Here is a 57,671-nt window from a genome sequence, read left to right on the forward strand (position 1 = left end):
TCGAATTCCTCCAGCGCCTTGACCAGTTCCTTTACGTTCTCCAGCCGTCCCGGCGCCTCGGGCGTCTTGTCGGCCTGCCACATCGCCGTATAGCCCGACTCGTCCAGAATGCGCTCGGCCAGTTCCACATGGCTCGACGCGGCGCCGCGCCCAAGCGGCACGGTCTCGTCATCGATCAGCGCGGCCTCATCCAGCACGACCGACGGGCCCGCGGCCCGCACCTCGCCATGCCAGCGCCCAATGGCCTCGATCAGCTTGCGCAGCTCGGCCCCGCCCTTGCCGCCCAGCCCGCCGGCCTCGAGCAGACGCCGCGCGGCCTCGACCAGCGGCACGCCCTCGGCCCGCGCCACGGACTGGATCTTCTGCTGCGCCTTGTCGCCGAGCCCGCGCTTGGGGGTGTTCACGATCCGCTCGAAAGCCAGATCGTCGGCAGGGCTGACGGCGAGGCGGAAATAGGCCATCGCATCGCGGATCTCCATCCGCTCGTAGAAGCGCGGACCGCCGATCACGCGGTACGGCAGCCCGATGGTCAGAAAGCGGTCCTCGAAGGCCCGCATCTGGTGGCTTGCGCGCACCAGAATCGCCATGTCATCCAGCGAGAAGGGCCGCATCCCGCGGCTGCCGCCCTGCAGCGCCTCGGCCTCTTCGCCGATCCAGCGGGCCTCTTCCTCGCCATCCCAATGGCCGATCAGCCGAACCTTCTCGCCGCCCTCGGCCTCGGTCCAGAGCGTCTTGCCCAGCCGCCCCTTGTTGGCCGCGATCAGCCCCGAGGCGGCGGCGAGGATATGCGGGGTGGACCGGTAGTTCTGTTCCAGCCGGATCACCACAGCGCCGGGAAAATCCTTTTCGAACCGAAGGATGTTGCCGACCTCGGCGCCGCGCCAGCCATAGATCGACTGATCGTCGTCGCCGACGCAGCAGATGTTCTTGTGCCCGCCCGCCAGCAGCCGCAGCCACAGATACTGGGCCACGTTGGTATCCTGATACTCGTCGACCAGGATATAGCGGAACCAGCGCCGGTACTGGTCCAGCAGGTCGGGATGGGCCTGAAAGATCGTCACCACATGCAGCAGCAGATCGCCGAAATCGGCCGCGTTCAGGGTCTTCAGCCGCTCTTGATATTGAACATAGATTTGCCCGACTGTTCTCTTGTAGCCGGTTCCGTCCCGAAAGGCGTTAGGAAGCCGCTCCACCTCGGGACCGCCGCTTTGGCCGACTTTGTCGGAAGATAGGCCTCGATTCTTGTAATTTTCAATGTGTAACGCGAACCAGCGATCTGTCCAACGCTTCTGATCAACGCTCTCGGCCGCAATCAGCTGCTTGATAAGCCTAAGCTGGTCATCCTTGTCGAGGATGGTGAAATTCGACTTGAGCCCCACCAGCTCGGCATGCCGGCGCAGCAGCCGGACGCAGATCGCGTGGAAGGTGCCAAGCCAGGGCATGCCCTCGACCGTCTCGCCCATCAGCCGCCCGACGCGCACCTTCATCTCGCGCGCGGCCTTGTTGGTGAAGGTCACCGCCAGGATCTCGTTCGGCCGGGCCTTGCCGGTGACCAGCAGATGCGCGATCCGCGCGGTCAGCGCCCGGGTCTTGCCGGTGCCCGCCCCCGCCAGCATCAGCACGGGGCCGTCCAGCGTCTCGACCGCCTGGCGCTGGGCGGGGTTCAGCCCGTCCAGATAGGGCGCCGGCCGCACCGCCATGGCACGGACGGACAGGGGGACCTGGGCGGCGGCCTCGAAGGCGTCGAAATCGTCGATGGGACACATGGCGCCCAATCTAGCGCGCCCCGGCGACGAGTTAAAGAAGCGTTCCCCGTCCGTTCCTGTTCCGAAGCGTTTTTTGCCATCGCAGTTGCAATTTCGCGCATAAGGCGAATAGTCGGAACAAACGGGGGTGAAAGCGCGAATGAGTCGATATCGCATCCTTCTGGCAGGTCTGGGGCTGGCGACGCTGGCCGCCTGCGGCACGCCCGAGCGGCCGCAAACCGGCGTTCCCAAGGTCATCACCCCCGAGATGCTGCCCCATGCGCCCGCGGCCTCGGCGCCCGCCTGCACCGCAGAAATGGCGGCGCGATTCCATCAGCCCGAGGCGGGGATCTTCCAGATCGGCACCGGCCCCACCGCGGCCGGGTTCTGGATCGACATGAAAATGGCCGGGCGCGACGGCACCTGGCGCTGTCAGACCACGCGCGAGGGGCGTGTCGTCACCGTCACCCCGATCTCGTCGTCCTGACCGGGCCGCGCCGCGAAACAGCGGCACCGGCGGGTGCCTTGCGGCCACCGGTGCCGACCGGCACCCGTCGCGAGACAGGCATGCCCGGTCTCGGCCCCGCCTCCGCTGGCCCTTTGCTTCGCTGCAACGCAGCTTTAAACCGTTAACAATCGGCTGCGCGCCGCAGTTGCAGCCCGAACCGACCCGATGGAGGCCCCGCCCTTGACCGATTTCCAGAAGATCCTCGTCGCCAACCGGGGCGAGATAGCCATTCGCGTGATGCGCGCCGCCAACGAACTGGGCAAGCGCACCGTTGCCGTCTACGCCGAGGAAGACAAGCTGGGGCTGCACCGGTTCAAGGCCGACGAAGCCTACAAGATCGGCGAGGGGCTGGGCCCGGTCCAGGCCTATCTGTCGATCGAGGAAATCATCCGCGTCGCCAAGATGTCAGGCGCCGACGCGATCCATCCGGGCTATGGGCTTCTGTCGGAAAACCCTGCTTTCGTCGAGGCTTGCGCCGCCGAGGGCATCGCCTTCATCGGCCCGAAGGCCGAGACCATGCGCGCGCTCGGCGACAAGGCCAGCGCCCGCAAGGTGGCGATCAAGGCAGGCGTGCCGGTGATCCCCGCGACCGAGGTCCTGGGCGATGACATGGACGAGATCCGCCGCCAGGCCGACGAGATCGGCTATCCGCTGATGCTGAAGGCTTCCTGGGGCGGCGGCGGGCGCGGCATGCGCCCGATCAAGGGGCCCGAGGAGCTGGCCGAGAAGGTGCGCGAGGGCCGCCGCGAGGCCGAGGCCGCCTTCGGCAATGGCGAGGGCTATCTGGAAAAGATGATCACCCGCGCCCGCCATGTCGAGGTGCAGATCCTCGGCGACCAGCACGGCACCATCTATCACCTGTGGGAACGCGACTGTTCGGTCCAGCGCCGCAACCAGAAGGTCGTCGAGCGCGCCCCCGCCCCCTACCTGTCCCATGCCCAGCGCGAAACCATCTGCAATCTCGGCAAGAAGATTGCCGAGGCGGTGAATTACGAATGCGCCGGCACCGTCGAGTTCCTGATGGACATGGAGACGGGCAATTTCTACTTCATCGAGGTCAATCCCCGCGTCCAGGTCGAACATACCGTCACCGAAGAGGTGACCGGCATCGACATCGTCCGCGCCCAGATCCTGATCGCCGAGGGCAAGAGCCTGGTCGAGGCGACCGGCGTCGCCAGCCAGTATGACGTCGATCTCAGCGGCCATGCCCTGCAATGCCGGATCACGACCGAGGACCCGCTGAACAACTTCATCCCCGATTACGGCCGCATCACCGCCTATCGCGGCGCGACCGGCATGGGGATCCGGCTGGATGGCGGCACCGCCTATTCCGGCGCGGTCATCACCCGCTATTACGATTCGCTGCTGGAGAAGGTCACCGCCTGGGCGCCGACGCCCGAGGCCGCCATCGCCCGGATGGACCGGGCGCTGCGCGAATTCCGGATCCGGGGCGTCTCGACCAACATCGCCTTCGTCGAGAACCTGCTGAAGCACCCGACTTTCCTGAACAACGAATACTCGACCCGCTTCATCGACGAGACGCCCGAGCTGTTCAGCTTCGAGAAGCGGCGCGACCGGGCGACGCGCATCCTGACCTATATCGCCGACATCACCGTCAACGGGCATCCCGAGACGACGGGCCGCGCCAAGCCGCCCGCCGAGGCCCGCGCCCTGCGCCCGCCGGTCCCCCGGCGCGAAAGCTATGCCCCGGGCACGCGCCAGATCCTCGACCAGTTCGGCCCCGAGGCGCTGGCCGACTGGATGGCCTCGCAGAAACAGCTGCTGGTGACCGACACCACGATGCGCGACGGGCACCAGTCGCTGCTGGCAACGCGAATGCGCTCGATCGACATGATCCGCGTGGCGCCCGCCTATGCCCATAACCTGCCGCAGCTTTTCAGCGTCGAATGCTGGGGCGGCGCGACCTTCGACGTGGCCTACCGCTTCCTGCAGGAATGTCCCTGGCAGCGGCTGCGCGACCTGCGCGCGGCGATGCCGAACCTGATGACCCAGATGCTGCTGCGGGGCGCGAACGGCGTCGGCTACACGATCTATCCCGACAATGTGGTGCAGGGCTTCGTCAGGCAGGCCGCCGAAACCGGCGTCGACGTCTTCCGCGTCTTCGACAGCCTGAACTGGGTCGAGAACATGCGCGTCGCGATGGATGCGGTGCTGGAAACCGGCAAGGTCTGCGAGGGCACGATCTGCTATACCGGCGACATCCTCGACCCGGCGCGGGCCAAGTACGACCTGAACTATTACGTCGCGATGGGGAAAGAGCTGAAGGCCGCTGGCGCCCATATCCTGGGGCTGAAGGACATGGCGGGTCTGCTGAAACCCGCCTCGGCCACGGTTCTGGTCAAGGCGCTAAAGGACGAGGTCGGCCTGCCGATCCATTTCCACACCCATGACACCTCGGGCATCGCCGCGGCCACCATCCTGGCCGCAGCCGAGGCGGGCGTCGATGCGGTCGATGCCGCCATGGACGCCTTCTCGGGCGGCACCTCGCAGCCTTGCCTCGGGTCGATCGTCGAGGCGCTGCGCAACACGCCCCGCGACACCGGCATCGACATGGCCGCCGTGCGCGAGATCTCGGATTACTGGGAGGCCGTGCGCCAGGAATACGCGGCCTTCGAATCGGGCCTCTCGGCGCCCGCCTCCGAGGTCTATCTGCACGAGATGCCCGGCGGCCAGTTCACCAACCTCAAGGCCCAGGCGCGCAGTCTGGGGCTGGAAGAACGCTGGCACGAGGTCGCCGAGACCTATGCCGATGTGAACCAGATGTTCGGCGACATCGTGAAGGTGACGCCCTCCTCGAAGGTGGTGGGCGACATGGCGCTGATGATGGTCAGCCAGGGCCTGACCCGCGCCGAGGTCGAGGACCCCGACCGCGACGTGGCCTTCCCGGATTCCGTCATCGACATGATGCGCGGCAATCTGGGCCAGCCTCCGGGCGGCTTCCCCGAGGCGATCCAGGCAAAGATCCTGAAAGGCGAAAAGCCCTTTACCGACCGGCCCGGCAAGCATGTGCCCCCGGCCGATATCGACAGGATCCGCGCCGAGGTCGAAGGCCAGTTCGAAGACCTGACCCTCGATAACGAGGACCTGAACGGGTACCTGATGTATCCCAAGGTCTTCACCGATTACGCCACGCGGCACCTGCAATACGGGCCGGTCCGCACCCTGCCGACCCGCACCTTCTTCTACGGGATGGAGCCGGGCGAAGAGATCGAGGCCGAGATCGACCCCGGCAAGACGCTGGAAATCCGGCTGCAGGCGGTGGGCGAGACCGCCGAGGATGGCGAGGCGCGGGTGTTCTTCGAACTGAACGGCCAGCCCCGGGTGATCCGGGTGCCGAACCGCAAGGCCAAGGCCAGCGTGGCCCGCCGCCCGAAGGTCGAGCTTGGCAACCCCGCCCATGTCGGCGCGCCGATGCCGGGGGCCGTGGCCACTGTCGCGGTCGCGGCCGGGCAGGAGGTCAAGGAGGGCGACCTGCTCCTGACCATCGAGGCGATGAAGATGGAAACCGGGCTTCACGCCGAGCGCGACGGCAAGATCAAGGCGGTCCATGTCGCCCCGGGCCAGCAGATCGACGCCAAGGACCTGCTGATCGAGTTCGAGTGATCGCTGCCCGCCCGGGCCGCCCCCCGCCGGGCGGTTCGGGCGGCCGGCCCGACGACGGCACCGGGTCTTGCGCCCGGCACCTCCCGCGGTTTTTCGCATCGGGCCGAATTTTCCCCTTGCAGGCTCCGGCCGGAGTTTATAAATCCCCCCTCACCCAATGGATGCGGGCGTAGCTCAGGGGTAGAGCATTACCTTGCCAAGGTAAGGGTCGTGAGTTCGAATCTCATCGCCCGCTCCAATTTCTCTCGACAGGATCGACAGTCGCGGCACCGGACCGGTGCTCTCGCGGCTTTTGGCGCGCCTCCCCCGGGCGTTCTGCCGCGCGCCGGAACGCGCCCGTCCGTTCCCGCGATTTTCCCCTTGCAGGCCCCGGCCGGAGTTTATAAATCCCCCCTCACCCAATGGATGCGGGCGTAGCTCAGGGGTAGAGCATTACCTTGCCAAGGTAAGGGTCGTGAGTTCGAATCTCATCGCCCGCTCCAGGGGATCTCGGCCAGCGCGCAGAGACGTGTCGATGCCCTGCCTGCGGCGGCTTGACGCAACCCCTTCCTCCGACGAACAATGACCCATCGCAAGACGCGGGCAACCTCTTCGGCCCTGCCCGTCTCGATGGGAGGACTATCATGAGCCTGAAGAGCGCCGCGGCAGCGGCATGCATTTCGCTGGCAGCGGCCCTGCCTGCCCTCGCCGAAATCGACGCCCCCGAATGCGTCGCCCCGGCCCAGCCCGGCGGCGGGTTCGATCTGACCTGCCGGATCGCCCAGCAGGGGCTGGATGGCGCGTTCGGCAGGCCCATCGAGGTCACCTTCATGCCAGGCGGCATCGGCGCCGTGGCCTTCAACCAGTTCAACACCACCCGCACCGACGATTCCAACGCCATCGTGGCGTTTTCCTCGGGCTCGCTGCTGAACATCGCCACCGGCAAGTTCGGTACCTTCACCGAGAACGACGTGCGCTTTCTGGCCACCGCGGGCGCCGATTACGGGGCGGTGATCGTGCGGGCCGACAGCCCCTATGCCGACCTCGGCGCGCTGATGGACGCATTCAAGGCCGATCCCGGCAGCGTCGTGGTCGGCGCCGGCGGCTCGGTCGGGTCGCAGGACTGGATGAAGGGCGCGCTGTTGCTGAAATCGGTCGGCGCCGATCCGCGCCAGATGCGCTATGTCGCCTATGACGGCGGCGGCGACGCCATTGCCGGGCTGCTGGGCGGCGCGATCCAGGTCTATACCGGCGATGTGGGCGAGATGGCGGCGCATATCGGCGATGGCAGCATGCGCATCCTCGCGGTGCTGGCGCCCGAGCGGCTGGAGCCGCCCTTCGACGCCTATCCGACCGCGAAAGAGCTGGGCTATGACACCGAATGGACCATCATGCGCGGCTTCTACATGGGCAAGAACGTGCCCGACGCCGATTATCAGGCCTGGGCCGACGCCTTCGCCGCGGCCTACAAGACCGAGGCCTACCGGCAGGCCCGCGAAAGCAAGGGGCTGATGCCGCTCGAGCTGTCGGGTTCCGAGATGGATGCCCAGGTCAAGCAGCTGATCGGCGAGCTGCGCGACATCGCCCGCGACGCAGGCCTGATCCAGTAATCCCGAAAGCCCCACCTCCGGGTCCGGCGCTCCGTATCCGGACCCGCGCGCCGGGTGCGGCCAGCGCCGGACCCGACCCCTGCCCCTATCCCTGCCCGTTCCTGGAGAACCCCGAATGGTCGACCGCATCTTTGCCGGGCTTCTGCTGGCCGTCACGCTGGGCTATGGCTGGCTTGCCTTCACCGTCATCCGGGCGCCCTTTCAATACGACCCGCTCGGCCCCGAAAGCTGGCCCCGGATCCTGTCGGTCCTGGCCGCGCTCTGCCTCGCGGGCATTCTCTGGAAACCCGATGTCGACCGGTTCGACACCCGGGGCGGCACCTGGCTGAGGCTGGCCGCGATCGTGGCGCTTCTGGTCGGCTATGCCGGCCTCTACGAGCCGCTCGGCTTTGTGCTGGCAACGCTCCTCTTCGGCACGATCGCCGCCCGACTTCTGGGCGCGACGCTCGTTCGGGCGGGTGTCTTCGGGCTTGCAACCGGGGTGCTGGGCTATCTTCTCTGCGCCGGGCTTCTGGACCTCAACCTGCCCGAAGGCCCCCTGCCCCGGCTATAGGAGACCCTCGATGGAAACCGTCCTGAGCGGCCTTGCCACCGGCTTTGCCGTCGCGCTGACCCCGCTCAACATCTTCCTGGTGCTGATCGGCTGCTTTTCCGGTACCCTGATCGGCGCGCTGCCCGGGATCGGGCCGATCAACGGCGTGGCGATCCTGCTGCCCATCGCCTACGGGCTGGGACTGCCGCCCGAAAGCGCGTTGATCCTGCTGGCGGGCATCTATTACGGCGCCGAATATGGCGGGCGGATCTCGTCGATCCTGCTGAATGTGCCGGGCGATGCGGGCGCGGTGATGACCACGCTCGACGGCCACCCGATGGCGCTGAAGGGCGAGGCGGGACGGGCGCTGTCGCTGTCGGCCGTCGCCTCCTTCGTCGGCGGCACGCTGGCGGTGATCGGGCTGTCGCTGTTCGGGCCGCTGCTGGCGAAGTTCGCGGTCACCTTCTCGCCCGCCGATTATGTCGCACTGATGGTCTTCGCCTTCGCCTCGCTGGCCTCGCTGGTCGGCCGGAACGGGATCAAGACCCTTCTTGGCGCGGTGATCGGGCTGATGCTGGCCACCATGGGGATCGACGCCAATACCGGCGTGCCGCGCTACACCTTCGGCATCCCCGACCTTCTGGCGGGCATCGACTTTCTGGTGGTGGTGATCGGGCTCTTCGGCATGGCCGAGCTTCTGCACCTGGTCGAACAGCAGGTCTCGGGGCGGCTGAAGACGCTGCCGGTCGACCGGTCCTTCCTGCGCCGCGCCGATCTGCTGCGCACCCGCTGGACGATCCTGCGCTGCTCGGTGATCGGCTTCTTCATCGGCATTCTGCCCGGCACCGGCGCCTCGGTCGCCTCGGCCGTGGCCTATGGCACCGAAAAGCGGCTCGCGGGCAAGTCGGGCGCAAGCTTCGGCACCGGCGACATGCGCGGGCTGGCCGCGCCCGAGGCGGCCAACAACGCCGCGGCGGGCGGCGCGCTGGTGCCGATGCTGACGCTGGGCATCCCCGGCTCGGGCACCACGGCGATCCTGCTGGGGGCGCTTCTGATGTTCAACGTCCAGCCCGGGCCGCTGATGTTCACCCAGCGCCCCGAGATCGCCTGGGGCCTGATCGCCTCGATGTATCTGGGCAATGTGGCGCTTCTGATCATCAACCTGCCGCTGGTCGGGCTGTTCGCGCGGATGCTGACCCTGCCACAGCATTACCTGACGCCGCTGATCGCGATGCTGGCCTTCGTGGGCGTCTATTCCATCGTCGGCAACCCGTTCGACCTGTACCTCATCATCCTGCTGGGGATCTTCGGCTGGGTGCTGCGCAAGCTCGATTTCAGCCTGGCCCCGGTGATCCTGGGCTTCGTGCTGGGCAGCCTCTTCGAAAACAACCTGCGCCGGGCGCTGTCGATCTCGGCGGGCGACTGGGGGATCCTGATCGAGGACTGGAAAAGCAACGCGCTGTACGGCCTGGCGGCTCTCGTCGTGATCCTGCCCGCCTGGGCCGGCCGGCGCAGCGCGCGCGCCGCGGCCGACGCCGTCGAGGACTGACGGAGGCGCTTTGGCTAGAAGGGCAGCGGCGAGACCCCGATCACCGGGCGATGGGCCGCCAGAAGCCCCGTCCACAGCAGAAGGCCCAGTCCCGGCCGCCAGAGCGGCGGCGGCCCCGACGGGCGCCAGCGCCCCGAAACGAGCGCCGCCAGCGGCAGGGTCGCGGTGCGCGCGGCAAGGCGGTCCCAGTCGCGGCCCATCCGGCGCCGGTTCCGCCGGTCGATGACGACCGTTCCGGCCAGCGCAAATCCCGCGAAGCCGCCGAACAGCAGCAGATGCGCCAGATCGGGGTTGGCCACGGCATGGGCCAGCGCCCAGAGCGCCAGCGCCACGGGCAGCGGATGCCGGGTCACCCCGACGATGCCCGGCCGCGCCGGATCGAAGCGCGCATCGCCCGCGCCGCCAAAGCTCAGCGGGTTCGGCGCGCCCAGCGCGCCCGCGATCAGCAGGCAGACGACCGGCATGACCAGATTGGGCAGCCAGGGCTGCCAGGGCGCGGGCGGCCAGAGCGCGACGAAAGGCGCGCGCCCCGCCGCCACGATCAGCCAGGCCAGAAGCGCCAGCGAGACCGCGACATAGGCCGCCAGATAGCCCTTTTGCCCGAGTGCCCCGGTCAGCCGCGCCTTGACCCCGGGCCGCGCGGGCACCGCATGGGACAGAAGAAACAGCGCGAAGGCCGCCGCGAATTCCGCCCAGCCGCCCATCAGAGCCCCCCGACAACGCCCACCCGCCCCGGTGGGCGGGCACAGGCGGATCTTGCACGGGGTCGGCCGATCATTCCGGCCCCTTTCGCGGTATTTCGGGCGGCGCCCAGCATCTCAGCCGCCGCCACGGAAGGAAACCCCCGCGCCCCGCCCCACCCGATTTTTGCAGGGGGCCGGGAACCGATGGCGCGCCGAGGCGTTGGACCGGGGCGATAGCGGACAGGGTCACGTTCACGGATGCACCTCGGGCCGGCCCCCTCGCCGGCCTCTTGAATGGCCTCCCCCCGCCGTCGCGGCCCGGGCGCACGTCCCCGCCCGGGCCGTATTTCCCCGACCTCCCAGAACATATCGCCCCGCGCCCCCGCTCAGCCCGCCAGCGCCTCTTCCAGCTCGCGCGCCAGACGCTGCTTTTCCTCGGCCCGGGGCGGCGAGAACCGCGCCAGCAGCAGATAGGCGACCGGCGTCAGATACAGCGTCGAGAGCGTGGCCAGCCCCAGCCCGCCGACGATGACCCAGCCCAGCGCCTCGCGCGCCTCGGCCCCCGCCCCCGAGGACAGGATCAGCGGCACGCCGCCCAGCACGGTCGAGACCATGGTCATCATCACCGGGCGCAGCCGGATCGTCGCCGCGTCATAGATCGCGTCGCGCACCGTCGCGCCGCCGTCGCGCAGCTGGTTGGCAAACTCGACGATCAGGATGCCGTTCTTGGCCATGATGCCGACCAGCATCACCAGCCCGATCTGGCTGTAGACATTGAGGCTTTGCCCGGTCACGAGCAGCGCGAAGATGGCGCAGGCCAGCCCCAGCGGCACCGTCGCCATCACCACGATGGCCGAGATGAAGCTTTCGAACTGCGCGGCCAGCACCAGGAACACCACCGCGATGGCGAAGCCGAAGATCAGCAACAGCCCGGAATTGGTCTCGTCCATGGTGGCCGCGGCGCCCTTGGGCAGGATCCGGTTGTCATCGGACAAAAGCCCGTCCGACAGCTGGACGATCCGCTCGAAGGCACCGCCCAGCGACTGGCCCGGCCCCAGATCGGCCGAGATCGACACCGCGCGGCTTTGATCCAGCCGGTCGAGATCGGGCGCGACGGGGCGCTCCTCAAGCCGCACGAAGGTCGACATCGGCACCATCCGCCCGCCCGCGCTTTTGACGAAGATGTTCTCCAGATCGCCCGGGTCATCGACCGGCTCGGCCGAGGACACAAGCTGCACGTCGTAATTCTGGTCGCCGACGAAGACCGAAACGACGCTGCGCCCGTTCAGGAAGGCCCGAAGCGCCTCGCCCAGCCCCGAGATGTCGATGCCCAGATCGGCGGCGCGGGTGCGGTCGACCTCGACGAACAGCTCGGGCTGGGTGCGCTCGAAATCGAGCCGGACCTCGCCGAAGGCGCCGTCATCCTGCATCCGCTCGACCAGCGCCTGGGCGGTCTCGGCCAGCCGGTCGTAGCTTTCGCCGGTCAGCGCCACGCTGATGCCGCTGCCCGCGCCGCGAATGCCCAGCGAATTGGGCTGGATCGAAAAGGCGCGCACCCCGATCACGCCGCGCAGCCGGGCGTTGATATCGGTCACGATCTCGTCCTGGCTGCGCGCGCGCGCCTCCCAGGGGGCAAGCGTGAAGACCATGAACCCGCGGCTGTCCGACCCGCCCGAGCCCGCGATCGAGAAAATGTTGACGATCTCGCCATTGTCGCGCAGCGGCGCGATGGCGTCCTCGATGGCGGCCATCTTGGACTGGGTATAGTCCAGCGACACGCCCTGCGGCGCCTGGATGCGCAAAAGCGCGACCGACCGGTCCTCCTTGGGCGTCAGCTCCTGCCGGACGCCGCCCGCCACAAGGACGGCGGTCGCGGCGAAAAGCCCCGCGCCCAGCACGACCACGACGGGCATGGCCAGCGCCCAGCCAAGGGTCCGGCGATACAGCCCGCCCAGCGCAGCGCCGATCCGCGCGCCAAGGCCCCGCTCGGTCCCGGGCGCGCGGGCCAGCATCCGGCTGGCCAGCACCGGGCACAGCGTCAGCGCCACCACCGAGGAAATCGCCACCGCCATTGCCAGCGTGAAGCCGAATTCGCGGAACAGGCCGCCCGCCTGCCCCGGCAGGAACGACAGCGGCACGAAGACCGCGGCCAGCGTCGCCGTAGTGGTGACGACGGCAAAGAAGACCTGCTTGGTGCCCAGCACGGCGGCGGCACGCGGCCCCATCCCCTCGGCCCGGCGGCGGACGATGTTTTCCAGCACCACGATGGCGTCGTCGACCACCATGCCGGTCGCCAGCACCAGCGCCAGCAAGGTCAGAATGTTGACCGAGAAGCCCACCAGATAGATCGCGGCCAGCGTGCCGATCAACGAGACCGGCATGGTCAAGGCCGGGATCAGCGTGGCGCGCAGGTCGCGCAGGAACAGGAAGATCACCAGAACCACGATGGCGACCGCCAGCCCCAGCGTGTTCAGCACCTCGGCGATGGCGCCCTTGATGAAGACCGCATCGTCCGAGGTGACGAAGATCGAGATGTCGTCGGGCAGGCTGCGGTCCAGCTCGGCCACGGTGCGGCGCACCTCGCGCGAGATGTCGAGCGTGTTGCTGCCCGCCTGCCGGATCACCCCCATGCCGATCCCGGTCCGGCCATTGGCGCGCAGCACCGAGGTATTGGGCTCGGGGCCCAGATCGACCCGCGCCACGTCGCGCAGGAAGACGTTGGGGGCGATCCGCAGATCCTCGAAGGCCTCGGCCGACACGACCATGGCGGTGGTGCGCACGCTGAGGCTTTGCCGCCCGCCCTCCAGATCGCCCGCGGCGGCATTGAAGCCCGCATCGGACAGCGCCTCGGCCAGATCGGCCAGCGTCAGCCCGCGGCTGGCCAGCCGGGCCTGATCGACATCGACCCGGAAGATCGGCGCCCGGTCGCCATAGACCTGCACATCGGCCACGCCCGGCAGCGACACGATCCGGTCCTCGATCCGGTCCTCGACGATCTCGGTCAGCGCCTCGGCCGAGCGCCGGGACGAGGTCACCGCGACCCGCAGCACCGGCTGGGCATCGGCATCGGCCTTGACCACGCGCGGATCGTCGGCCTCGTCGGGCAGGTCGCGCTGGATCCGGGCGACGGCATCGCGGGTGTCGCTCGCGGCCACGTCGATATCGACGTTTTCGGCGAATTCCAGCGTCACCCGGCTGCGCCCGAAGCGCGAATTCGATTCGATCGAGCGGATGCCCGACACCCGGCCGACCGCCCCCTCGATCCGGCTGGTGATTTCCTGGTCGATGGTCTCGGGGGCGGCGCCGGTGAACTCGGTGGTGACGGTGACGACCGGGCGGTCGACATTGGGCAGCTCGCGGATCTCGACCCCGAAGAGCGCGGCCAGCCCCGCCAGGACGATCAGCGCGCTGACCACCAGCGCCAGGATCGGGCGGCGGACGAACAGCGACGTGCCGCCGGATTCCGCCTCGCGCATCGCCTCTTGCAGCATGGCGTCGCCTCCCTAGCCCGCATCGCCCGGCGGGCGCGGCAGGCCAAGCCCCGCCTGCGGCCCGACGATGCGCAGTTCGGCGCCCTCGCGCAGCGTCTGCAACCCCTCGACCACCACCGGCTCGCCGACCGTCAGATCGGCCTCGACCAGCACGCTGTCGGCGTTGCGCTGGCGGATCGCCACCGGCACCCGCGCCGCGCGCCCGTCGCGCACCGCCCAGACATAGGCGCCCGCGCTGGACCATTGCACCGACAGCGGATCGACCACGGGAAGCGGTTCGCCTTCGAAACTCAGCGTCACCTCGAAGGACATGCCCCCGCGCAGAAGATCGTCGGTATTGTCAAGTTCGCCCTGCACCCGCAGCGTGCGACTGGCCGCGTCGACCGCGTTGTCGACGGCATGGACCCGGCCCTCCAGCGTCAGACCGGGCATGCCCAGCGGCCGCGCGGTCAGCGGCAGCCCCTCCCTGATCTGGCCCACCACCCGTTCGGGGACGTGAAAATCGATCAGGATGCGGCTGCGGTCGGCGATGGTCGCCAGCGCGTCCTGGCTGGACACCCGGTCGCCCACCGCGATGTCGAGAACCCCCGCCCAGCCCGCGAAGGGCGCGCGCACAGTGCGTTCGGACAGATCGAATTCGGCCTGGCGCAGTTCCAGCTCGGCGGTGCGAAGCGCCAGATCGGCCTCGCGCCGCCGCACCTCGGTCACGGCCCCCGTGGTTTCCAGCCGGGTCACCCGGTCGGCCTCGTCGCGGGCGTCTTCCAGAACCAGCCGCGCACGGTCGAGCGCGATCCGCTCGGCCTCGTCGTCCAGCCGCACGATCAGAGCGCCCGCCGCCACCCGTTCGCCGTCGCGGATGCCGATCTCGACCACCTCGCCCGCGACCTTGGACCGCACCGTCACCGCGCGCAACGCCCGGCCGTCGCCGATGGCGGCCACCCGGTCCTGGATGCGGCCCTCGCCGACCTCGGACACGGTGACAGCGGCGGGGCCGCCCGGCCGGGCACCCGACCCCGCGGTCCCGGCAGGCGCGGCCGGATCGAGCCCGATCAGCGCGGACACGCCCAGACGGTCAAGCACCGGCCGCGCCCCGGGCACGAAGGCGATCCAGAGCGCGAGCGTCCCTGCCAGGAGCAGGACGGAGAACCCGATTTGCCGTACCATGCACCTTCCCGTGGAAGCGGTCCTGAGACGATCCTAATCGCTCCTGCGCAAGATAGGGAGCTATTGCGCGATTAACAGACGCGACAACGCCTTGCCGGGTCCGCTTTCGCCGCAGCACGTCATCTGCCCCGCAACCGTCGCGCAACCGTCGCGCGACAGCCGTGCGACCGGATGCCCCCTGCGGCAGCGCGTCCCGCGACCGCAAAGACAGGCCATTGTCACGGAATTTTCTTGCAGCGACTCACGAAAAGCCCCATATGGCACGGCGCGACGTTACCTCTATCGACCACTGTCTTCGCTCAAGCGGCCGTCAGTACCTCGATCGATCCCTGACGAGCCGAGCCGCTGCACTTCCGCGAGCGGCACCACATGAGGAGACACACGGGATGGCTACCGGCACCGTGAAATGGTTCAACAGCACCAAAGGCTTCGGCTTCATCGCCCCGGACGGCGGCAAGAAGGACGTGTTCGTGCACATCTCGGCCGTGGAACGCTCGGGCCTGACCGGCCTGCAGGACGGCCAGAAGGTCTCGTTCGAGATCGAAGCCGGCCGCGACGGCCGTGAATCGGCTGTCAAGCTGGTCGCTCTCTAAGACCGCAGACACACGACGGGCCGGACGCGCCTTTCGCGCAGCCCGGCCCGATTGCCGTTGATCCACCGCCCCTGCCGGGTGGTGAGATCCGGTGTTTTTACGATCAGATCATCGCCCAGTCGGTAAAGCGCCAGGTCGGCGGCGTTTCCCGTTCGTCCCGGGGCTTCGGGGCGCGGCGTTCGCGTTTGCGGGTCATTTTCGTCTCCCTTGCTATGGTTTTTGCGGTCGCGACAGATCCTCAACGCGGCCCGGCGCGATCCCGTTGCCCGGACGAAGTCACAGCGGCTCACAATTCTGTCAGCCCCGCCCTGTGCCCCCCGCTCCCGGCTGCGGACCGGACGATCCTGCCCCCTCCGCGTCAACGCATGGTCAATCCCGCCCCGCCCCCCCGCCGTTGACCGGATTCCCGTCCCGGTGTAGGCCGAGGCGACCGGCCGCATGCGGCCGCAGACGGGGGAGACAGGGATGGAACCGGGACGACGCCTTGCCGGGCTGCTGGCCACGGCCGCCGCCGCGATCTGGACCGCCGGGGCCGCGCTGGCGCAGGATTACACCTTCAAGCTGCACCATTTCCTGCCCGCGACCTCGCCCACCCAGACCGAGACGCTGGCCCCCTGGGCGCGCGCGGTCGAGGCCCGCTCGGGCGGCAGGGTCAAGATCGAGATCTATCCCTCGATGACGCTGGGCGGACGCCCGCCCGAGCTGGTCACCCAGGCCCGCGACGGGGTCGTGGACCTGATCTGGGTGGTGAACGGCTACACCCCGGGGCTTTTCCCCCGGACCGAGGTGATGGAGCTGCCGAACGTCTATGTGAACGATCCGGGCGCGGCCAATCTGGCGCTGGCCGATCTGTTCGAGTCCGACCTCAAGGACGACTACAAGGGCCTTGAGGTGATGTTCCTGCATGTCCATGCCGGCAACGGCATCGCGCTGCGAGGCCCCGAGGTGCATGCCCCCGCCGATCTGGCGGGCCGCAAGATGCGCATTCCGTCGCGCACCGGCGCCTGGGTGCTTGAGGCGCTGGGCGCGGTGCCGGTGGCGATGCCGGTGCCCGAGCTGCCGCAGGCGCTGCAGAAGGGTGTGGTCGATGGCGCGCTGGTGCCCTTCGAGATCGTGCCCGCGCTGAAGCTGCAGGACCAGACCGACCGGCTGATCGAGGGCGACCGCAACACCCGCTTCGGCACCACCACCTTCCAGCTTTCGATGAACAAGGCGCGCTGGGACAGCCTGCCGCCCGAGATCCAGACCGCGTTCCGCGAGGCCTCGGGGCCCGAATGGCTGGCCGAGCTGGGCCGGATCTGGCGTGCCACCGAAGAGACCGGTGTTGCCCTCACCACTGCTGCGGGCAAGGCCCATCAGGTGCTGAGCCCCGCCGAAACCGAAGCCTTCCGCACCGCGCTCGAGCCCGTTGTCGAGCGCTGGATCGAGGATGCCGACAGCCGCGGCATCGACGGCGCGGGTCTGGTCGCCCGCGCCCGCGCCGCAGTGGCGGCCCATGCCAGCCGATGAGGCTGCGGCGCGCGCTGGCCGCCGCGGCCGAGATCTGGGCGATCCTCGGCGGGCTGGTGCTGGCGGGCGTGGTCGGGCTGAACCTCGCCTCGATCCTCGGCGGCCTGCTCGGCCACCCGGTCCCGGGCGATTTCGAGCTGACCGAGATCGGCACCGCCATCGCCGTCTTCGCCTTCCTGCCCTGGTGCCAGCTGACCCGCGCCAATGTCACCGCCGATGTCTTCACCATGGGCGCCTCGCGGATCTGGTCCGCACGGATGAGCCTGACCGGATCGCTCGCCGCCCTGACTGTCGCCGGGGTGCTCTTGTGGCGCATGAGCCTCGGACTCGGCGATCAGCGCGCCTATGGCTACACGACGGCGATCCTGCAGATCCCGCTTTGGCCCTGTTTCCTGCCGGTGCTGGTGTCGCTGGCGCTGCTGGCGCTGGCCGCGGTGGCGACGCTGACCGAGGACGCCGCCACCGCGCGCGGGAGGCGGAATGCCTGACCCGATGATGCTGGGCCTGATCGGGCTTGGCGCGCTGGTCCTGCTGATCGCGGCGCGGATGCCCATCGCCCATGCGATGATCCTGGTGGGCGGCGCGGGTATCGCCGCGCTGAACGGTCCGGCGCTTTTGCTCAATCAGCTCAAGACGCTGGCCTGGGGCCAGTTCTCGATCTACGATCTATCGGTCGTGCCGCTCTTCGTGCTGATGGGCGCGCTTGCCGGGCGGGCGGGACTGTCGGCCGCGCTGTTCCGGGCGGGCGCGGCCTGGCTGGGCTGGATGCGCGGCGGCACCGCGATGGCTGCCATTGCCGCCTGCGCGGGCTTCGGCGCGGTCTGCGGCTCGTCGCTCGCCACCGCCTCGACCATGGGCAAGGTCGCCCTGCCCGAGTTGCGGCGGCAGAACTATTCGGGCGCGCTGGCCACCGGCACTCTGGCGGCGGGCGGCACGCTCGGCATCCTGATCCCGCCCTCGGTGGTGCTGATCCTCTATGCGATCCTGGTCGAGGCCAACGTGGTCACCATGTTCATGGCGGCGCTGCTGCCCGGCGCGCTGGCGGTGCTGCTGTTCCTGCTGACCATCGCGGGCTATGTCGCGCTCTGCCCCGGCGCCGGGCCCGCCCATGCCCCGGCCGGGCGGGCCGAGTTCCGCGCCGCGACCCTGGGCGTGCTGCCGGTTCTGGGCATCTTCGCGCTGGTTCTGGGCGGCATCTATCTGGGGCTTTACAACCCGACGCCGGGCGCCGCCATGGGCGTCGCGCTGGTCTGGGCCTATGGCACGTTCCGGGGACGTCTGCGCCTTGCCGCGCTGCGCGCCTCGGTGCTGGAAACCGCCGCGACCTCGGGCATGATCTACCTGATCCTGCTGGGCGCCGAGCTGATGAAGATCTTCATGGCCCGCGCGGGCCTGCCCCAGGCGGGGGCCGAGTGGATCGCGGGCGCCGGGCTTGCGCCGCTCGCGGTGCTGGTCCTTCTGCTGGCCGCGCTGATCGTGCTGGGCTGCCTGATGGACAGCCTGTCGATGATCCTGCTGGTGGTCCCGTTCTTCTGGCCGGTGCTGGTCGAGGTCAATGGCGGGCTTTACCAGATGGCCGAGGGCGCGGGCTTCGGCATGGGCACCGAGGACTTGAAGATCTGGTTCGGCGTCCTCGCCCTGATCGTCGTGGAACTGGGGCTGATCACCCCGCCGGTCGGCATGAATGTCTTCGTGATCTCGTCGCTCGCCCGCGACGTGCCGATGGCCGAAACCTTCCGGGGCGTGCTGCCCTTCTTCCTGGCCGAGCTTTTCCGCGTGGGCCTCTTGCTGGCCTTCCCGGCGCTGGTGCTGTGGCTGCCGCGCGTCCTTGGCGGCTGAGCGGATCAGTCCAGCGTATCAGTCCAGCGTCTTGCGGAACCGCGTCAGCGCCGCCAGCGCCAGCACCAGCACGAAAAGCCCCAGCACCAGGAACGACCCCGAAACCGTGGCAAGCCCTGCCCCCTTCAGCATCACCGCCCGGATCAGCCGCAGGAAATGGGTCAGCGGAAAGATCTCTCCCAGCGCCTGCGCCCAGCCCGGCATGCCGCGATAGGGAAACATGAAGCCCGACAGCATCAGCGAGGGCAGGAAGAAGAAAAAGGTGATCTGCATCGCCTGCATCTGGGTCCGGGCCACCGTCGAGATCAGATAGCCGAGGATCACCAGCGCCATCACGAAGACGAAGACCCCCGCGAGGATCAGGGTCAGACTGCCGACGAAGGGCACGCCGAAGACCAGCCTTGACGCCGCCAGCACCACCACGACCTGCACCGCCCCCACGCCGAGATAGGGTACGATCTTGCCCAGCATGACCTCAAGCGGCGTCGCAGGCATCGACAGCAGGTTCTCCATGGTGCCGCGCTCGGTCTCGCGGGTCAGCGCCATCGCGGTCATCATCACCATGGTCAGCTGCAGGATCACCCCCAGAAGCGCCGGCACGATGTTGTATTGCGTGACCCCCTCGGGGTTGTAGCGGCGATGCACGACGACCGACAGCCCGGGCGCGGGCGCCGCCACCCCGGCTTCGCGCGACAGCGCCTGCCCCGCCACCGTGCCCAGGGTCGAGATCGCGCCAGAGGCGACCGAGGGGTCGGTCGCGTCCGCGTCGATCAGGATCGAGGGGCTTTCGCCCCGCATCACCCGGCGCCCGAAATCCGACGGGATCGTCACCACGAAGGACACGTCGCCCCGCGCGATCATCCGCTCGGCCTCGGCCGCGGTCGCGTCGGGCGCGACGAAGCGGTAATAGCCGGTCAGTTCCAGCGCCGAGACCATCGCCCGGGTGAACCGGTCCTGGGTCGGCGCGACAAGCGCGGCGGGCAGCTCCTTGGGGTCGGTGTTGATGGCAAAGCCGAACAGCATCAGCTGGACCAGCGGGATCCCCAGCATCATGCCGAAGGTCAGCCGGTCGCGGCGCATCTGGATCGTCTCCTTGGCCAGCAGCGCCATGAGACGCCCGAAGGACAGCACCCGCCCGATCATGCGGTATCCCTCGCCTCGCCCATCAGCTTGATGAAAACGTCCTCGAGGCTGGTCTCGGCCGGGTCGATCCGCGCGCCCATCTCGGCCGCCACCGGGGCGACCGCCCGGCGCAACCGGTCGGGATCGCGGCCCACGACATGCAGCGTCGCACCGAAATGGGCGACCTGCTCGACGCCCTCGGCGCCGTCAAGCGCGCGCGCCGCCTCTGCGGTCCGCCCGCCGGTCAGCACCAGCGTCGAAAGCCCCGCGCCCGCCACCACCTCGGCCACCGTGCCATGCGCGACCAGCCTGCCATACGAGATATAGGCGATGCGGTGGCAGCGCTCGGCCTCGTCCATGTAATGGGTCGAGACCAGCACCGTCAGCCCTTCGGCCGCGCGGGCATGGATCTCGTCCCAGAATTCGCGCCGGGCCTTGGGGTCGACCCCGGCGGTGGGCTCGTCCAGCAGCAACAGGTCGGGCTTGTGCATGAGGCAGGCCGCCAGCGCCAATCGCTGCTTCCAGCCGCCCGACAGCGCCCCGGCCAACTGGCCCCGGCGCGAGGTCAGCCCCAGATCGGCCAGCGTGTCGCGCACGGCGCGGGCCACCGGGCGCATACCGTAAAGCCCGGCGACAAAGCGCAGGTTCTCTTCGATGGTGAGGTCTTCGTAGAAGGAGAACCGCTGGGTCATGTAGCCGACCCGGCGCTTGATCGCCCGGCGTTCGCGACGGATGTCATGGCCCAGCACCCGGCCCTCGCCGCCATCGGGTTCCAGAAGCCCGCACATCATCCGGATCGTGGTGGTCTTGCCCGACCCGTTCGGCCCCAGAAACCCCGCGATCTCGCCGCGTGCGACCGACAGCGTCACCCGGTCCACCACCACCCGGCCGCCGAACCGCTTGGTCAGACCGGTGACGGCGATCGCAGGTTCGGTCATCTGCCGGGCTCCGCCAGCCGCACATCGACGATCTGGCCGGGCTTCAGCCCCCCGGCCCCCGGTTCGGCCCCCGGTTCGGCCTCAGGTTCGGTCCCCTGCTCAGGCCGCGCCTCGACCAGATAGACCAGCTTCTGGCGGCTCTCGAGCGAGTAGATCACCGGCGGCGTGAACTCGGCGGCCTCGGAGATATAGGTGATGCGGGCCGACAGGCCCGGCGCGCAGCCGTCGCAGCCGACCGCCAGCCGGTCGCCCACCGCCACCGATGACAGCGCGGGTTCGGGGATATAAAGCCGCAGCTTGACGGCGCCCTCGCCCAGAACCGACAGCACCGGCGCCGAGGGTCCGGCGATCTCGCCCGCCGTGCCGATCACGTCGAAGACGGTCACCGGCTGGTCGAGGCTCAGCGTCCGCTTGTCCAGGGCCCAGCTGGCCCTGTCGCGGGCGGCGCGAGCGCCAAGCACCGCAGCCTCGGCCTCGGCGATGGCCTGCGGGCGGGCGGGCAGCCGCGCGACCGCCAGATCGGCCTCGACCTGGGCCACGCGGGCATGGGCGACCTCGGCCGCGGTGATCGCGTCGTCGCGGTCGGCCTCGTTGGCAACGCCCCGGGCGGCCAGCCGGGTCATCCGTTCGCGCTGTCGCTCGGCCTCGGCGGCCTCGGCCCGGGCCGAGGCCAGCGTCGCCTCGATCACGCGGATCTCTTCGGGGCGCTTTCCCTCGCGCAGGTCGGCCAGATGGCTTTCGGCCTGGGCCTCGGCGGCGGCAGCCTCGGTCAGCGCGATCTCGGCATCGCGGCGTTCCATCCGCGCCAGCACCGCGCCCGCCGGGACCCGGTCGCCGCGCGCCACGGCGACGGAAACGATCTGCGCGGTCTCGACCGGGGCGACCAGGGTGAACTCGCCCTCGACATAGCCGGTCGCCAGCGGCGGCGGCACACAGGCCGGGAGCAGCGCGGACAGGACGGGAAGTGCGCAGAGAAACCCGATCATCGGCGGTGACTTTCGATCATGGCGGAAAGGTTCGCGGCCAGCAGCCCGGCGATGGCCTCGGCCTCGTCCGGCCCGACGGCGGCCCAGTCCAGCCGCCGGGCGATCACCGGCTGGGCGATGCGGAAATAGACAGCCTGGCCGATGGCGGCGAACACCGCCAGCTTGACCGCATCGCTTTCGGCCGGTTGCCCTGTCGCCCGCCCCCAGAGCGCGCAAAGCGCGCGGTGGCGGGGTTCCAGCACCGAGGCATAGATCACGTCGGCGGCCTCGCCCGGGTCGGTCAGCTCGCGCAGCATGAAGGCCACCGCATCCGCAGCCGCCGGGTCCGCGACGATGAAGCGGACAAAGCGGCGCAGCGCGGCGTCCAGCAGCGCCTGCGCCGCTTCGGGCGTCTCGGGCAACTCCCCGGCCCCGCCAAGCGGCCCGATGGCGCTGCCGATCCGCTGGGCCACGGCCTCGGCACAAGCCCGGCGCAGCCCGGCCTTGCCGCCGAAATGATAGGCGATGGAGGCGACATTCGTTCCGGCCCGCGCGGCGATCTCGCGGGTCGAGGTCGAGGCAAAACCGCGATGGCCGAACAGATGGAGGGCGGCCCCGATCAGGGTCTCGGGCGTGCTGCGGGGGGCGGGATCGTCGGACATGGCCGGACATTAATCAAACGATTGACCAAATTCAATCGTTTGATTGACCCCGGCCCGCAGCCCCTCAGACCGGCGCCAGCAAGGCGTTCTGGTCGACGAGGAAGCGTTCCGACATGGCCAGACAGGCGCCGCCCAGGGCGCGCGCATCGGGGCCGACGGTGCCCGCCATGATCGCCGGCGGCCGGATGCCCGTCGTGTCGATCCGACCGAAGGCCACGCGCACCTCCTCGACCAGCCGGGCCCGGACCGAGGACGGCATCCAGCCGTCGATCAGCGCCGCGCCGATATCGAGCACCGATCCGGTGGCGGCGATGGCCACCGCGATGGCCTGCGCGGCCAGCAGGATCCATTCCTGCAGGATGATCTCGTCGATCGCCCAGGCGTCGGGCGAGGTCCAAAGCGCCTCGGCATCCTCGTTGTTCTCGGCCAGCATCCGTTCCAGCGTCGCCAGCGAGGCCACGTCGATAAGCTGCGCGCTTTTGCGGCTTTCGGACTGAACCGGCATCGAGCCCAGCGCCCCGGCATTGCCGGTGCTGCCGGTGAACAGGCTGCCATTGAGCACGATGCCGCCGCCGATGAAATAGCCGATGAAGAAATGGACGAAATCGGGCGGCACCTCGGCGCTGCCCAGCACAAGCTCGGCACCGCAGGCGGCCGAGGCATCGTTCTGCAGATAGACCGGAAATTCGACCCGCTCGGCCAGTTCGGTCCGCACATCGCGCACCCGCCAGGCATCCATGTCCGCGCGCGGCGCCCCGATCGACTGGATCCAGTCCCACATCTGGAACGGAATCGCGATGCCCAGACCCGAGATCCGGTCCGCATGGGACTGCGGCAACTGCCCCATGATCTCGTCCATCCCGGCCAGCGCGAACCGCAGCACCGAATCGGGCGTCGGATAGGCATGGCGCGCGCCGACCCGGGCCAGCACATCGCCCAGGAAATCGGTCAGCACCAGTTGCAGGCTGCGCCGCCCGACCTTGAGCCCGAAGAAGAAGGCCCCGTCCGCCGCCAGCCCGATCGGGACCGAGGGCTGGCCCACCTTGCCGCGCACCGGCTCGCTGCGCACCAGCAGCCCGTCGGCCTCGAGCGCCCGCATGATCACCGAAACGGTCTGCGCCGACAGCCCGGTCATGCGCGCGATCTGTGCCTTGGGCAACGGTCCGGTCCGGCGCAGGATGGTCAGCACAAGCCGTTCGTTATGCGCCCGCATCCCGCTTTGATTGGTCCCGCGGACCATGGGCCGTTGCAGCAGCGCAAGCTTGTTCACAGGCGTCTCCATCCCAAAACCGCCGCGAAAATGCCTATGGCATGCCAGCTTGTCAATAAATAATTCATGTAGTCTTATTTATTGACAAAAGCCCTCCGACTGCCGCCAAATTCCCTCGACCCGGAACCGGAAGACCGGCCGAGTCGCTGCTTTGGGAGGGAAGACAATGCCACGACCCGCCAGAAGGCCGGGCCTGGCGCTGGGGGCGATTGCCCTTGCGCTTCTGGGCTCCGGGGCGGCCGCAGCCGATCCCGTCGGGGCCTGCCTGATCACCAAGACCGACACCAACCCGTTCTTCGTCAAGATGCGCGAGGGCGCGGCCGCCAAGGCCCGCGAACTGGGCATCGACCTCGACAGCTATGCCGGCAAGGTGGACGGCGACAACGAGACCCAGGTCGCGGCCATCGAGACCTGCATCGCCAATGGGGTCAAGGGCATCCTGCTGACAGCGTCGAACACCTCGGCCATCGTGCCCGCGGTGCGGCAGGCGCGCGATGCGGGCATTCTGGTGATCGCGCTCGACACGCCGCTCGACCCGATCGAGGCGGCGGACATGACCTTCGCCACCGACAATTTCAAGGCGGGCGAGCTGATCGGCCAATGGGCGCGCGCCCGGCTTGGCGCCGAGGCGGACACCGCCCGGATCGCGCTTCTGGATCTCGACATCAGCCAGCCCACGGTGGGCGTGCTGCGCGACCAGGGCTTCCTGCAGGGCTTCGGCATCGACATTGCCGATCCGAAGAAATGGGGCGACGAAAGCGACCCGCGGATCGTCGGACACGATGTCACCCAGGGCAATCAGGAGGGCGGACGGCGCGCGATGGAAAACCTGCTGGCGACCGATCCGTCGCTGAGCCTTGTCTACACCATCAACGAACCGGCCGCCGCCGGAGCCTTCGAGGCGCTGAAGGCGGTCGGCCGCGACGGCGCCGTCACCATCGTCTCGGTCGATGGCGGCTGCCCCGGCGTCGAGAACGTCAAGGCGGGCGTGATCGGCGCCACCTCGCAGCAATACCCGCTGCTGATGGCCTCGAAGGGCATCGAGGCCATCGCCGCCTTCGCGCGGGACGGCACCCGCCCCGAGGCCACCGAGGGCAAGAGCTTCTTCGACACAGGGGTCACCCTCGTCACGGACGCGCCGGTCGAGGGGGTCGAGTCGATCTCGGCCGAAGAGGCGCTCGGCCTCTGCTGGGGCTGACCGCCCCCCTCCCCGCCCGGGCGGGGAGGCACCAACCGCCCTGCCGGAGCCGGACCGCTCCAGGGGAAGGAGGAACCATGTCGTCGCAAGCCGAGCCGACAGAGGATTTCGAGGGCATCGCGGCCCGCGCCCCGAACCGGCATGCGGCCTTCCAGCCGCATCGCAAGGGCGCGATGGGGCGCGCGCACGACCTCTTGCATGCCACCCCGGCGCTGGTGCCGATGATCGTGCTGATCGCCGCCGTCGCGGTCTTCGGGCTGGTGCTGGGGGGCAAGTTCTTCTCGCCCTTCGCGCTGACGCTGATCCTGCAGCAGGTGCAGATCGTGGGCGTGCTGGCCGCGGCGCAAAGCCTGATCGTGCTGACGGCGGGCATCGACCTGTCGGTGGGCGCGACCGCGGTCTTCTGCTCGGTCATCATGGGCAAGCTCGTCTTCGACGTCGGCCTGCCCGCGCCCCTGGCGGTGCTGGCCGGGCTGATCGCCGGCACCGCCATCGGCGGGCTGAACGGCTGGCTGGTCAGCCGGGTCCGCCTGCCGCCCTTCATCGTGACGCTCGGGATGTGGCAGATCGTGCTGGCCGCGACCTATCTCTCTTCCGGCAACGAAACCATCCGTGCCCAGGATATCGAGGCGACCGCGCCCTTCCTGCAATTCCTCGGCGGCAAGCTGCAACTGGGCGGCGCCACCCTGACCTTCGGCGTGATCCTGATGCTGCTGCTGGTGCTGGTCCTGGCCTATGCGCTGCGCTCGACCGCCTGGGGGCGGCACGTCTACGCCGTCGGCGACGATCCCGAGGCGGCGGCGCTGGCCGGGGTCGACGTGCACCGGACGCTGATGTCGGTCTACCTGCTGGTGGGCCTCATCTGCGCGCTGGCGGGCTGGGTGATGATCGGGCGGTTCGGATCGGTCTCGCCCTCGGCCACCACCGGCGTGATCGGCAACATCCAGTCGATCACCGCCGTGGTGATCGGGGGGATTTCGCTCTTCGGCGGGCGCGGCTCGATCCTCGGGGCGTTCTTCGGCGCGCTGATCGTCGGCGTGTTCGAACTTGGGCTCAGGATGGCCGGGGCCAACCCGCAATGGACCTTCCTGCTGATCGGCGCGCTCATCATCGGCGCGGTGGCGGTGGACCAATGGATCAGAAAGGTGTCGGCATGACGGACCCGGTTCTTTCCGCCCGCGGACTGGTCAAGCGCTATGGCCGCGTCACCGCGCTCGACCGCTGCGACTTCGACCTGATGCCGGGCGAGATCCTGGCGGTGATCGGCGATAACGGCGCGGGCAAGTCGACGCTGATCAAGGCGATCTCGGGCGCGGTGATCCCCGACGCGGGCGAGATCCGGCTGGAGGGTCGGCCCGTCCGCTTTGCCTCGCCTATCGAGGCGCGGCAGGCGGGCATCGAGACGGTCTACCAGACGCTGGCGATGTCGCCCGCGCTGTCGATCGCCGACAACATGTTCATGGGCCGCGAGCTGCGCTGTTCCGGCATCATGGGCACCCTCTTCCGCAGGCTCGACCGCCGGGCGATGGAGGCCTTCGCCCGCGAAAAGCTGAACGATCTGGGGCTGATGACCATCCAGAACATCGCCCAGCCGGTCGAGACCCTGTCGGGCGGCCAGCGTCAGGGGGTGGCGGTCGCGCGGGCCGCGGCCTTCGGGTCCCGGCTGATCATTCTGGACGAGCCGACCGCGGCGCTCGGGGTGAAGGAAAGCCGCCGGGTGCTGGACCTGATCCTCGATGTGCGCGCGCGGGGCTTGCCGATCATCCTGATCAGTCACAACATGCCCCATGTCTTCGAGGTTGCGGACCGGATTCACATCCACCGGCTGGGGCGGCGGCTGTGCACGATCCGCCCGGCCGATCATTCCATGTCGGATGCGGTGGCCTTCATGACCGGGGCGCGTACCCCGCCCGACGTGATGGAGGCGGCATGAGCGCCCCGCCCGACCTGCAGGCGCTGGCCGCCCGGGTTCTGGCCGCCCCGCCCCGCCGCACGCGACGGCTGGTGGCGCTGGCCGGGCCGCCCGGCAGCGGCAAGAGCACCCTCGCCCGGCGGCTGTCCGGGCAGCTGGCCGAAATGGGCCATGCCGCGCCGGTGGTGCCGATGGACGGCTTCCATCTCGACAACCGGCTGCTGTCCGCGCGGGGCCTTCTCGCGCGCAAGGGCGCGCCCGAAAGCTTCGACGTGGCCGGGCTTCTCAGGCTGGTCGACGCGCTGGCGGCGGGCGGCGAGGTGATCCATCCGGTCTTCGACCGTGCCCGCGACAGTGCCATCGCCGGGGCCGGGGCGGTGGCCGAGACCGACCGGACCGCGATCCTCGAGGGCAATTACCTGCTGTTCGATGCCCCGCCCTGGCGCGCGCTGGCCGGGTTCTGGGATGTCTCGGTCTTCCTGGCCGTCCCCGAGGAAGACCTGTTGAGCCGCCTCACGACCCGCTGGCTCGACCACGGGCTGGCCCCCGAGGCGGCGCGCGACCGGGCCGAGCGCAACGACATGGCCAATGCCCGTCTGGTGGCCGCGCGGCGTCTTCCGGCCGATCTGGCGCTCGGGACGGCCGAGCCCCTGCCCGGCACAAGGACGCCCGCGTGAAACGATCCGAAATCAACGCGATCCTTGCGGACAGCCAGGCCTTCATCCGGTCCTTCGGCCTGCCCTTGCCGCCCTTCGCCGACTGGCGCCCCGACAGGATCGCCGCGCCCGAGGCCGCCGAGATCCGCAGCCGGGGCCTTGGCTGGGACATCACCGATTACGGTCAGGGCCGGTTCGCGACGCTGGGGCTTGTGCTTTTCACCGCGCGAAACGGGCGGCACGCCGATCTCGCCCGGGGGCGCGGCATGGTCTATGCCGAGAAGATCATGATCTCGCGGGTGGGCCAGCTCTCGCCCATGCACCGGCACCGGCTGAAGACCGAGGACATCATCAATCGCGGCGGCGGCACGCTGGTGCTGCAGCTTCACGCCGCCGATGCCGAGGGCGACATCGACCCTGACGCCGATCTGCGGGTGATGTCCGACGGGATCGCGCAGGACCTGCCGCCCGGCGGCCTGCTGCGGCTGGCGCCGGGCAGCAGCGTGACCCTGTCCCCCGACATCTGGCATGCCTTCTGGGCCGAAGGCGAAGACGTCCTGCTGGCCGAGGTCTCGACGGTCAATGACGACCGCACCGACAATGTCTTCGCCGACCCGATCGGACGCTTTCCCGAGATCGAGGAAGACGTGCCCGCGACCCGGCTGCTGGTGTCGGACTACGCCTGATCCGCATCCCCGGACAAGACCGCCGACAAGCCCCCCGGACAAGACAAAGGCGCCCGGATCGCCGGACGCCTTGCGGTCTCATGGCCGGGACCGGCGCTACTCGGCCGGCTGCAACCCCGGGGCACGGCCCGTGGCCGGAAGCGCCGCCGGGCGCGGATCGCCGGGCAGGCCCGGATGCGGCACGGGCACCGCGGCCGGCGCCTCGACCGGCGCCTCGACCGGCGCGGCAAAGGGGGTGGTCCGCCGGTCCCGGCGGGACGCCTCGCCCAGCACAGCCGCGACCAGCATCGCGGCCACACCCAGCGGCGGCAGCAGCCAGGGCAACAGCGCCAGATCGGGACGCCCGTCCATCAGCACCTGGAAGCTCAGCGACACCACCGTACCGAAGGAGAACACCAGAAGCCCCTGCCGCCCCATCAGCCGCAGCGGCGCGGCCAGCGCGCTGCCTGCGATCCGGGTGACCCAGGGCAGGCAGGACAGCACATAGAACAGCGCCAGCACATGCAGCATCCGCGGCAGCGAGACATAGGTCTTGTCGAAGCCCACCAGATGGAAGGGCAGCCCCGCCTCGCCCGCCTGACGCATAATCGCGTTCAGCCGCTCGCCCAGCGCCGGAACCTGCGCCCAGACCAGCACGAAGCCCAGGAACCCGGCGGCCGCCCAGAACAGCCAGCGCCGCCGCGCGACAAGGCGTTCGCCACGCCGCATCTGGATGCCGGTCAACAGGCCCAGCACGAAGATGATCTGCCAGGACAGCGGGTTGAAGAACCAGCCGCCGGGATTGGGATAGTTCGGCAGGTCGATCCGCCACATGCCTGCCACGAACCACATCGCGATCGAGATCGACACCATCAGAAGCGGCGCCCGCATGCCGATCAGGATCGCGAGCGGCGCGAACAGCAGCAGCACCGAATAGGCCGGCAGGATGTTCACATAGCCGAACTGGTGGGTCAGCAGCGGAATGCCGATCAGCGCCTCTCCGGTATTCTCGAAGACCTGGCGCAGGTTGATCTTGGTCAGCAGGTCCGGCACGTCGAACGCCATCGCGCCCCAGGCGAAGATGGCGATGGCCCAGGCGCTCAGCAGCACATGCACGATGTAAAGCGTCCAGGACCGGCCCCAGATCGGCCGGATCGCGGCCCAAAGCCCGTTCAGCCGGATCTGCGGCGCGGCGAAGCGGCCCGAATAGGCCATCCCCGCGGCGATGCCCGACATCACGAAGAACGCCTCGGCCGCGTCGGAAAAGCCGAAATTCCGGATCGTCCAGTTTTCATAGGGGTTGCCGGGCACATGGTCGATGAAGATCATCACCAGCGCGAGGCCGCGGAAGGCGTCGATCCGCGGATCGCGCGGTCGCTTCTTCGGCACGGAAACCGTGTCAGGCCGCTGCATCCAGAGCCTCCTTGCGGGCGTCCTCGGCGATCCAGCGGCGGACACAGTCGCGGTAGGCCCGGATGACCGGGGCCGCGTCGGCTTCCTGCGGAACGGCGAAGAGCGTGTGGGTCAGGGGGCGCGAGGTCCAGGCGATCAGAAGCGGCGCGATCAGCATCGGCAGGCAGACCGGCAGCATCCAGACCGTCAGGCCGGGCGCGATCCGGGTGACGAGCGCCAGCGCCGCCGCCCCGGTCAGCGAGATCCAGAGCCCGGCGCGCAGCCCCTGCAGGACGGTCAGCTTGCCCTCGCCGCGCTGGTTCGCGGGCCAGCCGCCATCGCTGCCCGACAGCACCTGCAGCACCGCGCGCGACTGGTACATCAGCATCACCGGCGCCAGAAGCGAGCTGAGCAGGATTTCGGTCAGCACCGAGGCCGAGGCCCGCACTCCGCCCCCGAAGCCCCGCGCCCGGCGCGTGACGATCGCGCCTGCGAGGATCGACAGCTTGGGCAGAAGCAGCAGCCCGCAGATGCCGATCACCAGGGTGATGATCTCTTTCGTGCGGTCGGACGGGAAGACCGGGAACAGCTGATAGGGTTCGGGGAAGTAGTCGGGCGCCGGCGCGAAGACCGTGGCCAGCAGCGAGGCAATGAGGAACGCCCCCCACAGAAGCGAGACGAGATAGGCGAAGATCCCCTGCACGAAGACGAAGCGGCTCCAGACCGCAAGCCCCGGCGCCAGCAAGAGACGCATGTGCTGGAGGTTGCCCTGGCACCAGCGGCGGTCGCGCTTGGCATAGGCGAGGATGTTGTCGGGGCCCTCCTCGAACGAGCCCTCGATGGTCTCGTCGAGCTTCACGCGCCATCCGGCCCGCGCCAGCAGAGCCGCCTCGACATAGTCATGGCTGAGGATATGACCGCCGAAGGGGGGCTTGCCCTCCAGCGCGGGCAGGCCGCAGCTTTCGGCGAAGGCGCGGACCCGCACCATGGCGTTATGGCCCCAGAACGGCCCGGTATTGCCCTGCAGCCGCGCCAGCCCCCGGGCGAAGACCGGCGAATGGAAGCTGGCCGAGAACTGCATCGCCCGCCCGAACAGCGAGCCTGCACCGATGATCTTCGGCAGCGTCTGCAACAGGCCCAGCCTGGGATCGGCCTGCATCCGCGCGATCATCCGGCGGACGGTCACCCCCTCCATCAGGCTGTCGGCATCGAGGATCAGGGCAAACTCGTAGGCGCCGCCCGAGCTTTGGATGAAGTCCTCGATATTGCCCGCCTTGCGCCCGCGATTGTCGGTCCGGCGGCGGTAGAAGATGCGCCCGGCCCCGCCGGTCTCGGCCAGAAGCCGGGCGAAGGCGTCGCGCTCGCGCGCCGCGTTGACCGGATCGCGGGTGTCCGAGAGGACGGCGATGTCGCAGCGCAGCCCCGCGGCCTGGATCGACCCGTCCATCGCGGCGATCCGGGCGAAGGTCGTCACCGGGTCCTCGTTGCAGATCGGGACCAGCACCACCGTCGGTTCGTGCGGCAGCCGCAGTTGCGGCTCGGGCGCGCGGCGCAGATGGCCGAGCAGGCCGATAAAGGCCCCCGCCGCGCCCCAGGCCAGCCAGGCCGTGGTGATGAAGATCAGCGTCGTGCGCGCCACATCCCAGGCATCGACGCCATCCTGCGTGGAGGCCTCTGCCAGAAGCGACGCGGCCACGGTCGCGGCTGCAAGGGAAAAGCCGATCGCGAGCCCGCGAAGCACGCGGGTCCGGAGGCCGGACGCAAGGATGCGGGACATCTGGTCCGCCGTCAGCCCAGCTGCAGCGGCCGCATCAGACGGGCCAGCCAGATCGGCAGGCGCAGCTCGCGCCGCGCCTCCAGCACCTGCTGGGGCATGTCCATCGGAGCGACCGGCGGGGCCCAATGCGGGCCTTCTACCGCAATCGCGTTCTGCGCATCGAGGGTGGAATCTGCACTCATTCGTTGATCCATTGGTAGAGCCAGGTTTCAGTCAAGGTCTGCCCGTACCCCGTTATTTCGGCCTTAAGTTCAACCAGAGCGCCCGTGTCGGCCGTTATATCGACGACGAGACGCCAGGTATCAGACCCCGGAATTCGGCTGAAGACGGGCTTCTCCATTCGTCCCGTGCTTGCGTATACATCAGCCTTAACGTCCGCATCGTCGGGAAGTTCCCCGAGCGTTCCCCCCTCGAAATCGACCACGAATTTCCGCAGTCCGGGACCGCTGGCGGCGCCTGCGACACCGCCCCGTCCCACAAGCGTCCGCACCACATGGGCGCGTTCCCCGACCGCACCGGGAGGGTTGGTTCCCCAGTGCAGGCGGTAATCGTATTCCATCGTGTCGCCCTTGCGCGCCTTCTCTTCGGGCACCCAGAAGGCGACGATGTTGTCGTTGGCCTCGAGATCCGAGGGGATCTCGACCAGCCGCACCGTCCCGCGGCCCCAGTTGCCCACCGGCTCGACCATCATCGAGGGGCGGCGCTCGTAATGGGCGCCGGCATCGAGATAGTCGTCGAAGTTCCGGTTGCGCTGGATCAGCCCGAAGCTTTCCGGGTCGCGGGCGGCCAGATAGGAACTGGCCAGCCGGGGCGGGTTATTCAAGGGCCGCACGAAGGTGCCGCCTTCGCTGGTGTTCAGGATCAGCATCTCGCTGTCATGCACCCGGTGGCGGAAATCGTCGAAATCGCCGCGATCGTTGTCGCCCAGCAGGAACATCGAGGTCAGCGGCGCGATGCCCAGCTGATCGACATCCTCGCGCATGAAGAGGCGCGCGGTCACGTCCATCACCGTGGTCGCGCCGGGGGTGATGATGAACCGGTAGGCGCCGGTCAGCGACTTGCTGTCGAGCGCGGCATAGATCGTGATCGAGGTCGCACCGGGCGCCGGGCGTTCCAGCCAGAAGGTGCTGAAGCGCGGGAATTCCTCGGTCTTGCCCGACGCGGTGTTGACGGCAAGCCCGCGCGCGCTCAGCCCGTAGACATTGGCCCGGCCGAGGGCGCGGAAATAGCTGGCGCCCTGGAACACCACGACCTCGTCGAAGGTGTCGGCGCGGTTGAAGGGCGCATGCAGCCGGAAGCCCGCGACGCCCGGCATCTCGAAATCGGGCGGGATCAGATCGGCGGCCTTGCCGTCATACTGGAAATCGGCCCCCGAGAAATGCAGCGGCTGGGCGATACCCTCGACCAGTTCGAAGATCTCGACCGGCTCCTTGTACAGCCAGCCCGGATGGAAGGCGTGCAGCTGGAAATACGACCCGTCCCCGGCCCAGCGCGCGTGATCGGGCCGGAAGCGGATCGACCGGTAGGCATCGTAATCGAGCCCCGACAGCGGCCCCTCGGGCAGCGAGGCGGCCTTGTGGGCCTCCTTTGCCCGGGCCTGCATCTGGTCGCTCAACACGTCAAAGGAGAACGGGACCGGTTCGGGCACCGGCTCGGGCGCGGCTTCGGGGACCGGCGGGGGCGCCTCGGGTTCGGGCTCGGGCGGCGCCTCCTGCGCCGCAGCGAAACGCGGAAGACCGAAGGCAACGGACGCAGCAGAGCCAGCCAGCGCCGCCAGCAGGCGACGACGGGACGGTCCGAAACGTCCGGAACGGACCGCAGTACTGGAACTGACTGGAAACATTAATGGACCCCTTAACCAAGGCTCGTCATTCTTGATTGCCACCTTACTCTCCGTTTGTCCCGACCCGCCGCACCACGGGGGTGCTGCGTGGCAGAATCATGCCGGAAAAAACCGATGCTTACGCAGAATCTGGAGCATCTGACAACGGCTGCAATTCCCCCGCACGGCGGCAAGCGGATTTCCAGTCATCGCCATACGCCGGATGCGCAAGACTCTGCCATAGCGCGAAAATAATAAGCACACAATTGCCGACTTCAATGCGCCGGAACGCCGCCGCCGTCCGGGACCGAAAGGCCCCGCCACGAGCCGCAGCACCGGCCTCGGGCCGCGAGGCGCGCGCCCCCGGTCACGGCAAGGCCGCAGTCGTGGCCGGAACCGGGTCGGCAGCGGCAATCTGGCGCAGCAATGCGGTCTCGAGCCCGGGCGTATAGCGCCGCCCGCGCACGAAGGCTTCGGCCTCGGCGCGGTCGAACGTGCCCGCCAAAACAGGCAGCGCGTCGGTGGCGGTCGCGTTCGGGGCCGGCGCGGCGGACGGCCCGGCCGGGGCGCCCGCGGACAGCCGCGCCCGCGCCAGCGCGACCAGCAGACGTTCGATCCGCGAGCCCGCCGGATCGAGCGATGCGACCGCCGCCGACACGGCGGCATCGTCGGCCCCCATCAGCGCCTTCAACGCAGGCGCGACATGGAACCGGCCCGGCGCATCGGGTTCAAGCCGCAGCGCCTGCGCGACCAGCGCCAGCCCCTCGTCCCAGCGCCCCTCATGGGCGGCCAGCCCCGAGCCCACCAGCGCGAGGCTCGGCGGATGGTGCGGGTACAGCTCCAGAAGGCGCGCGGCATGGGCCTGAAACGCCTCCGTGTCGCGCCCCGGACCCTCAAGCGCCAGCCCCGCGGCCGCGTGCAGGGTCATCAGCCCCTGGGGCGCCAGCCGCAGCGCCTGCGAGGTCGCCCGGGCCGCATCGCCCCAGGCCGACGCCACCGCCCCCGGACCGGACCGCAGGTTGCGCCCGAACCGCGCCTCGTCCAGCCGCAGCAGCGCCAGCGCCGCCCAGGCCTCGCCATAGCGGGGATGGCTGTCGACGACCCGCCCCAGACAACTGCTCAGCGCCGCATGCGAGGGCGCGGCCGGGGCCGCAAGATAGCGGTGAATGCCCATCAGGCAGGACAGGTCGGGCAGGTCCGACTCGGCATAGCGCTGGGGCGGCGCGCGCATCAGCTCGGGGCTCACGCGATGCGCCGCCCCCAGCCGCCGCACGATCTGCCCCAGCACCGTGCGTTCGGTCTCCTGCAGCGCGCCCGCCGAGTCGCCGACCCGCTGGAAGGTGGTCCAGACCGTGCGGCGGCCGGGAAACGAGATCAGCTCGAGCTGGGCCAGCAGCGTGTCGCGGCGCCACATCAGCCGCCCCCGCAGCAGATAGTCGGCGGTCTCGGCCGCCCGCGCGGCATCGCGCGGCGCGCTGGTCGCGATCCAGGGATGGGCGGCAAGGTCGGTGGCGATCTCGGCCCCGAAGCCGTAGGCCAGATCCTCGATCCCGGCGAGCCGTCCCTCGGCCCGGAACGGCAGCACCGCGACCCGCAGCACCCGATAGGGCGCCTCCTCGATCGGGCGCGCCGCAGCGGCAAAGACCCGCTCCTGCGCGTGGCGGACATGGGCCTGCCACAGCATCGGCACGATCACGATCAGCATCGCCAGCCCGGCCAGAGCCACGAGGCGGCGCGGCCAGGGCGACGGCGGCGGCCCGGATTCGCCCGGCCCGGGCCGAAGCGTCGGGCGGCAGCTGCCCCTCGGGATCTCGATCACCGGCAGTTCGGGATCGGCCAGCGCATAGAACCGCGCCAGCGCCTCGCGCAGCCGCCCGATCTCGGTCCGCACGATGCTGTCGCGGCCGGGGTCGAAGCGCTGGTCGCGGTCGAACACCTCGACCGCGATGGCATGGGGTTTGATATCCTCGCCATGGCCCGAAAGCTCGCGGTCGATCAGGTAATCCAGCAGGCGCGCGCGGCGCGGGCTGCGCCCGAGCACTCCGGCGGCACGGATGGCCGCCACCGCCTCAAGCACCGCCTCATGGCGCAATGGCACCACGGCTCCGCCCTCCCGGGAAGGGTATGTCATGGCTGGCGATCCGCGGCTGTCTGAGGGTCCAAAAACACGGCAACTCGGCTAAGGCAAAACTGGGGCCTGCCGCACCGGCGCCCCGGTCCGGCCCGATGGCAGGGGGTGCCGACGCAGCCGAACCGGCATCAGCAAAGCACAGGACGGGACCTCGGCAAAGACGCGTCATGCGCTGCGCCGTCCGATAAGCGGAACAAGGCGCAAAAGCGCAACGCTGACCGGCAGCGACCTGCCGGACGAGCCCCGAGGGGCTTGATCTGCCAAAATTCTGTGGGTGATCTGGTGGAGCCGAGGGGGATCGAACCCCTGACCTCGTCATTGCGAACGACGCGCTCTCCCAACTGAGCTACGGCCCCGGTGAGCGGTCATTTGCAGTATGCCGCCGGGGATGTCAAGCGGTCTGCCCCACGTGATGGCGCACAAATTTCACGATCTCCTCGGCGGGCCGCGCCCCGGCCTGCCGCGCGACCTCGCGGCCCCGGTGAAACAGGATCAGAAGCGGAATGCCGCGCACATCGTAACGGTCCGACGCCCCCGGATGGGCCTCGGTGTCGAGCTTGGCCAGCCGCGCCTCGGGCAGCAGCATCCGCGCCGCGGCCGAGAATTGCGGCGCCATCATCCGGCAGGGCCCGCACCAGGCGGCCCAGAAATCGACCAGCAACGGCAGATCGTCCTTGCGGCTTTTCTCGAGCGTGGCGAGGTCGATCTCGTGTACCCGCCCGTCGGCCAGCCGGGTGCCGCAAACGCCGCATCTGGGCGCCGCGTCCAGCCGGTCGGCGGGCAGTCGGTTGGCGGTTCCGCAGGCATGGCAGGTCAGTTTCAGCGCATCGGCCATCGGGCGAGCCTCCGAGACATTCCGTGTTGTGAATATATCGGGACGCCCCCGTTCCGTTCAAGGGGAATCGCCCGGGCGCCGGGTCCGCAACCGGCTTTACCCCTCCGGGCGACGGGCTAGGATCAGCCCATGCGGCGGCAGCGGGAGACCCTTGGATGAAATCGCTTCGGCTCTGGCAGGTCGTCCGCCTGTCGCGCAGGCTCTGGGTGCGCAGCAGCCTGATCGCGGTGCTCGGGATCGTCGCGGCCGGGGCGGCGGCGCTGCTGGGGCCGGTCATCCCGCAAGAACTTGCGGACAGGCTGGGCGAGAATGCGGTGATGCCGGTGCTCGATGTGCTGGCCTCGTCGATGCTGGCGGTCACGACCTTCTCGCTGTCGATCATGGTCACGACGCACCGCCAGGCCTCAAGCCAGGTCACGCCGCGCTCGCACCGACTGCTGCTGGAGGACACCACGACCCAGACCGTGCTGGCGACCTTCATCGGCGCCTTCATCTTCGCGCTGGTCTCGATCATCCTGTTCCGGGCGGGCGCCTATACCGGCGCCGCGCCCTTCGTGCTGTTTGCCTTCACCGTGCTGGTGGTGGCGCTGGTGGTGGTGGCGATCCTGCGCTGGATCGACCATCTGTCACGGCTCGGCAGCATGGACGAGACCATCGCCCAGGCGACCCTTCGCGCCCGCGAGACGCTGACCGCGGCCCGCACCGCCCCGAGCCTGCTGGCCACCCCCCTGCCCGACGGAGAAACCCCGCCCGACGGCGCCGAGGCCGTGCCCGCGCCGCGGGGCGGTTATGTCCAGCTTGTCGACATGGCGGCGCTGTCCGAGCAGGCTGAAAGGGCCGGGGCCGAAATCTGGATCAACGCCGTGCCCGGCAGCTTTCTCGTCACCGGTCGGGCGCTGGCCCATGTCCATCCGCCGGGCGCGCTCGACGCCGCCCGCATTGCCACAGCCTTCGAGATCGAGGCGGTGCGCAGCTTCGAACAGGATGCGCGCTTCGCGCTGATCGTGCTGTCCGAGATTGCCTCGCGCGCACTGTCGCCCGGGATCAACGACCCGGGCACTGCCATCGACATTCTCGGGCGGCTGGAACGGCTTCTGGCCGAATGCCCGGCCGCGGGCGACGAGATCCGCTACCCGAGGCTTCACGCCCCGGCGCTCCGCGCCGACGATCTGGTCGAGGACGCCTTCGCCGCCATCGCCCGCGACGGCGCCCCGATGCGCGAGGTGGCGCTGCGGCTCATGCATGCGCTGAACACGCTGCGCCAGGGCGACGATCCCGCCCTGGCCCGCGCCGCCGCGGCGATGACCCGCCGGGCGTTGACCCATGCCGAGGCCGCGCTGGTGATCGACGAGGACAAGGCCGCGCTAAGGCGCTTGGCGGGGCTCTAGGTGTTCAGTCCCGGCACCGGTCGCGACGACCTGTGTTCCGGAGGGACAATCCCGTTCTGAAACCAGTCGCCGCACCCCCGACGCCGGGACCCGCAGTGGCCGGAACGGTCTGCCTTTCATGGGCCCCCGCCACGCTCACCGTCCCCTGAAACAGCCTTTGAGGCAACGCGCGGTGGATGACAGCTCCGAGCCCTTTTCGACAAATGATGCGCCTTGGAAACACTGGACCTTGGTGCGCGAGTCAAGTATTCGATTTTCGTGATGAGAAGAAAATAAAGCTGTGAAAGTTCAGAAAACCTAATTTGAAGGGCAATCATGGGTGACGCCGAACCTGTTGTTAGAGCGGTTATTGATCGGGAATGCCTTCCGAAGATGTTTCCTACTCACCGGCATGACCCAGAATTTTGGGAGCATCTCGGACGAGCAATCGCTTCGTTTGGCTTCTTGGAAGACACGCTCAGGAAAGCCTTTTTCTCATTCACAGGAACAACGCCCGTTGCGCCGGAAGACACCGCAAGGGCGGTTGAGCAGTGGGGAAAGAGGCTTGAAAGAGTAATGACTATGCAACTTTGGAACTTGGCGAATGAGTTCGAAGCTGCGGCAACTGCCAACCCAAGCAATTCGACAGAGAACATATGCGATCTTGTCGCTGACATTAAGAAGGCATCAGAACTACGGAATATCCTTTGTCACGGAAGTTGGATGTTGCCTGATAATGAAGGGAAGTCGCTTCCACGCTTTTCGAAAAAAGATCGGGCGTCCGGCGAAATCGTCCAGTTTGCTGACAAGATTGGTATCGAATACTTGTCGCAGGTTCAGGCGCATGTGGCCGACTTAATCTGTTCCGTGGTCGATACCGTTACACACATGGGCTATCAGTTTCCGGGCGTTGCCGGGCCAGGCAAGCCAATCTGGCAGAGTGACAAGCGCTAAACGCAATTGAACCGAACTGAGCCGACGGCAGTTTTGTCCGCCCTGCCGACGCTCGCGCCCGTCTCGACGGAAGGCCGCTTCGCCGCAGGCTGCCGGTCCGGAGACGATGCTTCTGAGGGACCTGGCGGATCGACCCCGTGAAAGGCCGCGCATGACAACGGCCCCGGGCAGAGGCCGGGGCCGTGTACGTGATGCGCGCTGGCCTATTCGGCCGCGTCGGCGAGCTCTTCGACCGGCGGGCAGGTGCAGATCAGGTTGCGGTCGCCATAGGCGTTGTCGACCCGCCCGACCGGCGGCCAGTACTTGTCGACACGGAACGCCCCCGGCGGGAAGCAGCCCCGCTCGCGCGAATAGGGGCGGTCCCAGTCGGCGACCAGATCCTCGACCGTATGCGGCGCCTTCTTCAGCGGGTTGTTGCCCTTCTCGATCCGGCCCTCGGCGATCTCGCGGATCTCGTCGCGGATCGCCAGCATCGCGGTGACGAAGCGGTCGAGCTCGGCCTTGGTTTCGGACTCGGTCGGCTCGATCATCAGCGTGCCCGCCACCGGCCAGCTCATGGTCGGCGCATGGAAGCCGCAATCGATCAGCCGCTTGGCGATATCGTCGACGGTGACCCCGGCCGTGTCCACGAAATCGCGGGTATCGACGATGCACTCATGCGCGACCCGGCCGTTCCGGCCCTTGAAGAGCACGTCATAGGCGCCCTCAAGCCGCTTCGCGATGTAATTGGCGTTCAGGATCGCGACCTTGGTGGCCTGGGTCAGCCCGGCGCCCCCCATCAGCAGCACATAGGCATAGCTGATCGGCAGGATCGAGGCCGACCCGTGCATCGCGCCGCTGACCGCACCGGTCCCGCCGGTCGCGGGATCGGCGGGCAGGTAGGGTGCCAGATGCGCCTTGACGCCGATCGGCCCCATGCCCGGCCCGCCGCCGCCATGCGGGATGCAGAAGGTCTTGTGCAGGTTCAGGTGGCTGACATCCGACCCGATCTCGCCGGGTTTCACGAGGCCCACCAGCGCGTTCAGGTTGGCCCCGTCCAGATAGACCTGCCCGCCATGGGCATGGGTGATCTCGCAGACCTCGCGCACGGTCTCCTCGAAGACGCCATGGGTCGAGGGATAGGTGATCATGCAGGCCGCCAGATCGCCGCCCGCAGCTTGGGCCTTGGCGCGGAAATCTTCAAGGTCGATATCGCCGTTCTCGGCCGACTTGACCGCCACGACCTTCATCCCCGCCATCTGCGCCGAGGCCGGGTTGGTCCCGTGCGCCGAGGTCGGGATCAGGCAGATCCGCCGGTGCCCCTCGCCCCGCGCCCGGTGATAGGCGGCGATGGTCATCAGCCCCGCATATTCGCCCGCCGCGCCCGAATTGGGCTGGAAGGACATCGCGTCATAGCCGGTGATCCGGCACAGCTTGTCGGCCAGATCGTCCAGCATCTCGGCAAAGCCCCGGACCTGATCGGCCGGCGCCAGCGGGTGGATGTTGGAGAACTCGGGCCAGGTGATCGGCATCATCTCGACCGCGGCGTTCAGCTTCATGGTGCAGGACCCCAGCGGGATCATCGCCCGGTCCAGTGCCAGATCGCGGTCGGCCAGACGGCGCATGTAGCGCATCATCTCGGTCTCGGCCCGGTTCATCTGGAAGACCGGATGGGTCAGGAAATCGCTCTCGCGGATCATGCCCTCGGGGAAGCGGTATTCGCCGTCGCCGCCCTTGTCCTTGCGTTCGATCCCGAAGGCGCGCCAGAGCGCCTCGATGGACGCAGGCCGGGTGGTCTCGTCCAGCGCGATGCCGAGCTTGGTCGTGCCGATCCGGCGCAGGTTGATCTTCTCGGCCAGGGCCGCCTTGTAGATCACGCCCTGCATCGGGCCGACATCGACGGTGAAGGTGTCGAAGAATTCGGCCGGTTCGACGGTGAACCCCGCCTCCTGCAACCCACGCGCGGTGCGCACCGCCTTGCGGTGGATGCGCTGGGCGATGGCACTCAGTCCCTTGGGACCGTGGAAGACGGCATAGAAGCCCGCCATCACCGCCAGCAGTGCCTGGGCGGTGCAGACATTCGAGGTCGCCTTCTCGCGGCGGATATGCTGCTCGCGGGTCTGGAGCGCCAGACGATAGGCCTTGTTGCCGCGCGCATCGACCGAGACGCCGACAATCCGGCCCGGCATCGCCCGCTTGTAGGCGCCGCGGCAGGCCATATAGGCCGCATGCGGGCCGCCAAAGCCCATCGGCACGCCGAAGCGCTGGGTGGAGCCCACGGCGATGTCGGCCCCCATCGCCCCCGGCTCCTTCAGCACGACCAGCGCCATCGGGTCGGCCACGACGATGCCCAGCGCCTCGGCCGCGTGCAGATCGGCGATCGGGCCGGTGAAGTCGTGGATATGGCCGTAGGTGCCGGGATACTGGAAGAGCCCGGCAAAGACCTTTTCGGGGTCCAGATCGGTGAAGGGGTCGCCGACGATCACCTCGATCCCAAGCGGCTCGGCCCGGGTCCGGATCACCGCGATGTTCTGCGGATGGCAGTCGCGGTCGACGAAGATCGCGGACGCCTTCGATTTCGCCACCCGCTGCGCCATGGTCATCGCCTCGGCGCAGGCGGTGGCCTCGTCCAGGAGCGACGCATTGGCAATCTCAAGCCCGGTGAGGTCCGACACCATCGTCTGGTAGTTCAGCAGCGCCTCGAGCCGACCCTGGCTGATTTCCGGCTGATAGGGCGTGTAGGCCGTGTACCAGGCGGGGTTTTCCAGGATGTTGCGCTGGATCGCGGGCGGCGTGACGGTGCCGTAATAGCCCTGCCCGATCAGCGTGGTGAAGGCGCGGTTCTTCTTCGCGATCTGGCGCATCGCCCACAGCATCTCGCGTTCGGACTTGGGCTTGCCGAAATCGAGCGGCTCGGCCTGAAGGATGCTGTCGGGCACGGTCTCTCCGATCAGCTCTTCGAGGCTTCGCAGCCCCAGCACCTCCAGCATCTCGGTCATTTCCTCCGGAGAGGGGCCGATATGGCGGCGGTTCGCGAAATCGTAGGGCAGGTAGGTGCTGGGGGTATAAGGCATGAGTGTCCCGAAATCAGTCGATGAAGGCCTGATAGGCGGCTTCGTCCATGAACTCGTCGAGCGCCGAAAGGTCCTCGATCTTCATCTTGAAGAACCAGCCGTCGCCGGTCGGGTCCTCGTTCACCTTGGCGGGCGTCTCGGTCAGGGCCTGGTTGACCTCGACGATCTCGCCATCCAGGGGCGCGAGGATGTCAGAGGCCGCCTTGACGCTTTCGATCACCACCACCTCGTCATCCTTCGAGACGGTCGTGCCCTCTTCGGGCAGATCGACGAAGACCACGTCGCCCAGCTGTTCGGCGGCATGATCGGTGATGCCCACGACGACGAGATCGTCCTCGACGCGGAGCCATTCGTGCTGTTCGGTGAATTTCATCGCTAGTGTCCCTCAGCGCTTGTAGGTCGACGGGCGGAACGGCAGGCGCACGATTTCGGCCGGCAGGCGTTTGCCGCGCACCTCGCCCCAGAGTTTGGCCCCTTCCAGGGCAAGATCAACGGGCACGTAGGCCATCGAGACCGGCACCCCGACCGACGGGCCGAACCCGCCCGAGGTCACCGTGCCGACCGGATCGCCGCCGGTCTCTGCGGCGAAAAGCGCGGTGCCCTCGCGCATCGGCGCCCGGCCTTCGGGGCGCAGCCCCACCCGCTGGCGCGCCGCGCCGGTGGCCAGCTCGGCAAGGATGCGCGCGGCGCCGGGAAAACCGCCTTCGCGCGCGCCGCCGGTGCGGCGCGCCTTCTGGATCGCCCAGGCCAGATCGGCCTCGACCGGCGAGGTCCCGGTGTCGATGTCATGGCCGTAAAGGCAGAGCCCGGCCTCCAGCCTGAGGCTGTCGCGGGCGCCGAGCCCGATCGCCTCGACCGCCTCATGCGCCAGAAGCTGCCGGGCCAGCGCCTCGGCACGCTCGGCCGGCACCGAGATCTCGAACCCGTCCTCGCCGGTATAGCCCGAGCGCGACACCCAGAGCGGGCCATCAGCCGTGTCGATGATCGCCACATCCATGAAGCGCATGTCGGACACGCCGGGCGCCACGGTCTCCAGCACGGCGGCGGCCTCGGGCCCCTGCAGCGCCAGCAGCGCGCGGTCGGTCAGCTCGACGATGTCGCAATCGCAGCCGATAGCGGCGTGCAGATGGGCAAGATCCTCGGCCTTGCAGGCGGCGTTCACCACCAGGAACAGATCGTCGCAGCGTCGTGCCACCATCAGGTCGTCCAGAATGCCGCCCGCGTCATTGGTGAACATCGCATAGCGCTGGCGGCCGAGCTTCAGCCCGACCAGATCCACCGGCACCAGATGTTCCAGCGCGATGGCCGCATGCTCGACCATGCCCGATTTCGGGCGCAGGCTGACCTGGCCCATATGGCTGACATCGAACAGCCCCGCGCGCACCCGGCAATGCAGGTGTTCCTTCATCACGCCAAGGCCGTATTGCACGGGCATCTCGTAACCCGCGAAGGGCACCATCTTCGCGCCCAGTTCCAGATGCAGATCGTAAAGCGCGGTGCGCAGCAAGCCCGACATGGCAACCCATTCCCCTGGCCGGATGCGTGCATGCATCGCGGCATCGCGGACGCCCCCCATGGACGTCCCCTCCGATGCCCCCTCTGTCCCTTCGCCTGAGATCGCTATCCCTTCGGCGGACGCCTCGCGCGCCTCTCTCCAGAGTCCGTGTCCGTCCGCGGTCCTTGCTGCCTGAGAGTTTACCGGGGCGGTTGCTCCTTCGGCACCGGCGACAAGCGCCGGATTCTCCCGGGGACGGATGCCGCGAGACGTAGATCATGCGTCGTTTTCCGGCAAGGGCCGTTCTGGCGGACCCTGTCCGAAAGCGGCTGGACGACGAAAGAAAAGGGGCCCGGCAGGGGCCCCTCGCGCAAACTTCCGGAAGGTCTCGTGACCGAAGCCGGTCGAATTTTCCGCGACCGGTGCCCGGACGGGCGCGCCTAGCCCGGTTTCTTCTGCAGAAGCGGCAACAGATCGCCCATTTCGGGGCCTTTGGCCCGGCCGGTCACGGCCTTGCGCAGCGGCATGAAAAGCCCCTTGCCCTTGCGGCCCGACTGCGCCTTCACCTCGGCCGTCCAGGCGCCCCAGGTCGCGTCGTCATAGGGCGGCTCGGGCAGCAGCGCGAACGCCTCGGTCACGAAGGCGCGGTCTTCCTCGTCGACCAGCGGTTCGGCGCCGTTGCGGCACAGCGCCCACCAGCCCGGCAGGTCGCGCCGGGTGACGATGTTCTCGCGCATCACCTGCCAGAACCGTTCGGCCAGATCGTCCGGCACGCCCACCGCCGCGATCTCGTCCTTCACCGCCGCGAAGGGCAGCCCGTGCAGATGCCGGGCGGTCAGCGGGAACAGGTCGTGTTCGTCGAATTTCGTCGGCGCCGCGCCGAAGGTACCGATATCGAAGCCCTCGATCAGCTCGTCGAGGCTGCCCGCCAGTTCGACCGGCTGCGACGAGCCCAGCCGCGCCATCAGCGACAAAAGCGCCATCGGCTCGATCCCCTGTTCGCGCAGATCGCGCAGCGACAGATGCCCCAGCCGCTTGGACAGCGCCTCGCCCTGGGCGCCTGTCAGCAGCGAATGGTGGGCAAAGCGCGGCGCGGTGCCGCCGACCGCCCCGATGATCTGGATCTGGGTCGCGGTGTTGGTGACGTGATCCGACCCGCGCACGATATAGGTCACGCCCATGTCGACATCGTCGACCACCGAGGCGAAGGTATACAGCACCTGCCCGTCGCCGCGGATCAGCACCGGGTCCGAGACGCTGGCCGCGTCGATCGAGATGTCACCGAGAATTCCGTCGGTCCAGTCGATCCGCTCGCGGTCGAGCAGGAAACGCCAATGCCCGGGACGCTCGGCCCGAAGCGCGGCCTTCTCGTCCTCGGACAGCTCCAGCGCGGCACGGTCATAGACCGGCGGCTTGCCCATGTTCAGCTGCTTCTTGCGCTTCAGATCCAGCTCGGTCGGGGTCTCGAAACATTCGTAAAGCCGCCCCGAGGCGCGCAGCTCGGCGGCAACCTCCGCATAGCGGTCGAGCCGCGCCGATTGCTGTTCTTCGCGGTCCCAACTGAAGCCCAGCCATTCGAGGTCCTCGCGGATGCCGTCGATATATTCCTGCTTGGACCGTTCGGGGTCAGTATCGTCGAAGCGCAGGATGAAGGTGCCGCCGGCCTTGCGGGCGATCATGTAGTTGAACAACGCGGTGCGCAGGTTGCCCACATGGATGTAGCCGGTGGGCGACGGCGCGAAACGGGTGACGGTGGTCATGGGCATTCTCCTTGCGCGCCCGCTCTTCCACACCGACGCCGTTTTGTCCATATCGGGCCCATGACAGACCCGATCCGCCACGGCCTTCCGCCCTCGCTCGACGACATTGCCGACATCGCCGCGGCCGCCCGCGACGCTTTGCCCGAACCGTTCCGCGGCCCCGCCCGCGCGGTGGCGATCCGGGTCGAGGATCTGGCCCCCGACGAGATGCTGGACGAGCTTGACATCGACAGCCCGTTCGAGCTGACCGGGCTTTACGACGGCATCCCGCTGACCGAGAAATCGGTGATGGACCAGCCCGACCGGCCCGACACGATCTGGCTGTTCCGCCGCGCCATCCTCGACGAATGGGTCGAGCGCGAGGAGGTGACCCTGACCGAACTGGTCACCCATGTGCTGATCCACGAGATCGCGCATCATTTCGGCTGGTCCGACGACGACATCGCCTCGATCGACCCCTGGTGGGAATGATCCGCCCCGGTGCCTCCTTGCCGCAGGGCGCGCCCGCCCGCGATCCTGTCCACGGCTCGCGCCGTCGTGACATGACCGTGACATGGTCGTGACATGGCTAGGCGGCGGATCGCGCCTATCCTTCCCCGCAGGGAAGATCCGGCCGCGTGCCGGACCAGCAGAGGGAGACCCGCGATGACCGAGATGACCCGCCGCCACGCGCTTCTGGCCGGGGCCGCGCTGCCGCTTTGCGCGGCCGCCGCCCCGCCGGCCCGGGCCGCCGCCCCGATGATGGGCCCGGCCCGGCCGCCCTTCAACCGGTTCACGCTGGGCGCGTTCGAAGTGACGACGATCCTTGCCGGAACCCGCACCGTGCCCGACCCGCAGACGATCTTCGGACTGAATGTCGAACCCGAACGATTCGCCGCCGTGTCCGAGGCGGCGATGATCCCGGCCGACAGGGCGCAGTTCTTCTTTACCCCGACCGTGGTCAATACCGGATCCGAGCTGATCCTCTTCGATACCGGGCTTGCGCCCCAGGGCACCGTCGCCGCGCTGGCGGCCGCGGGCTACACTCCCGACCAGATCGACACCGTTGTCATCACCCATATGCATGGCGACCATATCGGCGGGCTGATGGAGGACGGGGCCGAGACCTTTTCCAAGGCCCGCTACGTCACCGGCGCGGTCGAGTTCGACGCCTGGGACATGTCGGGCGACGAAGGCTTCGAGGCCAAGGTGCGGCCGCTGGCCGACAAGACGCGCTTTCTCGACGATGACGGCGAGGCCGCGCAGGGTGTCACCGCCGTCGCGGCCTTCGGCCATACGCCGGGGCACATGGCTTACCGGCTGGAAAGCGAGGGCAAGGCGCTGCTGATCGGCGCCGATTTCGCCAATCACTATGTCTGGTCGCTGGCCCATCCCGACTGGGAGGTGCGCTATGACCGCGACAAGGCGGCGGCGGCGGCCACCCGCCGGCGGCTTCTGGACATGCTGGCGGCCGAACGGATGCCCTTCATCGGCTATCACATGCCGTTCCCGGCGCTGGGCTATGTCGAGGCGTTGGCCGACGGCTATCGCTATATGCCCGCCAGCTATCAGATGATGCTGGACTAGGTGTTCCATCCCGGATGATCACATGGCCCCCCGTCGGTCTGCCCTGTTCATGGCAAGATCGCTTCTGCGCGAGGTCCGGGATGGAGGGCGGAGGTGCCGATCTCTCTTCACAAGCAGGCGACGACGACACCCAGTATCCGGGCGGCGATCCAGGCGCGCTGCAACCGGACAGCACGCGTTTGATCTGCTCTGCACGGACCTTGGCATCGAACATCGCCTCGCGCTTCCGATGCGGCCGCAGGCGAACGGCATGGCCGAGCGGTTCAACGGCCGGATAGGGGGCGTGCTCCAGAGCCATCGCTTCCACAGCGGCGAGGACCTCGAGAAAACTATCCTGCGCTGCGTGCACCTCTGCAACAGCCAGCTGCCGCAATCGGCCCTGAAGGCCAGAACACCGGTCGACGCCCTCAAGGACTGGCAAGGTCAACGGCCCGAACGCTTCAGGAAGCGGGTCTGCAATCACGCGGGATGTGACAGCTGGGCGGCAGGCAGAAGGTCGTTGCGGCCCGGACGGCCGAGGTGCCCGGAAACGGGCTTGGCCTCGCGCGGCGGGGGTGGCACTCTCGCGGCGCGAATGCCAAGGACCATCCCACCCATGCACGATATCCTGACCGTCACGCTCAACCCGACCGTGGACCTGTCGACTTCGGTCGCCCATGTCGTGCCCGGCGACAAGCTGCGCTGTGCCCCGCCGGTGACCGATCCGGGCGGCGGCGGCATCAACGTGTCGCGCGCGATCCGGCTTCTGGGCGGCGAAAGCCGCGCGCTGGTGGCGCTGGGCGGCCATAACGGCGACAAGCTGCGGGCGCTGCTGGAACATGAGGGCATCCGGCTCATTCCGCTGGTGGCGCCGGGCGAGACCCGGATGAGCCTTGCCGTCACCGACAGCACCTCGGGCGAGCAGTTCCGCTTCGTGCTGCCGGGGCCGATCTGGAACGAGGCCGGGCTGAAGGCCACGCTGGCGGCGGTGACGACGGCGGTGCCCGAGGCGGGCTATGTCGTGATCTCGGGCAGCCTGCCCCGCGGCCTGCCCGAGGATTTCACCGAACGGGTCTGCGCCAAGATCGGGTCACGCGGCGCGCGCGTCCTCGCCGACACCTCGGGCCCGGCCCTGACCCGGCTGGCCGAGGCGCGGGATGCGGTGCCCTATGTGCTGCGCATGGACGGGCTCGAGGCCGAGGAGCTGGCCGGGCGCGCCCTGCCCGACCGCAAGGACAGCGCCGATTTCGCCTCGGAACTGGTGGCGCGGGGCGTGGCCTCGATCGTGGTGATCGCGCGGGGCGCGGAGGGCAACGTGCTGGCGGCCGAGGGGCTGAGGCTGCATGTGGCGGCGGCCAAGGTGCCGGTGCGCTCGCTGGTGGGGGCGGGCGACAGCTTCGTCGGCGCCTTCGTGCTGGCGCTGGCGCGCGGCGCCGAGCTGGCCCGCGCGCTGCAATGGGGTGCTGCGGCCGCCAGCGCGGCGGTGATGACCGATGCCACCGCGCTGTGCACCCGCGAGGATACCGAGGCGCTTCTCGACCGCTGCCCCGTCACCGAGATCTGAGCGCCGCCGGGCGCCGCGCGGTCAGGCGATCAGCTTGCCGGCGACCTCGACCAGCCGCCGGGCCTGATGAGCAACCGCGGCCTTGCCGGCGTCGTCGAATTCTCCCGCCTTGGCGGAATATCCATAGGGATTGCCCCCGGCCGCTGTGACGGTGTCGTCGGTGAAGCCCGGCGGCACCAGGATCGAGCCCCAATGCATGAAGGTCGGGTACAGCGTCAGCAGCGTCCCTTCCTGACCGCCATGCAGGTTCATCGCGCTGGAGGTGGCGGTCACGGCCTTGTTGGCCAGCTTGCCCTGTTGCCAGACCGGCCCGAGCGTGTCGATGAAGGCGCGCAACTGGCTGGCCGCGACACCGAACCGGGTGGGCGTCGAGAAGAAGAAGGCGTCGGCCCAGGCCAGGTCCTCGGGCGTGGCCTCGGGAATATGGGCCATCTTCTCGGCCTGGGCGGCCCAGGCCTCCTGCCCCTTGACGACCTCTTCGGGCGCGGTCTCGGCCACCCGACGAAGGCGCACTTCGGCCCCCGCGGCGGCAGCGGCCTCGGCGGCGGCCTCGGCGATCTGGTGGTTGGTTCCGTAGGTCGAATAGAAGATCACGGCGACTTTGGGTTGGGCCATGGCGGGTCCCTCCGGTCAGGTTGCAGTCAGGTGGTTCTGCGTCCTGAGATATGGGGCGGGCGCCTTGGGTCCAGTCGCCACAGGCGCAGGGCATCCGCGCGGCGCGGCACGGAACGACCGGGCGCGATTTTTCTGCGAAAAATCGGGGTCCCGTTCAGGACGGGTCGCGCCAGCGGTTGACGATGGGATAGCGCCGGTCGAGCCAGAATGCCCGCGGCGTCAGACGGGCTCCGGGAGCCGACTGGAAACGTTTGTATTCGCTGATGTAAAGCAGATGCTCCACCCGCTTCACCGTCTCTTCGTCAAACCCTTCCGCGACGAGATCCGATACCGACAGGTCCTCGTCGACCAGCGCCTCGAGGATCCGGTCGAGCACCGGATAGGGCGGCAGGCTGTCCTCGTCCTTCTGATCGGCCCGCAGTTCCGCCGAGGGCGGCTTCTCGATCACCCGGGGCGGGATCACCTCGCCCGCCGGTCCCTTCATCCAGGGCCGGTGATGGGCGTTGCGCCAGCGGCAGGTCTCGAAGACGCGGGTCTTGTAGAGATCCTTGATCGGATTGTAGCCGCCAGCCATGTCGCCATAGATCGTGGCATAGCCGACCGCCACTTCCGACTTGTTGCCGGTGGTCAGGAGCATTGCGCCGAACTTGTTCGAGATCGCCATCAGGATCAGCCCGCGCAGCCTCGACTGCACGTTCTCTTCGGTGATGCCGGGCGCGGTGCCTTCGAAAAGCGGGCCGAGCGCCTCGCCGACGGCCGCCTGCGGCCCCGAGATCGGCACTTCGTCGAGCCGGCAGCCCAGCGCCGTCGCCACCGCCGCCGCATCCTCGAGCGACGCGGCCGAGGTGAACTCCGAAGGCAGCATCACGCAATGGACGTTCTCGGGCCCCAGCGCATCGGCCGCGATCGCCGCGACCAGCGCCGAGTCGATCCCGCCAGACAGCCCCAGCACCACCTTCGAGAACCCGCTTTTCACGACATAGGCGCCAAGCCCGGTCACCATCGCGCGGTAGTCCTGTTCCCAGGCATCGGGCAGCGGGGCAAGCGAGCCCGGCCCGGCGCGCCAGCCCTCGGGCGTGCGGCGAAACTCGACATGGGTCAGCGCCTCGTCCAGCACCGGCATCTGCAGCGCCAGCGCCCCGCCCGGGTTCAGCACGAACGACCCCCCATCGAAGACCTGGTCGTCCTGCCCGCCCACGAGGTTGAGATAGACCAGCGGCAGCCCGGTCTCGACGACGCGCGCGACCATGATGGTCTTCCGCTGGTCGAGCTTGCCGCGATGATAGGGCGAGCCGTTCGGCACCAGCAGGATCTCGGCCCCGGTCTCGGCCAGGGCCTCGGTCACGTCCTCGTACCAGGCATCCTCGCAGATCGGCGTGCCGATCCGCAGCGGCCCGATCCGGTAGGGGCCGCTGATCGGCCCGCTGCGATAGACACGCTTTTCGTCGAAGACCTCGTCATTGGGCAGATGATGCTTGAGGATGCGGGCCGCGATCCGGCCGCCCTCGCAGATGAGATAGGCGTTGTAGCGCCCCTCATCATCCGCGACCGGCGCCCCGATCCCAAGCGCAGGCCCGACGGCGCAATCGCGCGCCAGTGCCTCGAGATGGGCGGCCACATCGGCGAGGAAGGCGGGCTTCAGCACCAGATCCTGCACCTGATAGCCGGTCAGGAACATCTCGGGCAGCGCCACCATGTCGGCGCCCGCGTCGCGCCCGGCCGCCCAGGCGGCGCGTGCCTTGGCGGCATTCTCGGCCAGCGCCCCGACCGTCGGGTCGAGCTGGGCCAGGGTCAGGCGGAACCGGTCGTCGGCCATGAAAGTCCTCGTCGCGTCCTGTTCCGCCTCTTAGCAGACTGACGGCCAAGTGAAAGACATCGGGTGGTGAAAAGCGTTGTAAGCCCGCCGAGGCTCCACTAGGGTTTCCGCGCTTTCAAAGAGAACCGCGACACGGCAGGGCGATGGGGGCTCGGGTGCAGAAAACAGGCAGGATCACGGCGCGTCTGGCTTTGGTCGCGGCGCTGGCCGCGGGCGGAACCGCTCTGGCCCAGGACAGCGGCGATGTCGTCACCAAGCAATACGACAATGGCGGCATCTACGAGGGCACCTTCAAGAACGGCAAGCAGGACGGCACCGGCACCTACCGGCTGCCCAATGGCTACGAATATTCGGGCCAGTGGGTCGACGGCCGGATCGAGGGCACCGGCATCGCGCGGCTCGTGAACGGGTCGGTCTACGAGGGCCAGTTCAGGGACGGCAAGCCCGAGGGGACCGGCAAGATCACCTTCGCCGATGGCGGCACCTACGAGGGCGAATGGCAGGACGGCAAGATCACCGGCACCGGGGTCGCGGTCTATGCCAACGGGGTGCGCTACGAGGGCGAATTCCGCAACGCGGTCCATCACGGCATCGGCAAGATGACCAGCCCCAACGGCTATGTCTACGAGGGCACCTGGGTCAACGGCGTCAAGGACGGCAAGGGCAGGATCGCCTATCCGGGCGGGCGCGTCTATGAAGGCGAGATGTCCCAGAACCAGCGGTCCGGCAAGGGCACGCTGACCACCCCCGAGGGGCTGAGCTATTCCGGGTCCTGGAAGGATGGCGAGATGAACGGTCTCGGCACCCTGACCCAGCCCAACGGCGACATCTACGAGGGCCTCTTCGTCAATGGCGAGCGGCACGGCACCGGCAAGGTCACCTTCGCCAATGGCGACGTCTACGAGGGCGAGTACCGCAACGACAAGCGCCACGGCAAGGGCACGCTGACCGGCGCCGACGGCTATCGCTACGAGGGCGAATGGGTCGCGGGCCGGATCGAGGGGCTGGGCAAGCTGACCTATCCCGACGGCGCGGTCTACGAGGGTCAGTTCCGGGCCGATCTTCCCGACGGCACCGGCAAGGTCACCTATGCCGACGGCTCGACCTATGAGGGCGAATGGACCGGGGGCGTGATCGGCGGCGCGGGCAAGGCCACCTTCCCCAACGGGCTGGTCTACGAGGGCCAGTTCAAGGATGCCGCCTATGACGGCACGGGCACGATGACCCATGCCGGCGGCTACAGCTATACCGGCGACTGGATGGGCGGGCTGCGCCATGGCGAGGGCACCGCGACCTATGCCGACGGCTCGGTCTATTCGGGCAGCTTCGTCAAGGGCCAGCGCGAGGGTCAGGGCACGATCACCATGCCCGACGGGTTCAGCTATACCGGCGGCTGGAAGGCCGGAAAGTTCGACGGCCGCGGCCGCGCCACCTATGCCAATGGCGACATCTACGAGGGCATGTTCTCGGATGGCCGCTACGAGGGCGAGGGCGTGATGAAATACTCGGATGGCGAGATCCGCTCGGGCACCTGGACCAACGGGGTGCTGACGACGGCGCCCGCGGGCGCGGCAGACCGCCCCGAGGCGGCCAGCGCCCCGCCGCCCGCCGACTGAGCCCCCGCGCCTCCGAACGCCGAGCGCGGGCCACATCCCCCCGTCGAAGGTCAGCGAGGCGACCTTCTGCGGCTTGCGGTTGATCCGGCCGGGCATTGTTGCCGAAAGGCGGCCCGAGGCGTGACTTTCCCTTTCCCCTTTCCCCTCCAGGTTCAGGCCACGCGGACGCTTTCGGCGGTGCCGGAGCGTTGAGACGGCTGATGAATGAGCCATGTCGCGCCATTGGTCCGAGCGGCAATGGCGAATGACGCGGATGTGGATTTCGGCGGTTTGGCGGTCCGGATCGATCGCGGCGATGCGCTCTCCGAAGGAACTGGGGGCCGAGCCGGTTCAGCGCCACCGGTCCGAGCGAACCGGCGCGGGCATCTTTGCCTCGGCGCGACTTCGGGCGTGGTATCCTGTCCGCCGCGTCCGGAACGCCCTGCCACGGGACCGCGTGGCGCGCAGGGTTTCGTTGCGGGGCAAGCCGATATCCGCCATCTGTCCGGGAGCAGAGCCGAGCCGGCAGGGCAGTCCTCTGTCCATGGCCGGCCGTTTTTCCGGACCGGGATGATCGCCGTGGCGCCGCGCAGGATGATGGCGCTGTGACCGCGTCGAGTGCCGCAAGCGCCGTCCGCGGTCACGGTGCCGATATCCTCGGCCTGGGGGATCCGGTCGGGCAAGTCCGGCGATGAGGCGGATCGGAAAACGGTCCGGGGGATCGTTTTCCCGAGGAAGGGGGTGTCGTCTTCCCGGCCGGCTGTGCCGGGGCCGAGAGCGTCGGCGCGGATGTCCGAAGCGGCGGCATCCCTGGCCAGAGGCACCTTGCGCCATTGGCGGCGGGCCTGAACGCCATGCTTGCGGGCCTGCCCGTTCGGTTCATCGGGCTTACGCGGCCCGGCTGGGGCCCCGGTCCCGCTTCACCCGAGGAACTCGATCGCGGTGCTGTCCACCGGCAGGTTCGGCGGCCCCTCGGCGCGGCGCCATGCACCATTCACGCTCCTCCGGCAAGGCCCCGGGCCGGGCGCCCTCCTCCTCCGACGGCAACTCGTCCCGACCTCGGCCGATGACATGTTCAATTTTCAGAATTCACGCCGTAACGGAAATCTCCATGTCATATTCCATCGCTTTCCGCCGGGCGGACCGGGCTGCGGCCAGACCGCGCGGCGGGTCCCGCGAAAGACCCTTCCCCTGCGCGACCGAGCCGCTTATACTTCCGCCCATGGAACGCCACGGACATATTGCGATCATTACCGCGCAGCCTGCGCGGACGCTGTCCCTCGGCCTTCTTCTTCTCCTTAGCCGCCTCTGAGCGTGCCGGACAGGCGCGACCGCTCAGAGGGTATCTTCCGCGCCGCATTCCCCCGAAGGCTAAGGCTAAAGACAAGAGAGATTCTGCCATGACCGAGAGCTCGCACCAGGACCGCGTCCTGATTTTCGACACCACCCTGCGCGACGGCGAACAAAGCCCCGGCGCCACCATGACCCATGACGAAAAGCTGGAAATCGCGGCGATGCTCGACGAGATGGGCGTCGACATCATCGAGGCGGGCTTCCCGATTGCCTCGGAAGGCGATTTCGAGGCGGTGCGCGACATCGCGAAGAATTCGCGCAACGCAGTGATCTGCGGGCTGGCCCGCGCCCAGTTCCCCGATATCGACCGCGCCTGGGAAGCGGTCCAGCATGCCGCCCGGCCGCGCATCCACACCTTCATCGGCACCTCGCCCCTGCATCGCGACATCACCAAGCTGACGCAGGACGAGATGGTCGAGCGGATCGAGGCGACCGTGGCCCATGCCCGCAATCTCTGCGACAACGTGCAATGGTCGCCGATGGACGCGACCCGGACCGAGCACGATTACCTCTGCCGCGTGGTCGAGACCGCGATCAGGGCGGGCGCGACCACGATCAACATCCCCGACACCGTGGGCTATACCGCGCCGCGCGAAAGCGCGAAACTGATCGAGATGCTGCTGGAGCGCGTGCCCGGCGCCGATCAGATCGTCTTTGCCACGCACTGCCACAACGATCTGGGCATGGCGACGGCGAACGCGCTGGCGGCGGTCGAGGCGGGCGCCCGGCAGATCGAATGCACCATCAACGGGCTTGGCGAACGCGCGGGCAATACCGCACTGGAAGAGGTGGTGATGGCGCTGAAGGTGCGCAACGACATCATGCCCTTCCAGACCGGCATCGACACCACCCGGATCATGGGGCTGAGCCGCAAGGTCGCGACCGTCTCGGGCTTTCCGGTGCAGTTCAACAAGGCCATCGTCGGCAAGAACGCCTTCGCGCATGAATCCGGCATCCACCAGGATGGCGTGCTGAAGAATGCCGAGACCTTCGAGATCATGCGCCCCGCCGATATCGGGCTCAATGCCACCAACCTGGTGATGGGCAAGCATTCGGGCCGCGCCGCGCTGCGCTCGAAGATGAAGGAGCTGGGCTTCGATCTGGGCGACAACCAGCTGAAGGATGTCTTCGTGCGGTTCAAGGCGCTCGCCGACCGCAAGAAGGAGGTCTATGACGACGACCTGCTGGCGCTGATGCGCGACAGCGATCTGGATGCCGAGCATGACCGCATCCAGGTCAAGTTCCTGCGGGTGATCTGCGGCACCGAGGCGCCGCAATCGGCCGACCTGATCCTCTCGGTCGACGGGGTCGAGCACCGGGTCACGGCGCAGGGCGACGGGCCGGTCGACGCCACCTTCGCCGCGGTCAAGCAGCTGGTCGAGCATCACGCCCATCTGGAGCTTTACCAGGTGCATGCGGTGACCGGCGGCACCGACGCCCAGGCCACGGTCAGCGTGCGCCTGTCGGAGGACGGCAAGATCGCGACCGGCCAGGCCTCGGACACCGATACCGTGGTGGCCAGCGCCAAGGCCTATGTGAACGCCCTGAATCGGCTGATGGTCCGGCGCGAGAAGACCAAGCCCGAAGGGAACCTGGCCGCGATCTGATCCGCAGCCCCGCTGCCGGGGTGGCGCGCGCTGCGCCCTGCCCCGGTGGCTTTATGTTCGAAAACTGAGACTTTGAGCCGCACGAACGCGGGAATTTCCCATTACAAATGTTCGATAGGTGAAAGCGGCGGAAAGGCGCTTCCACCCCGTAGAATGCGCCCTTTACCGCCCCGCCGCCGACCGCCTATAACGTGGGCCGGTCCCGGTGGCTGACTCGCGGACCCTGACTTTCAATTGCGGGACCCCACGACATGGCAGGATTTGGCGGATTGTTCTCGTCGGACATGGCGATCGACCTCGGCACGGCGAACACGCTCGTCTATGTCAAGGGACGCGGCATCATCCTCAACGAGCCCTCGGTGGTGGCCTTCCACGTCAAGGACGGGCGCAAGCAGGTGCTGGCCGTCGGCGAGGACGCCAAGCTGATGCTGGGCCGCACACCCGGGTCCATCGAGGCGATCCGGCCGATGCGCGAAGGCGTGATCGCCGATTTCGACGTGGCCGAAGAGATGATCAAGTATTTCATCCGCAAGGTCCACAAGCGCACCACCTTCACCAAGCCCAAGATCATCGTCTGCGTCCCCCATGGCGCGACCCCGGTCGAGAAACGCGCGATCCGCCAGTCGGTGCTGTCGGCGGGCGCCCGCCGCGCCGGCCTGATCGCCGAGCCCATCGCCGCGGCCATCGGCGCGGGCATGCCGATCACCGATCCGACCGGGTCCATGGTCGTCGATATCGGCGGCGGCACCACCGAGGTCGCGGTGCTCAGCCTGGGCGACATCGTTTATGCGCGCTCGGTCCGCGTCGGCGGCGACCGGATGGATGACGGCATCATCAACTACCTGCGCCGCCAGCAGAACATCCTGATCGGCGAGGCCACGGCCGAACGCATCAAGACCTCGATCGGCTCGGCGCGGATGCCCGATGACGGACGCGGCGCGGTCATGCATATCCGGGGCCGCGACCTGTTGAACGGAGTGCCGAAAGAAATCGAGATCAACCAGGCCCAGATCGCCGAGGCGCTGGCCGAACCTGTTCAGCAGATCTGCGAGGCGGTGATGACCGCGCTTGAGGCGACGCCGCCCGATCTGGCGGCCGACATCGTCGACCGCGGCGTGATGCTGACGGGCGGCGGCGCGCTTCTGGGCGAGCTGGACCTTGCGCTGCGCGAGCAGACGGGGCTTGGAATTTCGGTCGCCGACGAGTCACTCAATTGTGTGGCGCTGGGGACCGGCAAAGCGCTGGAATACGAAAAACAGCTCCGGCATGTGATAGATTACGAGAGCTGAGCCCGGCCTGACACCGGCATGACACCGGCAGGCCGCGCGTGCCGCAAGCGAGGCTGACTTGGCCGCAGATCGCAACACCCAGATCGACTATGCCCGCCCGATCCGCCGCATCCTGATCGGCGGGACGGTTTTCGTCCTGATGGCGCTGTTCGTGCTGTGGCGGATCGACAGCCCCAGGGTCGAGCGCATGCGCGCCGCGCTGATCGACCGTGTGATCCCCGGTTTCGACTGGGCGATGGCGCCGATCACCAAGGGCGCCGAGCTGGTCGAGGGCTTTCAGTCCTATGCCCGTCTCGCCGAGCAGAACCAGGAGCTGCGCCGCGAGCTGCGGCAGATGAAGGCCTGGAAAGAGGCGGCGCTGCAGCTGGAACAGGAAAACGCCAAGCTTCTGGACCTGAACAATGTGCGGCTCGATCCAAGCCTGACCTATGTGACGGGCGTGGTGATGGCCGATAGCGGATCGCCCTTCCGCCAGTCGGTGCTGCTGAATGTGGGGGCGCGCGACGGCATTCTCGACGGCTGGGCCACCACCGACGGGCTGGGGCTTGTCGGCCGGATCTCGGGCGTGGGCGAGACCACGGCGCGGGTCATCCTGCTGACCGATTCCAACAGCCGCGTACCGGTCACGATCCAGCCCTCGGGCCAGCGCGCGATCCTGGCAGGCGACAACTCGACGGCGCCGGTGCTCGACTTCGTCGAGGACCCGGCCGTGGTGCGGCCCGGCGACCGGGTGGTGTCCTCGGGCGATGGCGGGGTGTTTCCGGCGGGGCTTCTGGTCGGCCATCTGGCGCTTGGGCGCGACCAGCGGCTGCGGGTGCGGCTGGCCGCCGAATACGACCGGCTGGAATTCCTGCGGGTGCTCAGAAGCCACGCCAACGAAGTGATCCGCGATCCCGGCGCACTGGTGATCCCGGCCCCGGTGGGGCCGCAGCCGATGCCCGCCCCGGCGGCCGATGCGGGCGGAGAGCCCGGCAATGGTTGACCCGACAACGCTGGACCGCTGGCTGTATCGGCTGATCTTCCTGGGCCTCGCGGTGCTGACGGTCTTCGTGATGATCCTGCCGCTGGAAACCCGCCCGGGCCGCCTGCCCGCCCCCGACTGGATGCTGTGCCTGACGCTGGCCTGGCTGCAGCGGCGCCCCGACTACCTGCCGCCCTGGCTGATCGCGGGCGTCTTCCTGATGCTCGACATGCTGCTGATGCGCCCGCCGGGGCTGATGACCGCCCTTGTGCTGGTCGGGTCCGAATTCATGCGCGCGCGCCAGCAGGTCTCGGTCGAGACGGCCTTCGGCCCGGAATGGCTGCTGACCGGGGGCACGATCTTCGCGATTTACCTGGCCGACGGGCTGGTTCTGGCGCTGTTCTCGGTACCCGAGGCCGATTTCGGGCGGCTGATATTCCTCGCGCTGGTGACGGCGCTGGTCTATCCGCTGGTCGCCCTGGCCTCGCGCTATGCGCTGGGGGTGTGCCGGGTCACGCCGGGCGAT

45 protein-coding genes, 3 tRNA genes, 2 pseudogenes and 2 riboswitches (2 of these 52 cut by a window edge) are annotated in these 57,671 nt (G+C 68.6%); of the genes and pseudogenes, 27 read left to right on the forward strand and 23 right to left on the reverse strand.

Features of this window, described 5'->3' with window-relative positions:
• Positions 1-1,766, reverse strand: partial view of an ATP-dependent helicase gene (locus EV657_RS12680; RefSeq protein ID WP_134078131.1) — the 5' portion only. The gene continues 715 nt to the left of window position 1, outside the view; only the first 1,766 of its 2,481 coding nucleotides appear in the window; the start codon lies at positions 1,764-1,766; the stop codon falls past the left edge of the window.
• A 139-nt stretch (positions 1,767-1,905) separates the two neighbouring features.
• Here EV657_RS12680 and EV657_RS12685 point away from each other — a divergent pair, with 139 nt between their 5' ends.
• The 7 genes from EV657_RS12685 to EV657_RS12715 all read left to right on the forward strand — a co-directional run bounded on the left by EV657_RS12685 (position 1,906) and on the right by EV657_RS12715 (position 9,547).
• Entirely contained in the window at positions 1,906-2,232 is a 327-nt protein-coding gene (locus tag EV657_RS12685; RefSeq protein WP_075785269.1) for a hypothetical protein, read from the forward strand.
• Between the two features lie 201 nt (positions 2,233-2,433).
• Positions 2,434-5,877, forward strand: a complete 3,444-nt coding sequence (locus EV657_RS12690) for a pyruvate carboxylase (protein ID WP_134078133.1) — start codon at positions 2,434-2,436, stop codon at positions 5,875-5,877.
• A 163-nt stretch (positions 5,878-6,040) separates the two neighbouring features.
• Positions 6,041-6,115, forward strand: a tRNA-Gly gene (locus tag EV657_RS12695).
• Between the two features lie 169 nt (positions 6,116-6,284).
• Positions 6,285-6,359 (forward strand) — tRNA-Gly (locus EV657_RS12700).
• A gap of 141 nt (positions 6,360-6,500) precedes the next feature.
• Positions 6,501-7,466: a tripartite tricarboxylate transporter substrate binding protein gene (locus EV657_RS12705; RefSeq protein WP_075785268.1), complete on the forward strand. Its 966-nt coding sequence runs from the start codon at positions 6,501-6,503 to the stop codon at positions 7,464-7,466.
• Positions 7,467-7,581: 115 nt separating this feature from the next.
• Positions 7,582-8,019 carry a tripartite tricarboxylate transporter TctB family protein gene (locus EV657_RS12710; RefSeq protein WP_113670264.1) on the forward strand — a complete coding sequence of 146 codons (438 nt, stop codon included), beginning with the start codon at positions 7,582-7,584 and terminating at the stop codon, positions 8,017-8,019.
• Between the two features lie 10 nt (positions 8,020-8,029).
• Complete coding sequence (locus EV657_RS12715; RefSeq protein ID WP_134078135.1) at positions 8,030-9,547, forward strand: tripartite tricarboxylate transporter permease; 1,518 nt, start codon at positions 8,030-8,032, stop codon at positions 9,545-9,547.
• A 14-nt stretch (positions 9,548-9,561) separates the two neighbouring features.
• Here the strand turns inward: EV657_RS12715 and EV657_RS12720 are convergent, their stop codons facing one another.
• The 3 genes from EV657_RS12720 to EV657_RS12730 all read right to left on the reverse strand — a co-directional run bounded on the left by EV657_RS12720 (position 9,562) and on the right by EV657_RS12730 (position 14,885).
• On the reverse strand, positions 9,562-10,251 hold the full coding sequence (locus EV657_RS12720; protein ID WP_134078136.1) for an NnrU family protein: 690 nt from the start codon (positions 10,249-10,251) through the stop codon (positions 9,562-9,564).
• A 365-nt stretch (positions 10,252-10,616) separates the two neighbouring features.
• Positions 10,617-13,721, reverse strand: coding sequence for an efflux RND transporter permease subunit (locus EV657_RS12725; protein ID WP_134078138.1), 3,105 nt, complete (start codon positions 13,719-13,721; stop codon positions 10,617-10,619).
• A 12-nt stretch (positions 13,722-13,733) separates the two neighbouring features.
• Positions 13,734-14,885 (reverse strand): efflux RND transporter periplasmic adaptor subunit, encoded by a 1,152-nt coding sequence (locus tag EV657_RS12730; protein ID WP_134078141.1) that lies wholly within the window; start codon positions 14,883-14,885, stop codon positions 13,734-13,736.
• A gap of 386 nt (positions 14,886-15,271) precedes the next feature.
• On the opposite strand from EV657_RS12730, the gene EV657_RS12735 reads away from it, so the two are divergent.
• The 4 genes from EV657_RS12735 to EV657_RS12750 all read left to right on the forward strand — a co-directional run bounded on the left by EV657_RS12735 (position 15,272) and on the right by EV657_RS12750 (position 18,826).
• Complete coding sequence (locus EV657_RS12735) at positions 15,272-15,478, forward strand: cold-shock protein (RefSeq protein ID WP_075785262.1); 207 nt, start codon at positions 15,272-15,274, stop codon at positions 15,476-15,478.
• A 465-nt stretch (positions 15,479-15,943) separates the two neighbouring features.
• Positions 15,944-16,987, forward strand: a complete 1,044-nt coding sequence (locus EV657_RS12740) for a TRAP transporter substrate-binding protein (protein WP_134078143.1) — start codon at positions 15,944-15,946, stop codon at positions 16,985-16,987.
• Positions 16,984-17,475, forward strand: coding sequence for a TRAP transporter small permease (locus EV657_RS12745; RefSeq protein WP_134078145.1), 492 nt, complete (start codon positions 16,984-16,986; stop codon positions 17,473-17,475). Before EV657_RS12740 ends, EV657_RS12745 begins: the two co-directional genes overlap by 4 nt.
• Positions 17,468-18,826, forward strand: coding sequence for a TRAP transporter large permease (locus EV657_RS12750; RefSeq protein WP_134078147.1), 1,359 nt, complete (start codon positions 17,468-17,470; stop codon positions 18,824-18,826). Before EV657_RS12745 ends, EV657_RS12750 begins: the two co-directional genes overlap by 8 nt.
• Positions 18,827-18,844: 18 nt before the next feature.
• On the opposite strand, the gene EV657_RS12755 is transcribed toward EV657_RS12750, so the two are convergent.
• The 5 genes from EV657_RS12755 to EV657_RS12775 form a co-directional block, all read right to left on the reverse strand.
• Positions 18,845-19,966, reverse strand: a complete 1,122-nt coding sequence (locus tag EV657_RS12755) for an ABC transporter permease (RefSeq protein WP_113670292.1) — start codon at positions 19,964-19,966, stop codon at positions 18,845-18,847.
• Entirely contained in the window at positions 19,966-20,886 is a 921-nt protein-coding gene (locus EV657_RS12760; RefSeq protein WP_134078149.1) for an ABC transporter ATP-binding protein, read from the reverse strand. Before EV657_RS12760 ends, EV657_RS12755 begins: the two co-directional genes overlap by 1 nt.
• Positions 20,883-21,872, reverse strand: coding sequence for an HlyD family secretion protein (locus EV657_RS12765; protein WP_134078151.1), 990 nt, complete (start codon positions 21,870-21,872; stop codon positions 20,883-20,885). Before EV657_RS12765 ends, EV657_RS12760 begins: the two co-directional genes overlap by 4 nt.
• Positions 21,869-22,513, reverse strand: coding sequence for a CerR family C-terminal domain-containing protein (locus EV657_RS12770; protein ID WP_113670254.1), 645 nt, complete (start codon positions 22,511-22,513; stop codon positions 21,869-21,871). Before EV657_RS12770 ends, EV657_RS12765 begins: the two co-directional genes overlap by 4 nt.
• A 64-nt stretch (positions 22,514-22,577) precedes the next feature.
• Positions 22,578-23,783: an ROK family transcriptional regulator gene (locus EV657_RS12775; protein WP_337248266.1), complete on the reverse strand. Its 1,206-nt coding sequence runs from the start codon at positions 23,781-23,783 to the stop codon at positions 22,578-22,580.
• Positions 23,784-23,949: 166 nt separating this feature from the next.
• Between EV657_RS12775 and EV657_RS12780 the strand changes: the two genes are divergently transcribed.
• The 5 genes from EV657_RS12780 to EV657_RS12800 all read left to right on the forward strand — a co-directional run bounded on the left by EV657_RS12780 (position 23,950) and on the right by EV657_RS12800 (position 28,235).
• Positions 23,950-24,981, forward strand: a complete 1,032-nt coding sequence (locus EV657_RS12780; RefSeq protein ID WP_134078153.1) for a sugar ABC transporter substrate-binding protein — start codon at positions 23,950-23,952, stop codon at positions 24,979-24,981.
• Between the two features lie 77 nt (positions 24,982-25,058).
• A complete protein-coding gene (locus EV657_RS12785; protein ID WP_134078155.1) occupies positions 25,059-26,138 on the forward strand; it encodes an ABC transporter permease in 1,080 nt (359 codons plus the stop codon).
• On the forward strand, positions 26,135-26,914 hold the full coding sequence (locus EV657_RS12790; RefSeq protein WP_075785251.1) for an ATP-binding cassette domain-containing protein: 780 nt from the start codon (positions 26,135-26,137) through the stop codon (positions 26,912-26,914). Before EV657_RS12785 ends, EV657_RS12790 begins: the two co-directional genes overlap by 4 nt.
• Positions 26,911-27,570, forward strand: a complete 660-nt coding sequence (locus EV657_RS12795) for a nucleoside/nucleotide kinase family protein (protein ID WP_113670251.1) — start codon at positions 26,911-26,913, stop codon at positions 27,568-27,570. Before EV657_RS12790 ends, EV657_RS12795 begins: the two co-directional genes overlap by 4 nt.
• Entirely contained in the window at positions 27,567-28,235 is a 669-nt protein-coding gene (locus EV657_RS12800) for a D-lyxose/D-mannose family sugar isomerase (RefSeq protein ID WP_134078156.1), read from the forward strand. The genes EV657_RS12795 and EV657_RS12800 overlap by 4 nt, the downstream gene beginning before the upstream one ends.
• 96 nt (positions 28,236-28,331) lie before the next feature.
• On the opposite strand, the gene EV657_RS12805 is transcribed toward EV657_RS12800, so the two are convergent.
• From EV657_RS12805 to EV657_RS12830, 7 genes are all read right to left on the reverse strand, one after another.
• Entirely contained in the window at positions 28,332-29,627 is a 1,296-nt protein-coding gene (locus EV657_RS12805; RefSeq protein WP_134078158.1) for an OpgC family protein, read from the reverse strand.
• Complete coding sequence (gene mdoH / locus EV657_RS12810; RefSeq protein WP_243837591.1) at positions 29,614-31,383, reverse strand: glucans biosynthesis glucosyltransferase MdoH; 1,770 nt, start codon at positions 31,381-31,383, stop codon at positions 29,614-29,616. The genes EV657_RS12805 and mdoH overlap by 14 nt, the downstream gene beginning before the upstream one ends.
• 11 nt (positions 31,384-31,394) lie before the next feature.
• Positions 31,395-31,565, reverse strand: coding sequence for a hypothetical protein (locus EV657_RS21605; protein ID WP_166673703.1), 171 nt, complete (start codon positions 31,563-31,565; stop codon positions 31,395-31,397).
• Positions 31,562-33,226: an OpgD/OpgG family glucan biosynthesis protein gene (locus tag EV657_RS12815; protein ID WP_134078160.1), complete on the reverse strand. Its 1,665-nt coding sequence runs from the start codon at positions 33,224-33,226 to the stop codon at positions 31,562-31,564. The genes EV657_RS21605 and EV657_RS12815 overlap by 4 nt, the downstream gene beginning before the upstream one ends.
• Before the next feature lie 346 nt (positions 33,227-33,572).
• Positions 33,573-35,336, reverse strand: a complete 1,764-nt coding sequence (locus EV657_RS12820) for a tetratricopeptide repeat protein (RefSeq protein ID WP_134078162.1) — start codon at positions 35,334-35,336, stop codon at positions 33,573-33,575.
• Positions 35,337-35,616: 280 nt separating this feature from the next.
• Positions 35,617-35,692, reverse strand: a tRNA-Ala gene (locus EV657_RS12825).
• A 35-nt stretch (positions 35,693-35,727) separates the two neighbouring features.
• Positions 35,728-36,171: a thioredoxin family protein gene (locus EV657_RS12830; RefSeq protein WP_134078163.1), complete on the reverse strand. Its 444-nt coding sequence runs from the start codon at positions 36,169-36,171 to the stop codon at positions 35,728-35,730.
• A gap of 155 nt (positions 36,172-36,326) precedes the next feature.
• On the opposite strand from EV657_RS12830, the gene EV657_RS12835 reads away from it, so the two are divergent.
• Positions 36,327-37,559 (forward strand): DUF2254 domain-containing protein, encoded by a 1,233-nt coding sequence (locus EV657_RS12835; protein WP_075785244.1) that lies wholly within the window; start codon positions 36,327-36,329, stop codon positions 37,557-37,559.
• A 315-nt stretch (positions 37,560-37,874) separates the two neighbouring features.
• Positions 37,875-38,492 carry a hypothetical protein gene (locus EV657_RS12840; protein WP_134078165.1) on the forward strand — a complete coding sequence of 206 codons (618 nt, stop codon included), beginning with the start codon at positions 37,875-37,877 and terminating at the stop codon, positions 38,490-38,492.
• A gap of 203 nt (positions 38,493-38,695) precedes the next feature.
• Here EV657_RS12840 and gcvP read toward each other — a convergent pair whose 3' ends face one another.
• The 4 genes from gcvP to gltX all read right to left on the reverse strand — a co-directional run bounded on the left by gcvP (position 38,696) and on the right by gltX (position 44,806).
• Positions 38,696-41,545 carry an aminomethyl-transferring glycine dehydrogenase gene (gcvP, locus tag EV657_RS12845; protein ID WP_113670441.1) on the reverse strand — a complete coding sequence of 950 codons (2,850 nt, stop codon included), beginning with the start codon at positions 41,543-41,545 and terminating at the stop codon, positions 38,696-38,698.
• Positions 41,546-41,558: 13 nt separating this feature from the next.
• On the reverse strand, positions 41,559-41,918 hold the full coding sequence (gene gcvH, locus EV657_RS12850; protein ID WP_134078167.1) for a glycine cleavage system protein GcvH: 360 nt from the start codon (positions 41,916-41,918) through the stop codon (positions 41,559-41,561).
• A 12-nt stretch (positions 41,919-41,930) separates the two neighbouring features.
• Positions 41,931-43,061 carry a glycine cleavage system aminomethyltransferase GcvT gene (gene gcvT, locus EV657_RS12855; protein ID WP_134078168.1) on the reverse strand — a complete coding sequence of 377 codons (1,131 nt, stop codon included), beginning with the start codon at positions 43,059-43,061 and terminating at the stop codon, positions 41,931-41,933.
• An 81-nt stretch (positions 43,062-43,142) separates the two neighbouring features.
• A riboswitch (glycine riboswitch) is annotated at positions 43,143-43,205 on the reverse strand.
• Positions 43,206-43,209: 4 nt separating this feature from the next.
• Positions 43,210-43,302: riboswitch (glycine riboswitch) on the reverse strand.
• A 178-nt stretch (positions 43,303-43,480) separates the two neighbouring features.
• Positions 43,481-44,806, reverse strand: a complete 1,326-nt coding sequence (gene gltX, locus EV657_RS12860) for a glutamate--tRNA ligase (protein ID WP_134078170.1) — start codon at positions 44,804-44,806, stop codon at positions 43,481-43,483.
• Between the two features lie 54 nt (positions 44,807-44,860).
• On the opposite strand from gltX, the gene EV657_RS12865 reads away from it, so the two are divergent.
• The 4 genes and pseudogenes from EV657_RS12865 to EV657_RS12880 all read left to right on the forward strand — a co-directional run bounded on the left by EV657_RS12865 (position 44,861) and on the right by EV657_RS12880 (position 47,909).
• Complete coding sequence (locus tag EV657_RS12865; RefSeq protein WP_134078172.1) at positions 44,861-45,271, forward strand: metallopeptidase family protein; 411 nt, start codon at positions 44,861-44,863, stop codon at positions 45,269-45,271.
• Positions 45,272-45,445: 174 nt separating this feature from the next.
• Entirely contained in the window at positions 45,446-46,366 is a 921-nt protein-coding gene (locus EV657_RS12870; RefSeq protein ID WP_134078174.1) for an MBL fold metallo-hydrolase, read from the forward strand.
• Positions 46,367-46,415: 49 nt separating this feature from the next.
• Positions 46,416-46,751: pseudogene (locus EV657_RS12875) on the forward strand (integrase core domain-containing protein); the annotation flags it as partial.
• Between the two features lie 210 nt (positions 46,752-46,961).
• Positions 46,962-47,909 (forward strand): 1-phosphofructokinase family hexose kinase, encoded by a 948-nt coding sequence (locus EV657_RS12880; protein WP_113670463.1) that lies wholly within the window; start codon positions 46,962-46,964, stop codon positions 47,907-47,909.
• Positions 47,910-47,930: 21 nt separating this feature from the next.
• Here EV657_RS12880 and wrbA read toward each other — a convergent pair whose 3' ends face one another.
• Together wrbA and EV657_RS12890 are read right to left on the reverse strand one after the other, a co-directional pair.
• A complete protein-coding gene (gene wrbA / locus EV657_RS12885) occupies positions 47,931-48,524 on the reverse strand; it encodes an NAD(P)H:quinone oxidoreductase type IV (RefSeq protein ID WP_113670445.1) in 594 nt (197 codons plus the stop codon).
• A gap of 154 nt (positions 48,525-48,678) precedes the next feature.
• Complete coding sequence (locus tag EV657_RS12890; RefSeq protein ID WP_134078175.1) at positions 48,679-50,340, reverse strand: NAD+ synthase; 1,662 nt, start codon at positions 50,338-50,340, stop codon at positions 48,679-48,681.
• A 143-nt stretch (positions 50,341-50,483) separates the two neighbouring features.
• Here EV657_RS12890 and EV657_RS12895 point away from each other — a divergent pair, with 143 nt between their 5' ends.
• Positions 50,484-51,956 (forward strand): MORN repeat-containing protein, encoded by a 1,473-nt coding sequence (locus tag EV657_RS12895; RefSeq protein WP_081382082.1) that lies wholly within the window; start codon positions 50,484-50,486, stop codon positions 51,954-51,956.
• Positions 51,957-52,202: 246 nt separating this feature from the next.
• On the opposite strand, the pseudogene EV657_RS12900 reads toward EV657_RS12895, so the two are convergent.
• Positions 52,203-52,996, reverse strand: a pseudogene (locus EV657_RS12900) (transposase); the annotation flags it as partial.
• A gap of 339 nt (positions 52,997-53,335) precedes the next feature.
• Between EV657_RS12900 and EV657_RS12905 the strand changes: the two are divergent.
• The 4 genes from EV657_RS12905 to EV657_RS12920 all read left to right on the forward strand — a co-directional run.
• Positions 53,336-54,895, forward strand: coding sequence for a 2-isopropylmalate synthase (locus EV657_RS12905; protein WP_134078177.1), 1,560 nt, complete (start codon positions 53,336-53,338; stop codon positions 54,893-54,895).
• A 251-nt stretch (positions 54,896-55,146) separates the two neighbouring features.
• Positions 55,147-56,184, forward strand: a complete 1,038-nt coding sequence (locus EV657_RS12910; protein ID WP_075786827.1) for a rod shape-determining protein — start codon at positions 55,147-55,149, stop codon at positions 56,182-56,184.
• A 58-nt stretch (positions 56,185-56,242) separates the two neighbouring features.
• Positions 56,243-57,166: a rod shape-determining protein MreC gene (mreC, locus tag EV657_RS12915; RefSeq protein ID WP_113670447.1), complete on the forward strand. Its 924-nt coding sequence runs from the start codon at positions 56,243-56,245 to the stop codon at positions 57,164-57,166.
• Positions 57,159-57,671, forward strand: the 5' portion of a protein-coding gene (locus EV657_RS12920; protein ID WP_134078179.1) for a rod shape-determining protein MreD. Its footprint extends 27 nt past the window's final position; 513 of the gene's 540 nt are visible here — the first part of the coding sequence; it begins with the start codon at positions 57,159-57,161; the stop codon falls past the right edge of the window. The genes mreC and EV657_RS12920 overlap by 8 nt, the downstream gene beginning before the upstream one ends.

Source organism: Rhodovulum visakhapatnamense, from assembly GCF_004365965.1.
Lineage (GTDB): Bacteria > Pseudomonadota > Alphaproteobacteria > Rhodobacterales > Rhodobacteraceae > Rhodovulum > Rhodovulum visakhapatnamense.

Excerpts from the sequence above, each read along its gene's own strand:
- EV657_RS12765 (WP_134078151.1), bottom strand. The coding sequence starts at position 21,872 with ATGATCGGGTTTCTCTGCGCACTTCCCGTCCTGTCCGCGCTGCTCCCG.
- EV657_RS12760 (WP_134078149.1), bottom strand. The coding sequence starts at position 20,886 with ATGACCGAACCTGCGATCGCCGTCACCGGTCTGACCAAGCGGTTCGGC.
- gltX (WP_134078170.1), bottom strand. The coding sequence starts at position 44,806 with ATGCCCATGACCACCGTCACCCGTTTCGCGCCGTCGCCCACCGGCTAC.
- EV657_RS12705 (WP_075785268.1), top strand. The coding sequence starts at position 6,501 with ATGAGCCTGAAGAGCGCCGCGGCAGCGGCATGCATTTCGCTGGCAGCG.
- EV657_RS12770 (WP_113670254.1), bottom strand. The coding sequence starts at position 22,513 with ATGTCCGACGATCCCGCCCCCCGCAGCACGCCCGAGACCCTGATCGGG.
- EV657_RS12715 (WP_134078135.1), top strand. The coding sequence starts at position 8,030 with ATGGAAACCGTCCTGAGCGGCCTTGCCACCGGCTTTGCCGTCGCGCTG.
- EV657_RS12895 (WP_081382082.1), top strand. The coding sequence starts at position 50,484 with ATGGGGGCTCGGGTGCAGAAAACAGGCAGGATCACGGCGCGTCTGGCT.
- EV657_RS12750 (WP_134078147.1), top strand. The coding sequence starts at position 17,468 with ATGCCTGACCCGATGATGCTGGGCCTGATCGGGCTTGGCGCGCTGGTC.
- mdoH (WP_243837591.1), bottom strand. The coding sequence starts at position 31,383 with ATGTCCCGCATCCTTGCGTCCGGCCTCCGGACCCGCGTGCTTCGCGGG.
- gcvP (WP_113670441.1), bottom strand. The coding sequence starts at position 41,545 with ATGCCTTATACCCCCAGCACCTACCTGCCCTACGATTTCGCGAACCGC.
- gcvT (WP_134078168.1), bottom strand. The coding sequence starts at position 43,061 with ATGTCGGGCTTGCTGCGCACCGCGCTTTACGATCTGCATCTGGAACTG.
- EV657_RS12795 (WP_113670251.1), top strand. The coding sequence starts at position 26,911 with ATGAGCGCCCCGCCCGACCTGCAGGCGCTGGCCGCCCGGGTTCTGGCC.
- EV657_RS12910 (WP_075786827.1), top strand. The coding sequence starts at position 55,147 with ATGGCAGGATTTGGCGGATTGTTCTCGTCGGACATGGCGATCGACCTC.
- EV657_RS12840 (WP_134078165.1), top strand. The coding sequence starts at position 37,875 with ATGGGTGACGCCGAACCTGTTGTTAGAGCGGTTATTGATCGGGAATGC.
- EV657_RS12805 (WP_134078158.1), bottom strand. The coding sequence starts at position 29,627 with ATGCAGCGGCCTGACACGGTTTCCGTGCCGAAGAAGCGACCGCGCGAT.
- EV657_RS12865 (WP_134078172.1), top strand. The coding sequence starts at position 44,861 with ATGACAGACCCGATCCGCCACGGCCTTCCGCCCTCGCTCGACGACATT.
- wrbA (WP_113670445.1), bottom strand. The coding sequence starts at position 48,524 with ATGGCCCAACCCAAAGTCGCCGTGATCTTCTATTCGACCTACGGAACC.
- EV657_RS12790 (WP_075785251.1), top strand. The coding sequence starts at position 26,135 with ATGACGGACCCGGTTCTTTCCGCCCGCGGACTGGTCAAGCGCTATGGC.
- EV657_RS12785 (WP_134078155.1), top strand. The coding sequence starts at position 25,059 with ATGTCGTCGCAAGCCGAGCCGACAGAGGATTTCGAGGGCATCGCGGCC.
- EV657_RS21605 (WP_166673703.1), bottom strand. The coding sequence starts at position 31,565 with ATGAGTGCAGATTCCACCCTCGATGCGCAGAACGCGATTGCGGTAGAA.
- EV657_RS12870 (WP_134078174.1), top strand. The coding sequence starts at position 45,446 with ATGACCGAGATGACCCGCCGCCACGCGCTTCTGGCCGGGGCCGCGCTG.
- EV657_RS12720 (WP_134078136.1), bottom strand. The coding sequence starts at position 10,251 with ATGGGCGGCTGGGCGGAATTCGCGGCGGCCTTCGCGCTGTTTCTTCTG.
- EV657_RS12735 (WP_075785262.1), top strand. The coding sequence starts at position 15,272 with ATGGCTACCGGCACCGTGAAATGGTTCAACAGCACCAAAGGCTTCGGC.
- EV657_RS12780 (WP_134078153.1), top strand. The coding sequence starts at position 23,950 with ATGCCACGACCCGCCAGAAGGCCGGGCCTGGCGCTGGGGGCGATTGCC.
- EV657_RS12880 (WP_113670463.1), top strand. The coding sequence starts at position 46,962 with ATGCACGATATCCTGACCGTCACGCTCAACCCGACCGTGGACCTGTCG.
- EV657_RS12815 (WP_134078160.1), bottom strand. The coding sequence starts at position 33,226 with ATGTTTCCAGTCAGTTCCAGTACTGCGGTCCGTTCCGGACGTTTCGGA.
- EV657_RS12905 (WP_134078177.1), top strand. The coding sequence starts at position 53,336 with ATGACCGAGAGCTCGCACCAGGACCGCGTCCTGATTTTCGACACCACC.
- EV657_RS12830 (WP_134078163.1), bottom strand. The coding sequence starts at position 36,171 with ATGGCCGATGCGCTGAAACTGACCTGCCATGCCTGCGGAACCGCCAAC.
- EV657_RS12890 (WP_134078175.1), bottom strand. The coding sequence starts at position 50,340 with ATGGCCGACGACCGGTTCCGCCTGACCCTGGCCCAGCTCGACCCGACG.
- EV657_RS12820 (WP_134078162.1), bottom strand. The coding sequence starts at position 35,336 with ATGACATACCCTTCCCGGGAGGGCGGAGCCGTGGTGCCATTGCGCCAT.
- EV657_RS12725 (WP_134078138.1), bottom strand. The coding sequence starts at position 13,721 with ATGCTGCAAGAGGCGATGCGCGAGGCGGAATCCGGCGGCACGTCGCTG.
- EV657_RS12730 (WP_134078141.1), bottom strand. The coding sequence starts at position 14,885 with ATGGTACGGCAAATCGGGTTCTCCGTCCTGCTCCTGGCAGGGACGCTC.
- gcvH (WP_134078167.1), bottom strand. The coding sequence starts at position 41,918 with ATGAAATTCACCGAACAGCACGAATGGCTCCGCGTCGAGGACGATCTC.
- EV657_RS12710 (WP_113670264.1), top strand. The coding sequence starts at position 7,582 with ATGGTCGACCGCATCTTTGCCGGGCTTCTGCTGGCCGTCACGCTGGGC.
- EV657_RS12740 (WP_134078143.1), top strand. The coding sequence starts at position 15,944 with ATGGAACCGGGACGACGCCTTGCCGGGCTGCTGGCCACGGCCGCCGCC.
- EV657_RS12835 (WP_075785244.1), top strand. The coding sequence starts at position 36,327 with ATGAAATCGCTTCGGCTCTGGCAGGTCGTCCGCCTGTCGCGCAGGCTC.
- EV657_RS12685 (WP_075785269.1), top strand. The coding sequence starts at position 1,906 with ATGAGTCGATATCGCATCCTTCTGGCAGGTCTGGGGCTGGCGACGCTG.
- EV657_RS12745 (WP_134078145.1), top strand. The coding sequence starts at position 16,984 with ATGAGGCTGCGGCGCGCGCTGGCCGCCGCGGCCGAGATCTGGGCGATC.